This window comes from Vibrio sp. OY15 (assembly GCF_000742455.1).
GTDB classification, from domain to species: Bacteria; Pseudomonadota; Gammaproteobacteria; order Enterobacterales; family Vibrionaceae; genus Vibrio; species Vibrio alginolyticus.
The window spans coordinates 1-55808 of record NZ_JPIL01000022.1 but is presented as its reverse complement, the minus strand read 5'-3'; the positions used below and the strand labels follow the sequence as shown (position 1 = coordinate 55808).

Genomic DNA, 55808 nt, shown 5'->3' with positions numbered 1-55808 from the left:
ATAGAACAACAAAGTTTCCAAATGTGATATCAGTCATTTTTAGTGCAAAGCCATCAGTGTGATTTGGTGCGAGTGTTCAAAGAGGAATGGTGGCGCATGCAGGTTTTCATGACGGTTCTTCATGGCTCTATATGGTTGGACTGATAACTCAAAGTAATGTATCTAGTTAGACACATTTCTATTGATTATCCTGATTCTGTTCGGTGCTCGTTGATTGAGAGTATTGTTCACCAATCTCTGCTCTACGTATCGTCAAGGCATATGTCGTTTCGAAAATGCATTAGAAATATTTTTCCGAAACAGGGCGAAATATTGTTGTCGTTATGACCAATATGCGACTAGAATCCGCGCTAAATCACAACCTCATATCGAGCTTCGTTCGAGTCACTATTTTTAAACTGCTTCACAAAATTGTGAGGCAGTTTTTAGTTGTAGGAAAGGTTACAAGCATGCCTAAAAGCCAAAACATCAACCAACGAATGTCCATCGTGGCATTAGCTTGGCCAATTCTTGTCGAAATTTTGCTACGGACGGCTTTAGGAACCAGTGACGTGTTCATGCTGAGTGGCTACTCAGACAAAGCCGTATCCGCTGTTGGTGTGATCACGCAGATTACCTTCTTTTTAATCATCGTTTCGACGTTTGTCAGTAGCGGTACGGGGATTTTGATTGCCCAATACAATGGCGCTGGACGCGAGCAAGAGTCAGTGAGCGTTGGTGTTGCGAGTATTGCGTTGTCTGTGCTCGTCGGTGTGCTATTGAGTGTGATTGCCGTGCTTGGTGCGATATATCTACTCCCGTATTACGGCTTGGAAGCGCAAGTCGAGCAGTACGCTCATGAATATCTGCTGATAAGCGGTGCGATGACGTTTAACGTTACGATTGGCGTTGTTTTTACAACTATTCTGCGTAGTCATGGTTATTCACGTTCCCCAATGGTGGTGAATTTGATCTCGGGTGTGTTCAACATCATTGGTAACTATATTGCGCTTTACCAGCCATTCGGTTTACCTGTGTATGGTGTGCAAGGCGTGGCAATAGCAACCGTCGTCAGCCAAGTCATCGGTACGTTAATGTTATGGTTTATTCTCGCTCGCAGTAGCATTGAACTACCAATGTCGACTATGAAACAAGTACCGGCAGAGATTTACAAAAAAATCTTAAAAATCGGCGGTATGAACGCGGGTGAAGTGCTGTCTTACAACGTGGCGCAAATCTGCATTGTGTACTTTGTGGTGCAAATGGGGACGGCATCATTAGCGGCTTTCACTTATGCGCAAAACATTGCCCGTTTCTCGTTTGCTTTCGCGCTGGCAATTGGTCAGGCTGCGCAAATTCAGACCGGTTACTACATCGGTAAAGGTTGGGTGAGTAGCATTTTAAAACGCGTACAAATCTACTTCTTAGTGGGGTTTGTGGCATCAACGGCGGCAACCACACTGATTTACCTGTTTAGAGAAGAGATTCTACGCGTGTTTACCGATCAACCGGAAATACTCGCATTGGCAAGCTCGTTAGTCATGGGCTCAATTTTGCTCGAAGCCGGACGTGTGTTTAACCTGATTTTTATCGCGGGGCTCAAAGGCGCGGGTGACATCAAGTTCCCAGTGCAAATGGGGATTTTGAGTATGTGGGGATTAGGCGTGCTTTTCTCTTACATCTTTGGCATCCACTTGGGTTATGGCGTTTTAGGGGCTTGGATGGCAATCGCACTCGATGAATGGGTACGTGGTATCATCATGGCAAGACGTTGGCGCTCTCAGGTGTGGACCAAGTTTAAGGTGAGCTAACGGTTTTCGGTATTGCGCATCACGCTTATTCTGTTGTTAGAAAACAAAAAAGGCACTGTTAGTCAGTGCCTTTTTGTTATTTAAAATCGGGAAGACGTTAGAATTCGCACTCAGCTTTGAACACCATGCGCTCTTTGCTGTATGGATGATCCAGCTCTAGCATCTCAGCATGCAGGTGCAAGCGATTCGCTTTTTCGCCGTATAAACCATCACCAACCATCGGCATGTTTAACCCCATGTGATGAGCACTGTGTACACGTAGTTGGTGAGTTCTCCCTGTTTTCGGATACATGTATACCTTGCTGCGTCCATCTTTGACTTCAATCAGTTGCCAGTAGGTTTCTGCATGTTTCCCGTGTTCAAAACACACCAGTTGACGTGGGCGGTCGTCGGGGTCACCACGCATTGGCAGTGAAATTTCCCCTTCAGGCTCGTTTAATACGCCTTCGAGCAGTGCCATATAACGTTTTTTTACGTCGCGAGCCATAAACTGTTTCTGCAGACTTTTGTTCGCGCGCTTGGTTAAGGCAAACACTAAGATGCCAGAGGTCGCCATGTCGAGGCGATGAATCACAAACGGCCCTTCCACATCAGGGTACATCGCTTGTAGGCGCGTATAAGCAGAGTCCTTGATAGTTTTACCAGGCACTGAAAGTAAGCCCGAGGGCTTGTTGACGACGACCATAGCGTCGTCTTGGTAGATTATCTCTAGTTCTTTGTCTTCTGCCCAATTCTCCGCCAATGGATTAGGTTCGACATCCAGCCCTTGCATCATATGGCCCAAAATCGGCTGACATTTGCTGTTGCACGATGGGTAGAATTTTTTGTGTTGGCGAACTTCAGACTTTGGCGACACACCCCACCAAAATTCTGCCAGCGCCAGCGGTTTGAATCCGTGTTTAAACGCGTATTGAAGCAGTTTTGGCGCAGCACATTCCCCCGCACCTGCTGGTGGAACTGGGTTTGTGGTGTCCGCAAAAATGTCCACCAAGTCGCGTGTTTTGCCATGGTTGTTTAGGAAGCGGTATTGTTTATGCAATTTGTGCTGCAAAGCGTTGGAGAGCGTTTTGCGCTGTTCTTTCAGATGAGCAAGTTGCTGCTCTAACTCAGCCAAGCGCGCTTCTTTGATTGCAAGCTTTTCATCCCACGCTTGCTTTAAGTATTTGAGAACATTTTTCTCGGCGACACTTTGCTTACCCAACTCATCCAACAAGATTTTGAGATCATCGGCATTGAGCGTTTGCTCGCCCTGTTGGCGCTGTCGTTTGCGTGCGGCGCGGCCGTCAATCATCACTTGGCGCTGTGTTTGCTCCTCTTGCTGATAAGCGGCTCGGTCGGCTTGGATTTGCGCTTTAAGATCCGCCAATTCCGGATTCGCAGCACAGGTTTTGTACTCCGCATTGGCGGCGTTGATGGCATCCGTTTCTGCGCGGAAGAATCCTTCATCGGTCAGCATGTCGTACACAGGAGGGACAAATCCTGGAATCAAGTTTTGGTCAGCAATTTTGCCAGAAAATGCACTTAAAAAGCCGAGCTCGCCTTGAGGGCTTTTTACCAGCAATACGCCAAACATTTTGCCTCGCCCCGTTTCTTCATTAACCAAACCAAAATCGTGTTCGAAGTCGGTTTGCGCTAATAAATGCTGTTCCAATTGCTTTGCGGCTATAACGCAAAGAGGATGCGGCGTGTAGTAGAACGGAAACGTAAACTGCGTTGGCAATTCATAGCCAGAAATATCAGCAGTAAAACGAGTAAAATAATGTTCAGGCGAGTGCATGGTGGGTATCCGCGAGAGTAAAAAATCGAGCGAGGATTGTACCTGTTTGAGTCAGGATTGCCATGTCGGTGTTGGCACTCGCTCTTGGATTAAGAACAAGAGCGAGTGGGGAAGAGCTTATTGCAGTTTTTGTAATGCAAGCTTCCACTGTGCCGGTTTGTCGTAGTAGGTCGAGTGCGGCAAGGTCAAGTACTCGCCATTTACTTCTGCAATCATGGTTGGATAACCACCAACGTGTAACTGGCGCATCAACTGTCGGCTAGAGTGAATTCTCTCGTTTAGCTCGGCTTCGCTTAACGTCATGTTTTGCTCCCACGCATCACTTGCTAAACCTAGCGATTCTGCAATGGCTTTGAGTGTCGATGCTTCATTCACTTTTAACCCGAGTTGATAATGCGCAGATTGGATGGTCTTTAGCATGTGCCATGGATTCAGCCCCATTTTCTCCGCACTCAAGATCGCTTGTGTGGGTAGATAAGAATCAAGAACAAACGCATCTTCGCTTTTCACGCGTTGTAGATATGCTTCACCAAACGTTGCTCCGGTTTCGGTTGCGATACGAGCGTCACTGTTGATGATGTGCTGACGAAATTCAGGCTCAATTGCGCGCTTCTCAATCATGCCGCCGGGATGAAGCTCCACCTTAAATTGAGAGGTGTCCATCAAGGCTTCGATGAGTGGTGATGCCCCGTAGCACCAACCACACATGGGATCGAAGAAGTAATGCACGGTTACCATGACATTTCACCAGTATGCACTTTTGCACCGATTTCTAGCGCGATTGGCAATTGAGCTTCTGGGTATTTCGCTGACATGGTGTCAATGAGTTGAGCGCTGTTATTGCTGTGTTTTTTCGCTTGCTGAAAATCCTGCAAGTATTGTTGCGAGTAGCGAATGGTGTCTGCGTTCAGCTTTGTGCCTGCTTTCATGTGACCAGGAATGACCACTTGAGGTTTAAGCGCAAGCATCTCGCTAAGTTGCTGCTCCCAAGCATTGATGGCGGTTTGGTCTGCGGCATCTGCCATCCACAAATGTACGTTTGAGTACACGGCTACGTTACCTAGAATCGCTTTGTTATCTGGAATCCATAGGTAAGGGCGGTGTGCTGATGTGCCATGGTTACCACGGATTTCAATCTTATGACCTTCTAGCTCTAATGATGCTTTATCGTACGCGACAGGGATCACTGGTTTTACCGGTGCGTTTGCGCCAAGCTTTGGTCCCCAGTACGCCAGCTTTCCAGCCAATTTCTCTTTAATAATTTTTTGAACCGCAGGCGTTGTGATGATCTGCGCATCAGGGAACTGTTGGTGTAAGGCCTCTGCGCCAAAGTAGTAATCTGGGTCCGCTTGACTGATAAAAATGGTTTTAAGTGTTTTGCCTGAGTCCAGAACTTTAGCGGCAATGCGCATCGCGTCAGCTTTGGTGAATCCAGTGTCGATAACCATGGCGTCAGTCTCACCGTATACCAAGGTTGAGTTTACGTGGAAGCTGTTACCGTCGGCGTTGTAAACCTCAAGAGTAAGGGGAGAGTGGTTTGCCGCTAGGACAGGGTTTGCCATTAAAACGGATGCAGCAATCAAAGTGAATTTTTTCATAATAAGCTCCTAAAGAATTTGGGGCCAAGCGACGATGGCTTGGGAACGGGAGCTATATTAGGAAATTGATACGCTCGGAAAAATACACAATAATGTGCATCACTATTTCTTATTTCGAGCAAATGTATGGACAGAGTAACGGCAGCAAAAGTGTTTGTGGATGTGGTGTATTCTGGCAGTTTTACCGCGACCGCAGAGCGGTTAGACATGTCTCGGCCAATGGTAACTCGTTATGTAGAGGCGATGGAGAACTGGCTGCAAACTCGTTTGTTACACCGCACCACGCGCAAGGTGTCCCTCACCACCGCAGGGGAGCGCAGCTTGCCTCAGATTGAGCGCTGGTTAAAACAGGCCGATACATTAACGTCGAACATTGCCGTTGATGGTGAGCTGTCCGGAAAAATCCGTCTTGCGTCTAGTACTTCATTTGGATTCTCACAGTTGATCCCCGTAGTAAACAGTTTTATGCAAAAGCACCCCAAAGTGTATATCGACATAGATCTGCAAGATTCAGTGAGTGATCTAACCGAACAACGCATCGATCTGGCGATCCGAATTGCGTCAGATCCCGATCCTTCTTTGATTGGTAAGCCGATTGCGGTGTGCGAATCGGTGTTGGTAGCATCACCGCAATATTTACAAACTCACCACGCGATCGCGCATCCGCGAGATTTATCTTCACACGACTGTTTGGGATACAAAAACTTTGAGCGTCACGTGTGGCATTTGTCTCAGGGCGACCAGTTCGAATCGGTGGGAATTGAGTGTCGCCTAACCAGCAATGAGGCCACGGCGTTATTGCATGGCGCTTTACAAGGCATGGGTATTTCGATGTTGCCAACTTATTTGAGCAATATCTATCTCAAATCGGGTCAGCTTGAGTCGGTGTTGCCGGATTGGAAGCCAAATGATCTCAACATTTACGCGCTGTATTCATCACGTAAACACTTGTCTCCTGCGGTGAGAGCTTTCATCGATCACAGTGAAGATTACTTTAAACAGCACCCTTGGTGAATGCGAAAAGCGTCGTCATCCCGACTTGAGATTCATACAAGATCCTGTACCTTACATGGATATATTTTCGCAGCATCATTTAGAGTTTTCGTTAATGTCACAAGTTTGCATCAAATTTATTGCTTCCGATATGGATGGCACATTGCTTGACCAGTACGGTCGTTTGGATCCAGAGTTTTTCGATCTGTTTTTGCAACTGGAAGAGCAAGGCATTTTGTTCTCCGCTGCGTCTGGTCGTCAGTATTACAGCCTACGAGACACGTTCGCGCCAATCAAAGATAGAGTGTTGTATGTGGCCGAAAATGGCACCTTGGTGATGTACCAAGACAAAGAGCTCTACAGTTGCGCCATTCCTAAAGCGGAAGTGGCGGAGATTGTGAAAGCGGCTCGTGAAATTGATGGAGCGAACATCGTATTGTGTGGCAAGCGCTCGGCGTACATCGAAACGCATGATCAGCAATCACTGGAAGAGTTTCAAAAGTACTACCATCGCTGTGAAACGGTGACGGATTTGCTTGAGGTCGAAGACGAGTTCATCAAGGTAGCGATTTGTCACTTTGACGGTTCGGAAGAGCTCCTGTTCCCGACCATGAACGCGAAGTTTGGTGCAACGCATAAAGTTGTAGTGAGCGCAAAAATTTGGCTGGATGTGATGAATGCCGAGGCATCTAAAGGCGCGGCCATTAAGCATCTTCAAGATACAATGAATTTTACTCCGGCCGAAACCATGACGTTTGGTGATTACCTCAACGACCTCGAAATGCTGCAAGTCAGTGAGCATTCGTACGCGGTTGCCAATGCGCATGAAGAGATTAAGAAAATCGCTCGTTATTCTGCGCCAAGCAACCAAGAGGCTGGGGTACTCAAAGTGATTAAAGAGAAAGTGTTAGCGAAGTAACGCCCTCCTTTCGATGTTACTTTCTTGTTAACGTAAAAAGCCCCGCAGTACATGCGGGGCTTTGTTTTTTTGTGTGTGATGGGAGGGGGGAGTAATGTTCCCGTTTTTTAGCGCACGTAGTTGGCAGTTGCGCTGACTAAAAAGTGCTGCAACTTTCCATCCGATTTTGGTACCCACAAGTCGTTGTGGTATTGGTAGATACGGCCATTGACGGTCACAGACAAGGTGTTATCACCCGTTTGTTCCATGCGAATAAACTGATCCGAAGTGACCAAAAACGGCTCTTGTTCTTCAATGCTCTGACCCGTTGCCAATACGAAGTAACCGAATCGGTTACCAGCATCCGGATCGGTTGAGTAGATTCGATGGCCAACGAGGCTGTAGTCGTCGTTGAGTGCCTGCTCAAGCGTTTTTTGCCCGATGGTTTCGTGCGATGGAATAAATACCCAAGCCAACACACCTGCCGCAATGACTGCCAGTAGAAGCAGTACTTGCATGAACTTTCTCATCATATATACCGTTTAACGTTGAAATTTCATTTTGTACATGCGCTTATCCGCTATGCTGATAAGAAAGTCAACATTGTCACTGTCTTTAGGGTATTGCGCTAAGCCCATGCTTGTTGAAAGTGTTGAGACTTTATCGGAGTTTAATATTTGTGCATCAAAGACGGTATTTATCTGCTCACGTACGTTCTCTTCATTGAGATGTTCACCTTCAAGGATAACCGCGAACTCATCTCCTCCCATGCGATAAACAGTAAAATCATTGAGTGCCATAGAATTAAGCCGCCTAGCGATTTCCCGCAGTACAGTGTCGCCAACTTGGTGTCCGTGTGTGTCGTTGACTTCTTTAAAACCATTTAAATCTAGAATCCAGAGAGAAAAGGGCCTTTTTTCTTGAGTAAATTTGTTTAGGGTAATGAATAGTGCATTGCGGTTCCCTAGGTTCGTTAAAGGGTCGCTGAGCGCCAATTTTCTATGAAAATGGGATTCACGATAAAAGAAATAAGTTAGAGAGATAATCGACAAAACGAACGTCGCAAACAACATATATTGTGCTTGCATTAAGCGCTGGGTTTGACCTTTTTGTGCTTCATAAGCTTTACTGCTTAGGCGGAAGTTTTGATTAACGAAGTCTATTAAGCCTAAATATAGTGTTTGAGTTGAACGATAAAATGCAGCAGCAGCTTGGCTGTCACCTGTTCTAGCTTCTACTAGTTGTTTTTCTAGCTCTTTGAACTCTTCAAAAAGATTAATGAAGTAAAGGTGCATGTTGTTCCGAGAAAAGAACTTATTGGCTTTCGTGCTACTGGTCAATAAGTCAAAGCGGCTCCACGCTAACTCGTATTGAAGCTCTGCACCATCAATATTCAATACGTTTTCATCTAACCGTCTGGCCTCGCCGACAAGTTCTGATAGTTCTTTGGAGAGTTGGAATAAAAACCAAGTCGCTTGTTTTTGTTCGTTATTAAAATTTTGTGAGAGTGAACGTGTTTGCTGTAAAAGCACGACATTCGCGAGAAGCAAAGAAACGGCAAACACCACCAGCAGCATTTTGCTGGTGGTAGAATATTGCAATATTCTTTGTTTCTTAGAATAGGGTTCTGATAACTTCATTCTTATTATTTTTCTTTTATTTCATTTACTTGCCATACCATTTGCGCATGATATTTATTGTAGTTTAGCTCTGGATAGAGATTGAGTGGATATATCACCCAGAAAGGGCCTTTATTCCTGACTTTTATGTAATTCTGATCTTGTTGATAAGCCAGTATTGGTTGATATCGAAGAATATCTTGTCGGGACAATGTCGAGTGATAGTCGTTTAAGCTGCTGATATCAACCTGCTCTGGTACCTTTCCGTAGACGTGTGTAAGAAGCGTGCTGAGTTTAACGCCTAAAAACTCTGACGAAGCAGGAAGCCAAGGCAATGTCATCGTGTAGCTAGTGGTAGGTAAAGCTTGGATCTCTTCCAGTTCCAGTATGACACTAGGCTGCTGGCTACTACTAAATACGATCGTATTTGCAGACAAGAATGGCGCAACAAAAAACAGACCTAGCGCGACTATCTTTTTCATCATATGCCCTTTTGAGTTTTATTCTTTTTTCTTAGCTAGGACAAAGGTGCTAGCGGTAATTTATTTATAATTATAGAGCCAACCGGATGAGATTTTATAATACGTTATGTTTCAAAAATAACTGTCGGTTTACGTCACGTCAAGGTTATTAAGTTGCTTCTTAATTAAAAGCTCAGAGTATTGGGATGATGGTAGAGTTTCGTAATGATTTCGCGGTATTTAATTGGTTTTTAGTGCAACTTTGTTTCATTTTTAATAAAGATACTGTGTCGGAAATGAGAATTTAATAAGGCGAGAAATGGATGTCGAATTTGCTCTTAAGTTACATTATTTTACATATTTAAATCATCGATATTCAGATATGTATTTGTTAGTACGTAAAGAAAATAAAGTCACCTAGTTTTGGTGACTTTATTTTTTATTTCATGAGCTTACTTAATTTAACTATGCAAACAAATATTTTGCATGGAAGTTGAGGTGCTCTTCAATAAAGCTTGAGATGAAGTAATAGCTATGGTCATAGCCTGGTTGCATTCTCAAGGTTAGGTTTGAATCGTGTATTTTTGCCGCAGCAATCAGCGCTTCCGGTCTAAGCTGCTCATTTAAGAAGCCATCAGCATCACCTTGATCAACCAAAATTGGTAATGGTGATTGTTGTTGTTTTAGAAGTTCACTTGCATCGTATTGCTTCCAGCCTTCAAGCTCCTTGCCTAAGTAAGCAGTAAAGGCTTTTTGTCCCCAAGGGCATTGCATTGGGTTACTGATTGGACTGAACGCTGAAATAGAACGGTACTGTCCTGAATTTTTCAGACCAATGGTGAGCGCTCCGTGGCCGCCCATGCTGTGACCCGAAATCGACTTCACGTCAGAGACAGGGAAGTTACTTTCGATGATCGCAGGTAACTCCTCAGTCACATAGTCGTACATGCAGTAATGCAGTGACCAAGGTGCTTGCGTCGCATTAACGTAAAAGCCAGCTCCTTTTCCTAGGTCATAGCTTTCGTCGTCAGCGATACCTTCGCCTCTCGGACTTGTGTCTGGTGCAATGATCGCAATGCCAAGCTCGGCCGCCATACGAAATGCCCCCGCTTTCTGCATAAAGTTCTCATCGGTACACGTTAAACCAGAGAGCCAGTATAGCGCGGGTACGGGATTCGATTTCGTTGCGTTAGGTGGCAAGAATATCGCGAAGCGCATGGTGCAGTTTAGGGCATTGGATTCGTGTGTATATTGCTTGTGCCAACCGCCAAACACTTTGGCTTGGCTTACATTTTCAATGGTCATGAATAAACTCTCTAATTAGCAGAAGGAATTCAGGCTCCCCAAAAGGAGAGCCTGAGGCAGCATTATTGATCCATATGGATAACTGTTCGGATGCTCTTACCTTCATGCATCAGATCAAACGCTTTGTTGACGTCTGCTAATCCCATTGTGTGGGTAATGAACTCCTGTAAGCCGAATTCACCAGCCATGTAACGGTTCACGATTTCTGGAAGCTCAGAGCGGCCTTTAACGCCACCGAAAGCGCTGCCACGCCATACACGACCAGTTACCAGTTGGAATGGACGAGTTGAGATCTCTTGACCTGCACCAGCAACACCAATGATGACTGACTCACCCCAACCTTTGTGACAGCACTCAAGTGCTTGGCGCATCACGTTTACGTTACCGATACATTCGAATGAGTAGTCAACACCACCGTCTGTCATTTCAACAATCACTTCTTGAATTGGCTTGTCGAATTTTTGTGGGTTGATGCAATCAGTTGCACCAAGTTGTTTCGCTAGGTCGAATTTGCTTTCGTTGATGTCTACACCGATGATGCGGCTGGCACCAGCCATGCGAGCACCGATGATTGCAGAAAGACCGATACCGCCTAGACCAAAGATTGCCACTGTGTCGCCTTTTTCAACTTTAGCTGTGTTTAATACCGCACCCATACCAGTGGTTACGCCACAACCTAGAAGACAAACTTCTTCAAGTGGTGCTTCTTTGTTTACTTTCGCTAGTGAGATTTCTGGGAGAACCGTGTACTCAGAGAAAGTAGAACAACCCATGTAGTGGAAGATAGTTTCGCCGTTGATAGAGAATCGGCTTGTGCCATCTGGCATTAGGCCTTTACCTTGCGTTTCACGAACGGCCTGACATAGGTTCGTTTTGCCAGATTTACAGAACTTACACTCACCACATTCAGCGGTGTAAAGTGGGATAACGTGGTCGCCAACTTCAACGCTTGTTACGCCTTCGCCAACCATTTCAACGATACCGCCACCTTCGTGACCAAGGATTGAAGGGAAGATACCTTCTGGATCGTCACCTGATAGTGTGAATGCGTCAGTGTGACAAACACCAGTTGCTACGATGCGTACTAGCACTTCGCCGGCTTTTGGAAGTTGTACATCCACTTCTTCCATTTTAAGCGGCTCACCTGCAGCCCAAGCGACCATTGCTTTTGATTTTATGTGAGTTTGACCAGGTTTGATTTCAAGCGACATTGGATGTTTCCTTTATATTTTCAGTATATGGAGTGACGTAATAAGCGTAGTTAAGGTTTGCTTACCGCGCTTCGTCGTTTTGTTGGTGCTCATTTTAGGTGTTTCAGTAAAAATGATAATCCGTCCATTTTGAAAATGATTTTTACATATGCGTAATAATGATAAGGTGAGCGTGTAAAAAGAGTGCGATGCCTCCTTAAAGCGGAAGGGAAATGGAAAAGGTGATTGACCTGAAGTTAGATAGAGGGGCTAAAGTAGAAAACTGTCAAACCATCAGCTAAGTAAGAGTGATTATGAATAAGACGGATCTGAGTGCCTATTTAACCAAGCTAGGCTTGCCTAGTGAATTGCCCGCCGATTTGGAGTCATTGCACAGAATTCACGTGGCGCAGCATCGTTGCCTGCCGTTTGAGAATTTTGACATCGCATTGCAGCGAGGCGTCTCTGTTGAGATTGAAGATATTATTCAAAAAACCGTGTACCACTCTCGCGGTGGTTACTGCTTTGAATTAAATGGTTTAATGCTTGATGTGCTCAACACTCTTGGGTTTGAAGCGCGAAGTTTGCTAGGGCGTGTACATGTGTCTGGTACACCAACAGGTCGTAGTCATCAAATCACGTTAGTGACGTTCGAGGAACAAACATGGATTATTGATGTGGGCTTTGGCTCCAATACCCCTCGAGCGCCATTGCCGTTTATCCTTGACCAAGTGATTCAGACGGATTTACAAACCTTCCGTTTTGTCAAAGATGCTCAGTTTGGTTATTTCCTCCAAGTGCTTTCAACCGATGGAACGGACACGTGGAACAATCTATACAGCTTTGACCTAGAGTTTGTGTGTGCTGGTGACATTGCATGTAGCAACTTCTTTACCTCGACTTCGCCTAATTCGCGTTTTACTAGCGCAAGAGTCGCTGCTAGAGCGACAGAAAGTGGGTTGGTGACGCTGCTTAACTACACACTCAGATGCACCAATCATGAAGAGCTAACAGAAATAGAGCTAGAGCCAGGTCAAACCTACCTGGATGCGTTGAAAGAATATTTTGGCATTGAGCTTGATGCGCAATACGACGAACTTCGTCCGTTACCTGACGCGTAAAGTTTTCCCGTTTTCAAAGCGTAGCGCGACGAGAACAATGTAATCACTATTTGTCTAGAAGAGGTCGACAGGAATACAGCATGGCGAATTGGGAAGGAGTCAGCGAGTTTGTTGCCGTAGCGGAAACTAACAGCTTTACAGCTGCCGCGGCTAAACTGAAAACGTCAGTGGCACAAATCAGTCGCCGCGTATCGGCACTTGAAGAGCGTCTTGCGGTTAAGTTACTGCATCGCACGACGCGAAAAGTTTCTCTGTCTGAAGCTGGACAGCTTTATTATCAGCAGTGCAAACACTTGGTCGAAGGGCTAGAACTAGCTGAGCTTGCTGTAACGCAAATGCAAACCGAACCGCGAGGTTTGCTGCGTGTGACAGCGCCTGTGACCTATGGGGAAATGAACCTCGCACCGCTCTTGCATCAGTTTTTGGAGAAGTACCCGCGTGTGGATCTCGATTTAGTTCTGACCAATCAAAAACTGGATTTGATAGAGCAAGGGGTAGACGTGGCGATTCGTCTTGGCCGCCTGCAAGATTCCAGCATGATCGCAAAGCGTCTTTCGTCGCGTCAAAATTACGTGTGTGCTAGCCCTATGTATTTGGAGCGATTTGGCGAGCCTCACACATTATCCGAACTGGCTCGACATCAGTGCCTAGTTGGTTCGGTCGATTATTGGCATTTTAAGGAAAATAAACGCGATAAGTCTTTGCGCGTATCGGGGAGAATTAAATGCAATAGTGGTTTTGCGCTAATGGGCGCCGCCAAACGTGGTTTGGGTTTAGTGCAGTTGCCGGACTATTACGTTCAAGAAGCTCTAGATAACGGTGAGCTAGTCGAGGTGCTGACCGATTACCGAGACGACCGTGAAGGCATTTGGGCACTGTATCCACAAAGCCGAAATTTATCGCCCAAAGTGAGGTTGTTGATCGACTTTTTAGCGCAGGAACTAGCGGATTAGAGTTTTCATGAACTTTAATACAACTGAAGTTGCTAAAACGCCCGGTGATGCCGGGCGTTTTTATTAGGATGAGAGCTGGAATCGAAAAGACATGAATCACTATTGGTTGGATTCCGCGTCTTCACGTTTAATCACTTTGTGCCCATCTTCAGACACGCCTTGCTTCCAATAGCTGCTGATGTAGATATTCTCGCGATCGACTTCTTTTTCGTTGCGGAAATATTGGCGCAGCGCACGCATTGAATCGAACTCACACGCACACCATACCGAAGCGTTACCATCTAACCACTCGAGTTCGCGAACGCTATCAGCCAAGGTTTGCTGTTCGGTTAGCCAAATCAACTCCATATCGGCTGGCGTGTTTAGGGGTTGAATGTCGGCTGGAGACATCACGCTGATCACAGCGTAGCCTTTGGCCTCTTCTGGCAGCGTACGAATTTTCGCAGAAAGTGCTGGAAGTGCTGTCATATCGGCAGCCATGAAGAACCAATCCGCCTCAGTATTTAAGTTGGAGATGCTACCTGGCCCAACAATGCTGATCGTGTCGCCTTTTTGCGCGGCCATTGCCCAACGCGCTGCAAATCCGCATTGCAGATCTTGCGTTACGTGTCGGACGAAATCCACTTCGATTGAACTGGTTTCTGGATGAAAGCGTCGAATAGTGTAGGTGCGCATGATTGGTCGGTCGTCTTCTGACAGGATGCTCAGATCCGCGCCGCCCATATCGTTAAACAGTAATTTGATGTAACTGCCTTCGCAGTCACGAGGAAAGTGGCTCAGCGCCTCACCTTGCAAGGTAATGCGCTGCATGTTTGGAGTGATGGTTTCTGTGTCTGTGACAACAAGCGTTTTAGGTTGAGGCTTCTTTTTCATTGTTACTTTACTCGATAATTATTCTCTTTCTCATTTAAAGATTATCAAGTTCCCTAACAAGAGGGTAGCGTCTTTAAACAAATTTACACTGTGAATTAACGCCAAAGCCTCAAGAAAAATATTACCTCTATCCTTTCTCTAACCACGTAAAGTGAGTCGTTTTTTAACCATAAATGGACTTATATCATTGGAATCGTAGACAAAAGCAACAGCGCAGCCATACTGTAGTTGAACCCCTTAACGCGTTTATCGGTGGTCAACCAACGCTGCAATTGCATACCTGCCGCCGTCCAAAATGTCACCGATGGCAAGTTAGCTAAACAGAAGATACCGGCGATAAAAGTCAGTTCGAGCCAAGAACCGCCACTGGTGTATACCGTAATGGCCGTCAACGCCATCGACCAACCTTTTGGGTTCACCCATTGGAATGCAACAGCCCCTAAAAAAGACATCGGGCGAAAATCGTGTTTTGCTTCGGTTTTGTCGCTGGTGGCGATTTTGTACGTCAAGTACAGCAAATAACTCAAGCTCAATACTTTTAAAATCGAGTGGGTTAGCGGGTAGGCATGGAACAGGCTCATCAAGCCAATACCCACCAAAATTAGCATGGCACCAAAGCCGAAGTTAATGCCCAACATGTGTGGGATAGTGCGTTTAAAGCCGACATTTGCCCCTGAGGTCATCAACATAATGTTATTGGGACCCGGCGTAAAAGTGGAGACAAAAGCGAACAACGCCAAAGCGCCCAGTTGATGATATTCCATAGATTGTTCCTTGAATCAGTTCTCGATAAGTTGAGAACAACTATAAGTAGAACTGAGGTCAATATTGTGCTTTTATTTGATGATTAGAAACTAAATAAGCAATGAAACATCATCATGGATAGATTTGACGAAAGAATATTGCAAGTGCTCAAACGAGACGGAAGAATCTCCAATGTGGAGCTGTCGGAACGCGTTGGTTTATCTCCGTCTGCAACCTTACGCCGAGTGCAAGATTTAGAGCGTAAAGGCGTGATCAAAGGCTACCGAGCAGTACTGGATAATCAGCAACTTGGCGTGGGTTTTGTTGCTTATGTGTCGATTGGTTTGGCCTCGCACTCTAAGCAGGCGCAGTTGGGTTTCGAAGAGCATGTGCGTTTTGTAAACGAGGTGGTGGAATGTCACAACATCACTGGCGCGAACGAATATTTGCTGCGTGTGGAAACGCAAGATCTCGCCGCTTATAAAGCGTTTCACGCTGATGTGTTGGGTGAGTGCGAACACGTCAAGTCGATCACAACCATGGTGGTGATGGACACACCAAAAGACGAGCGCTAGCCAAACGAGAGTGACAGTTTTTGTGGCACACGAATTTGAAGTGACTCGAAAGAGTCAGTCGAGTATGAGAATGGTTCACAACAAATGCTGGAAAGCAGATGGCACTCTTACAATTTCCATATTTATTCTCACCTTCTAAATAATCCCATCCTGCTAGTTTTGCTTAAACCGCTTGTGTTTCAGAGCGGCGAGTCAGCAAAATTAAGGATGAACGATGAAATCACATGTAACACTTCCTCTTTTGAGCTTAAGCGCTGTTGCCGCATTGAGCTCATTTAACGTCAACGCCCACGGCTGGGTAGAATTTCCAAGTGCTCGTCAAAATACGTGTTATTTAGACGGTGGCTTTTGGACCAACGAGATCCCTAACCAAGCGTGTAAAGCGGCTTTTGAAGAATCTGGTGCGTACCCGTTTGTGCAACGCAGCGAAATTGCAGCAAACGTACCAAATTATCGAGATATGGAGCATGTGAAAGCCGTGGTTCGCGACGGTGAGCTATGTTCTGCTGGCGATGCAGCTAAGAAAGGCTTGAACATTCCTTCTCCAAACTGGCAGCGCACCAATGTTACGCCAGATGCAAATAACCAGATTGAATTGGTGTTTTACGGCAAAGCGCCGCACAACCCATCGTACTGGGAATTCTATCTCACCAAGCCAACTTATGATGATTCAAAACCTCTTACTTGGAGTGATTTAGAGCTGATCGACACCGCAGGTGATGTGTATGTTGATGCGGAAAAACGCTACCGTATTCAGGTGACTTTCCCTGCTGATCGTTCCGGCTATGCGGTGCTTTATACTCGTTGGCAGCGCATTGATGTCGCTGGGGAAGGTTTCTACAACTGTAGTGACATTACGTTAAACGGAACGGGCACGACGCCACCGACTGACCCTGTTGATCCAACCGAACCGGGCAATAATCTGACATCTCTAGGCTACTTTGTTCAGCAAGGTTTCGGACCAGTAGAAGCGGGTGACACCATTCGTTTCCGTACGTTTAATGCGACAGGCAATGAAATTGTCGATATTTCACTACCAATCAGTGCAAACAATACGGCGACTTGGGCGGCAGAAATTGCTGATCAATTTAACGCGCAGCAAACGGGCGATTGGTATGTGGGTATTTGGCATCAAGAGATGAATCACTACATGTTCGACAGTAACAACGTGAATGCGAACCAAGTATTAGCGCCAAGTGCAGACTTCAGTTATGCGTTGTCACTGATCAAAGCGGATGTCACGCCACCAGTTGAACCAACCAACTTGTGGGACAAGACAGCCGTTTACAACCAAGGTGATGTGGTGACACACAATGGTAAAGAATGGACTGCCCAGTGGTGGACGTCTGGTGAGGAACCAGGCACAACGGGTCAGTGGGGTGTATGGCGTTAAGCCATTTATTCGGGCCCTGAACAATAAAACCCTTCTCATGTGAGAAGGGTTTGTTTTTTTCAGTCTAAAACGACCACTTTGGTTGAGTGGCTGTCTTGAAAATCAGAGCACATATCGTTATTCGCTTGCTCTCCACTCGCTCCAGTTGAGCATCGCGTAGTCTGCCAGTTTGAGCATCGGAATGTCTTCATGCGTATCACCGTAGGCATAAACAGACGCAAACTCGTCGAGCGAAAACGCCGCTTTCACGCGTGAGACTTTTCTTTCTAAACTGCAATCACCTTGTTGGTAAAAGCCACTCAGTTTTGGCTGTTCTGAGATCAGTTCACTGCACAGCAAGTGGTAACCGTTCGCCTCACACCAAGGCTTGAGATACGCATTGAGTGATGCCGACACCACTACGATGGTATCGCCTCGATGTTGATGCCAAGCCAGCCTTTCCATCGCTTCTGGCCGTAAGTACAGCGGGATCACTTCATGGGCAAACTGAGTGCCAATCGCTTCAATTTTCTGCGTTTCTTTCCCTGAAAATGCAATAAAACTGCTGAGAGGGCGCATAACACGAGCGGGTAACACTCCGAGTTTGTACAGCGCATAAAATGGCATGATAGCGACCTTTCCTACTCGTTTGCGCAGGCCATAAGCAGAATAGTGGAGGAAAAGGCTAAACATATCCTCTCGGGTGATGGTGCCATCAAAATCAAACAGTGCCAGTGACGGCTTAGTAGTATCGAGCAAACTCAGCGCCTATTTTTTGGTTTAAGATCGTTTTGTGTTTATTGATAAAACACCGCCAACCAGATGGTTTCTTGCGTTGGGTCAGTCCAGCTCACTTTGTGTTTGGTATGAGCTGGAATCGTAACGTGATCGCCTGCCTCAAGTCGTTGCACGACACCTAATTCAAAAGTCAGCTCACCTGCTCCTTTAAGAACCAAGACCCATTCATGTTCTTCTTGATCGTACCAGCCACTTTCGGGAGAGGTTTGCCCCGTTGAGACAATGCGTTCTATACGCAGGTTTTTGTGGGTCAGCAGGTCTTCGAACACTTCCTCGTCGAGGTTATTCGGTAAGTCTTTAAACAGGTTCATGGCCTTTCCTTAAAGAATGATCAGTCCAAAAGGCGCAAGCAATTGCTCTTGTTGCCAATCACAAATTTTAACACCAAACAGAGAAACGCGGCGCACATCCAGCCCGTCTAGTTCGACATGAGTCAGATCACATTGCTCAACGTTAAAGGTTCCCCATTGTTCTGGCGAGAATTCGCAGCGAGATAAATCCGAGCCTTTGAGAGTTGCCCCTGCGAGGTTCGCACCGTTCCAACGGTTTTCAAAGAGGTCACATTTTTCTAGTAACACTCGTTCGAAGTTACAGTAGGTGAGGTTGCAGCCAGTAATAAAAGCAGAACAGAAAAACATGGTGTTACTGACGCGATTAGCAAAGTTCGCACCTTGGAAGTTTGCCCCTTTGAGATCGCACTTACGCAGCTCCAAGCCCATACAATTTGCGCCGTTAAACAGGCTCATCGCCAACATACAGTTCGTAAAGCTGGCGTCTTTTAAGTTCGCGAAGCGAAAACTACACCCTTCTAGCGCTTTGGATTCGATAAAGCGACAGTCGATGAACTTAGCATCGCGCAGATCGGCATGGTCGAAACAGCACATATAAAAGTGGCAGTTTTTAAAGGTGGCATTCTGAAAATCGTGATGAGAAAAGTTTTCTCGTTCAAAAATGAGATCGGTTTTTAACATGTCTTCTCCTTAGCTGCGAGCAGACTAGCACTCCAAGTGACTGATTTTCCATAAAAATAACTTCTTGTATTTCAGTGCTTTACAAACCCCTCAAATCGCGATTTTAAGGGGGCAAACGAGCGTTTTAAGTGGGTTGTTTTTTGAAAATAGAAGACGTCAGAGGACGAAAAAAGTTTTTGCTGGCTACGAGCCTTAACGAGAGGATTCGCATTTATGGGTATGCATGGCAACTCACACGCACAGTTTGCATTACAGAATTGTATCCTATTTGCATAATTTGTTGATCAATATGGCGTTTCTCCATACAAAAAACCTATATTTTTCACAAATTGATTTCCATCAAAATAGTAGGGTTTCTATGTGCTAGATTGCGCACAGCTCAAAAAGATATAGATACCCGTGTGCTTCAAGGCGCTGAGTTTACTTGAAATCTCAGATCAGTTAGCAGGCACCCCTTTGGGTACGACATAACGAAGCCCTACGAAAGGAAATAAAAATGAAAAAAACAATCTGCAGTCTAGCAGTGGTTGCTGCACTCGTGTCACCAAGTGTTTTCGCTCATAAACAAGGTGACTTCGTTCTTCGTGTTGGTGCGGCGTCTGTCGTTCCAAACGACAGCAGCGATAAGATTCTTGGTTCTCAAGAAGAATTGAAAGTGGATTCAAATACGCAGCTTGGTTTGACGTTTGGCTACATGTTTACAGACAACATCAGTTTAGAGCTTCTAGCAGCAACACCATTCAGCCACGACATTTCGACAGATTTGGTTGGTAGTGATATCGCGAAAACCAAACATTTACCACCAACGCTAATGGTGCAGTACTATTTTGGCGAGTCTCAAAGTAAGTTCCGTCCATACGTTGGTGCAGGTATTAACTACACCATATTCTTTGATGAAGATTTCAACAGTACGGGTAAAGGCGCTGACCTGTCAGATTTGAAATTAGATGATTCATTCGGTCTAGCAGCGAATATTGGTGTGGACTACATGATCAACGATCAATGGTTCCTCAACGCCGCTGCGTGGTACGCAAACATTGAGACAGAAGCAACTTATAAAGCAGGTGGAGTGAAGCAAAAAACCGACGTCAAAATTAACCCTTGGGTATTTATGATCAGCGGCGGTTACAAGTTCTAAGAAAAACTAGTAGTTACACGCACATTACTATTATTGGCATGACTTTGGGGGCGGTTACGGGGACTGCCCCTCTTTTTTATCCTCGTTTTGATTGCACATCATTTACTCCACTTAGCAACATGCAAAATTGGATCTTTACCTTGCAGATCATTTTATTGTCGGAAGATCGAAAAGTCCTACACTGATCACATAATTGAACAAGTGGACAATATAAATGAGCGACGACATCGCAAAGCATTCTTCCTCCAGATCTAAGCAGGTAAAAACTCTTTTCTTTACTCTCTGTGTTATCGCATTTGGTGCGATGTATTGGTCTTGGCAGTATTCAGACAGTCACCCAAGCACGGAAGATGCCTACGTTAGGGCAAAAATTTTGTCGGTAGCGCCTCAGGTAAAAGGCCAAGTGGTTTCTGTGGATGTTAAAGATTTCCAATCTGTTAACAAAGGTGACCTACTGCTGAAGATAGATTCACGCCCATATTTGTTGGCAGTGAAGCAAGCAAAAGCGGCATACCAATTGGCGGTCCAGCAACATGACGTTGCCGATAAGCAGGTAACTGAAGCTGTTGCGGGCTTAGATGCGGCGCGCTCTAACCTGACAGAAGCGCAAGTAGAGTACAAACGTACGGATTCCCTAGTGAAACGCAAACTGGCGTCGGACCAAGATTTAGATACGGCAAAAAACAAACTAGCCAATGCCCAAGCGAGCCTGGAGCAAGCGCGCGCGACGGTAGAAAAAGCCATTGCGAACCGTGGTGAAGAAGGCGCAGAGGCTGCGGTTGTTCAACAAGCGGCAGCACAGTTAGCGCAAGCAGAGCTGAACTTGAGCTACACCGACATTACGTCACCAGTGGATGGCATTGCCGGTGAGATCAATACGCACGTAGGCTCGGTTGTTAGCGTGGGTCAAACGCTGTTCCCTGTGATTTTAAAAGACAGCTATTGGGTACGCGCGAACTTTAAAGAAACCGATCTTACTCACATCAAACCTGGTATGCATGCGGATGTGGTGATTGATATGTACCCAGACGTGGTGTGGAAAGCAACGGTAGAGCAGCTGTCGCCTGCGAGTGGTACATCGTTCTCCTTGATGCCACCAGAAAACGCAACGGGTAACTGGGTTAAAATCAAACAGCGTTTCCCTGTACGTTTGGCATTAGAAGTACCGGCCGATGCGCCGCAACTTCGCGTGGGTGCGAGCTCAGAAGTCACCATTGATTTGCAAAGTCGCGTGCAATGAGCCACCAAATTACGGCAGACAAACGGGGGATTGCCACCGTCGCCGTGATGCTTTCTGCCATCATGGTGTTAATCGATATGACCGTTGCGAACGTGTCGCTATCACACATGATGGGCGCGCTGGGCGCAACGGCAGACCAAATTACTTGGGTGCTGACGGGTTACAGCATGGCGGAAGCGATCTTCATTCCGATGACCAGTTTCTGGGTGTCGCGCTTTGGTGAACGCAAAGTCATGCTGGTTGCCGTGGTCGGTTTTGTGATTGCCAGTGCGCTTTGTGGGCAAGCACAGTCTCTTGAAGAGATGGTGCTATTTCGCATTATCCAAGGCGCTTTCGGCGCGTCGGTGATTCCATTGGCGCAGTCGACGTTAGTGCAGATTTATCCGTATGAGCAAAAAGGCAAAGCGATGGCGATTTTCTCCATCGGCATTTTGCTTGGTCCTATTTTGGGCCCAGTTGTGGGTGGTGTGATCACCGACAACATTAACTGGCGCTGGATTTTTTACATCAACTTGCCATTCGGTTTGATCTGTACCTCTTTGATTTATCGCTATATCCATATCGACAACAAATCCAAACCTAACTTTGACTGGTGGATCATCGGTTACATGGCGTTAGGTGTGGGCGCGTTGCAGTTTGTGTTGGATAAAGGGAATGAAGACGACTGGCTCGACTCACGTATGATTCAGACGGCGATATTGCTCGCAGTCATGGGATTGGTGATGTGGATCTATCGCAGTTGGAAAACCAAAAGTCCAATAGCGCCATTGTGGCTACTGAAAGACCGAAACCTTATGGTCTCGTCATTGATGATTGCCGTGGTGTCGATGGCGATGTTTGGTCTGACGACTCAACAACCAATGCTGTTGGAAAGCTTGCTGGATTATCCGGTCTCAACCACTGGTTTATTAATGGCACCGCGTGGGTTGGCGTCAGCGGCGATGTTGATTTTGGTGATTAAGCTCAATCCGCAATTCGATCCCAGAATCAAAATAGTCTTTGGCTTAAGCTGCATCGGGATTGGTAGTTATTTGATGACGCAATACTCACTGCAGATCGATACATTTTGGATTGTGATGCCGAGTATGATTCAGGGGATGGGGCTTGGTTTAACCTTCTCGACGCTATCCACCTTGGCGTATTTAACGATTCCGAAAGAGCAATCTGTTGCGGCGGCGAGTATTTACAATCTGTTCCGTACCATTGGTAGCTCGTTTGGTATTTCTATCGCCACCACGTTCCAATATCGTGATAGTCAGCAGCAATGGCATGCACTGGGAGAGGGTATTAATCCTTATAATCCTAACTTGCATGACTGGGCGGCCAATCAGGGGCTTTCTATTACCGACCCGGTTGCGTTAGACCAATACCAACAGATGTTGCAGCAGCAATCGCAAATGGTCGCGTTTGTGCACACCTTCCAGCTTGTGGGAGTGATGTTCGTGATCATGATGCCGATGCTGGTTTTCATTCGGTCGCGTGAATAACATGAAGTTCCGGTGAATAGTGTAAGAGAACGCCTCTCAAGTTGTGTCAGCTTGAGAGGCGTTTTTTATTGGACAGTGCCAGTGAAAGAAGGACGTTTACTCAAACGTCACTTCGTCAAAATGCGGATTGGTTTTGAGCGCGCGCATTGCGACTAATTGTTCAGCCGGGAAAGCGGTGTGCTCACCATCCATATCTAAAAACAAACACTCTTGTCGCTGCATGTCGTAGCCTGTGTCGAATGCGTTGCCCTGATGAGTTTCACCATTTTTTAGTGTGATCTCGATAGGGAGCTTAAACATACAGGCGATTTCAATAAAATCGTATTGGCTGCAAGTCACCATAGTTTTCTCCTTTCAAACCTACGCAGTATTCAGAGGTTTGAGAACCGTATCCTTAAATAGAAGACGTTTGATTGAAACTGAATCTTCATCTTACACCTCATTTTGGTCACGAAATAGACATACACGCACGTTTTAATAAACCTACTGTTGAGCGTTCGCAAGCGAGACAAAACTACGATATGTCTGAAACGATACTTAAGCGCACATACCTAACGAGTGAACAAAAGACACAAAAGCCAAGTTCACTGATTCCGCCTCAAACCTACCATGCGCAGTTGGCGCACCGTATTCACTACTCGCCTCAATTTGAAAACGGCCGCGTTAAAAACGAGATGCCAAATGTCCCTAGTCCGCAATCATTCTGGCAGGTGTGTTGGAGTTATCTTGGTGGTAGAACGCCGTTGAGTCCTAACGAACATCTGCCACATTCCCCAATTCAACCTACGCAGTTTGCGCAGCGAAGTGAATCGATGCGCCTTACTTGGCTGGGCCATTCCACTATGCTGGTGGAGGTCGATGGCATTCGAATTCTGACCGATCCGGTCTTTGATTACGCTTCTCCGTTCGTCGCAAAAGCGTGGTTTGAACGCAATATTCCCAATACCCACGCCAGAGATTGTTTACCGATTCCTGAAATTATCGTGATTTCGCACGATCATTACGACCATTTAGAAGCATCGACCATACGTTTCTACGCCGATAAACCCGTGACGTTTTATGTACCCTTAGGGGTTGGAAAGCATCTGATAAAGTGGGGCGTTTGCGCAGACAACATCGTGGAATTCGATTGGTGGGATAACGTGCACTATGCCGGAATTGAACTGATTTGTACGCCTGCTAACCATAATTCGGGTCGTACTTATTTCGATAAAAACGCGACCCTGTGGGCTTCTTGGGTCATCAAAGGAAAAGAAGAGACGCTCTATTTTAGTGGCGATTCAGCTTACGACTCGCACTTTTCCGAGATCGCACAGCGATGTGGACCAATCGACATTGCCTGTTTGGAAGTGGCTGCCGATGTGAAAGGCCAAGGTTATCCGGTCGAAAACTGGGGGCACATGCAGGCTCATCATACCGTGCAAGCGTTTCGCGATTTAAATGCGAAAAAACTGTTGCCAGTACATTGGGCTACATACGAACTGTTTACTCACCGCTGGGACGAACCGATTTTAGATTTACTTGCCCATTGTCAAAAAGAACATATAACGCTGCTGACGCCAATGCCGGGGGAGAGTTTTTACGTTCATCAAGAACATATAAATAAACAGTGGTGGCGAGAAAAAGAAATAGGTGAGCCAGCTAGAATTTTGACTTAATAATATGTTCTTACTTCAATAATTATTTTAGAAGTTAACCTTGTTATTTTCAGAATATAACAAGGTTTTTTACTCGCTTACTCATCAATCACTTGAGGTTTTAACTCGACGACATTTCCTTCCGGATCATGAATATAGAGTGAGCGACCGAATCCTTGTGCGCCGTAGCGTTTCGCAAACTCTTCGGTTTCAATGCCGTTCGAACGCAAATATTCCAGTAATTCATCCTCGGAAAAAGGCGCCAATTGCAGGCAAAAATGATCAATATTACGACCATTTTGAACTGGTGGCTTTCCGCCGAGTTGGCCCAATTCGCTGTCTACCGTCACCACATCAATCAATGCGTTACCTGCCCTAAGTTGAGTTAAACCAAGTTCCGTTACTTGGCGCTCGACAGGGCAGCCCAAAATGTCTCGATAGAAATGCAACATAGCATCGAGGTTACAGGTCCTTAATACAACATGATCAAGCGCTTTGATGGCGATTGGATTTTTGGTGGGCATACTTCACTCCTTTTTGCATTGTGTTGAGGTAAGTATAAAGTGACCTTAAAAGTGGTGAGAGAAATGATCAAATTCCAGATGTTTTTTTGCTAGAGCGAGTGCAGAAACACTGCAACTCAAAGCAAACAAAAAGGCTAGCGTATTGCTAGCCTTTTGGAATATGGATGGGGCTATTACTCGTAATCAGAAGCGTAAGTTTCTTCGTATGAATGTGAGTAAAGCTCGAATAGGTTGCCGAATGGGTCTTCTAGGTAAACCATTTTCGCAGGCTTATTATCGTCTTCTGGGTGGTAACGCATGATGTCCATGCGCACTTTGCCACCTAGTGCTTCGGTGCGTTTGATAGCACCTTCAAAATCGTCTGTCTGCAAACAGAAATGGAAGATACCGATGCGAGAAAAATCCACTTCATGGCGCTCTTGACGCTCTTTCATTTCGAATAATTCAAGGCCGATGCCATCACTTGTCACAAGGTGCGCAATGTTGAAGCCTTTAAAGCCTTCCCCAAAGACCGCAATACACATTCTGCCAATTGCCGTTTCGCGTTCTTCAATCACTTTCGTGTTGCCCATAACGACTTTTAGACCTAGCGCTTGCGTGTAAAACTCAACCGCTTTGTCCATATCTCCGACCATAATACCGACATGATTCATTTTCATTTGTTTGCTCCCAACATGTGTGTTTGAACGTTGTCTTGTTTCGATGTGGGAGAGTATATGGTGTGATATTGATTACATGAAATTATCATAAATTATAAAAATGATAATTTTATTTAATGATGTGCGTATTGGGATTGATTTAGTGAGCTAAGGCCTCAACAGCTTGCCTCACCGAGGTGAAATGAATCTTGATAATGCACCGTTGCGCGAGGCTGAATTCATGCGATTGGATTAATGACGTAACTTCTTCTACGGACAGCGTTCGTTCTTTTGGATGTAAAAGAGTGGTGTTCGAACCATTGTTTTTCAATTCAAACGTGTTGCCATTTGAGTCGATAACGTAATCATCTTGCCCAAAAATGAGGGCTTCGCATTCAGAGTCTAAGTCGGACTGGGAATGCGTGTAGATCAGCTCATCGTCGCCGTCTAGTTTTAGCAAGCATGGCCAGCATACTGCGTGGTCTCTCATGGTTAACTCATTATTCATTGTTATTTAGAAACTTGACCCAGGTTGTTGCAAAAACGCTAACTCTTCGGGAGTGCTCTTTCTTCCCAGTATCGCATTGCGATGAGGATAGCGCCCAAACTGGTCGATGATGGCTTTGTGTTTTAGCTCAAAATCGTAGTTATTTTCAAGCCCTGATGCGCGAAACAATTTTTCAGCTTGGACATGAATGAGGCGAGATTCGCTGTGCATAAACGGCATGTACAAAAAGCTTAGCTGCTCGGGCGCTAATTCTTTGTCGTGACCTAACCGAATTGCCTCTTGAGCCAATGCTAATGCGAGTGGGTCTTGTGCAAACGCTTTTGGGGTGTTGCGATACACATTACGTGAAAACTGGTCGAGGACGATGATTTCGGCCAATCGTCCTTGTGCGCTGTCACGCCAATTAAACAGTTCACAACGAGCCGCTTGTTCTAATACCGAGGCAAATCGCGATGTAATACGCTTGTCCAGTTCTGGGTTGTTTTCAAACCAATTTTTGGGCGATAGCTCCTCGAACCAAAATTTGATGACTTCTTGGTACATGGATCTTCCTTCCTATTGCATTAGCTAAAGAATAAAAAGCCAGAAGGCGAGCTCCTGGCTTTCTGCGTGTTATCGACCGTAAGTCTCTATGATGTAATGTTCAAAATCGTCACACATTTGTTCGTCAGAGATGGCGTTGCTTGCCAGCTCTTTACTGCCGTCGACGACTTTAATCGCGGCGTTCAGTGAAGCGACTGATGCTCGCTCTCGCGTCGCAAGTGAGTCGATTTTCTTCTGCTGCACTTCCCATGCCTGTTCTGGCGACAGGTTACACACGTCTGCAAGGTATTTGGCATTGAAGCCTTCGCCAGTCAGGCTGACAATGGTTTCGTTGTGCGACAAGTGATTGCCTGCGTGCCAGTAGTGTTTTGCCAGCAGTGGGCCAATTTCTGGGTTATCCGTCAGGTAACCAAACTTCTCAAGGAAGTATGCACGGGTCTGATACACCGCCATGTGCGCGAGTAGATAACCTTGATACGCACAAGCCGCTTCGTCGGATAGCAAATGTGGAATCGCCATCAGTGGGCGAGGGCTGCATTCCAAACCAAGGATCTGTTTTTCACAATCGCGAGCGAGCTTAGTGATGCGCTCTGGCGTTAACTCGTCATCGCTCAATTGATACAACGCGCGCTCAAAATATGGTACAACCAAGATGCTACGTTCTTCATAAGCTTTGAATGGCTGACGGCTGTTGATCATTGCTTGAATAATCTCATCAGGCACAGAATTCCCTTCATCATCCAGTGCGTACTGTTTTAGCCAATCGGCATCGGTTAACAGGCTATCACAGAACATCGACTGAGTTTCTGCATAAGCCATTGACGTCGGCGCAAACTCCTGCGAGAAACAAGGCGCGTTCATTTTTACGTTCGCAAAGTGTGCTGCGTGGCCACCTTCGTGGAACAGCGTGTTAATGCCATCGTAGCCGCTGCCCACTTGGTCTGGTTTGGCATTACTGGTGAAGTTCACCTGCGCTGCGACCCATTCGCCTTGATTATAGAAAGAAGGGATAGGGCCGTGGCAGAACCCATTCGGGTACTTACCTTTGCGATCTAGTAAATCCAGCGTTAGCGTCGCGCCAGAGTAATCAATATTTAGACGACCAAACGATTCTACCCAGCGTCTCAGAGATTTAGAGAACGGCACGTATGGATCAAGGTCACGCATGACGTCACCCGCGAATGAGTAAACAAAGTTGTAGCCTGCTAGTGCGCTTGCGCCTTTCTCTTTCGCCAAGTTTTCTAAGCTGTTTAGATGCGCATCTCGCGTGCGTTGTTCGAAATCTTCCAAAATTTCGAATAGCTGCTCAGTGCTCATCTTTTCCGTTTTTTGCACGGAGTAATCAAAGAAAGTCGCATAACCCAGTGAGCGAGCGAACTGGTTGCGCAGTTTGATCAGTTCAATAAAGCCGTTTTGCAGTAGCCATTGTTCAAGGTTCAGCAACGCTTGATGAGCCGATTGGCGAACTTCTTCATGATTGCTGGTGCGAATGGTTGAGCTTAATACTGGAAGTGAACCTTCTACTTGCTCGCCGTTCTCATCGGTAAATGTTTGTACGTGGTTCTGTTTTTTCTCGAAGAGCTCAGCTTCAAAGGCAATGAGCTGATTTTTCAACGCTTGTGCTTTTTCGCCCTCGATAGCGTGAGATTCAAACATCACCAGCCAACCAGATAGACCCGTAATGGTTTGTTGTTTCTCTTGTGGGTCGGTAATTGAGTCCGCGGCTTCAAGCTGTTGTTTGATGGCAGTAATTTGCTCGGCGTTGCTTAAAAAGCTTGTCCATGCCGTTTGTGCTTGCGTCGAGCCATCATGGTCATCGCTGATCCCCATATAAGTTTCCCAAAAGAAATCTTCTTTGGTGCGGTGAATCGCAAGGTAACGTTGATTGAGGTCGTTGAGGTAATCCGTTGCGGTCATTTTGATCCTTCAAATGGTTTCGTTATGTAGATAGTTGATTATTGCACGCTTGGTCGCGAGAAAGGAACGCTAATCTCATTTGTCGATTTTGCATCGCGTAAAGGTGATTTTACTATTTGTTTACATTTGGGTGAGTTAATAGGAGTTATGAGCTTGCAGTGTTAAGACTGGTATGGAGTTTACAGTTTATTAAGTAATTAATCTGCGGTGCGCTATCGATGATCCTTATCAGGTGTAATAAGATTTCCATATCGTGGCGATACAGTTGGAAACGATATGATAAATAAGACAAAAGTTACGTTATTGGCGGTAGGTACGATTTTAGTTGGATGTTCCACAGTCGCGCCACCAAGAAATGATGCGGTTGAAAGCATTCAACAAAAGTGTTCTGTGATTTTAAGCAATGATGTTGCGGGCGACCAGCGCTGGCAGACGTACAACGGCTTGCTTGTAGAATATGCCGTGCATGGCGTTAAGAGTCAGGCACAACTGGAACGTTTTGAAGCGTTTGTGCAGAGAGTGCAAGATGATGAGTCTGGACAGTTAGTTACTGAGTTGATTGAGGTCACCGACTGGGGATGCTCAAACGGCAATTATCTTGAAGAGATGAGCTTGTTTATTCAAGAAGTTCAAAAGTAAAAAACCGAGCGTTAAGTCGCTCGGTTTTTCTGTTTGTGGAACGCTTTTGTGCGCTGGCTCGTCAGGACGTTTACTCCTCTGGATACTCGCCCATACCTTGCGTTTTACCTTCCGCTTTCCAATGCTCTCCAGGAGCAAATGCTTCATCGCATAAATCTACGGTGTAGCCCATTTCTGTGATTTCCTTCAAAGTGAGGTTATCAGCAATATTTGCAACTTCCCCCGATTTATTCCGTAACTCCATGTTGATCTCTCCTCTGTAGGTAGACGAGTGGCATCAATGCACAGTGAAGAATGCATTGGTAACCTTTGTTCTAAGTATATAACCCGCTGCTAAAAATGAAGGTTTAATCCACTTTTTAAATATGGGTAATTGGATAATGCTTTGAGCTGCTTCCGTTATTTAGAACCGCAGCATCGCGATAGTTTGCCATTTGTGATTTATTGAGTGATTAAACGGTCAATTTGGAAACTCGAAATGGTGATTCTCGACCACGCTTTAGCACAACAAATTGTTGATCGAACCATGTCCATCATTGGTCACAATGTGAATGTGATGAACTCGGCAGGCATCATCATTGGCAGTGGCGACCCTAAACGTGTTGGGCAAGTGCATGATGGCGCGGTACTGGCGCTGAATCATGGCGATTCGCTAGAGCTTAATGAGCAGCAATGTTTGACGTTGCAGGGTGTCAAACCCGGTATCAATATGTTGTTGAAATTACATGGCGACGTGGTTGGTATTGTTGGTGTCACAGGAGAGCCGGAGAAAATCCGAGATTTTGCCAAACTGGTTAAAATGACCGCTGAACTAACAATAGAGCAAGCTGCGCTGGTGGAAAAATTTCAGTGGGACAGACGTCATCGCGAAGAGTTTATTCTGGCTTGGATCAATGGGAAATTGACCGATGAAGAGCTGAAAGATTGGGCGATGCGTCTTTCTATCGATGTTACTCAACCACGGGTGGCAACGGTGATTGAAGTCTCGACGCCGTCCGCCTCGAAAAGCATGAAGAGTGTGCGCAATATTGTTGAGCTGCTTGAATACCCAGAGCGTAACAACCTAGTTGCGATTGTCTCGGTGAATGAAATTGTGGTGTTGAAACCGTGTCATTCCGCCAAGCAGTGGGATAGCCAAGTTGAAAGTGAGCGCATTGATAAGTTGATGTCGCGTTTAAGCGATCACGATTCGCATACGTTTCACATTGCGCTAGGACAGCTGTTTAATGAGCCTAAAGATGTCGCGTTGTCATACCAAAGCGCGAAGCAGGTATTAGCTATTGGCAAGCAGTTCTACCCAGAGAAACGTAAGTACCTGTTCGATGAACTTCGTTTGCCTGTTTTGTTAGCGCCGTTGGCGGATATTTGGCAAGGTGAACAAATTATTGATGGTGTGAAACGGTTGAAAGAGAAAGACAAATCTGGGCAATTATTGAAAACCCTAGATGCACTGTTTGAATGCAATGGCAATGTAACAGAATGCTCTAAAATGCTGTTTATTCACCGGAACACTCTGCGCTATCGGTTAGAGAAAATCACCGAGATAACAGGGTTGCCAACCACCAATTTTGTGGGGTTAGCGGAGCTTTATATTGCGACTCGGCTCTCAAAAATGTCGTGATGTTGTGCATTTGCACAATACGCGTTATTTTTTGACCACATCATTTGTCACTCCGCCTAAAGGAATTCGAAAGCAAACGATTAATAATTCATGCGTCCCTACATGTTGAGTGAGCCAACACGGACTCGCTCAGCAAAATAAGAATAAATGGAGTTATCATGAACCTTATATTAATCCTGCTTGGGGTGATCGCATTTATTGTGCTCACGACCACCAAATTCAAATTACATCCCTTTTTAGCGCTGATCATCGCGGCGTTCCTTGCGGCATTTGCTTACGGCTTACCGGCAGATAGCATTGCCAAAACCATTGCTTCTGGCTTTGGCGGCATCCTTGGTTACATTGGTTTGGTTATCGTTTTAGGTACCATCATTGGTGTTATTTTGGAAAAAAGTGGTGCGGCGATCACCATGGCCGATACGGTCATCAAAGTGTTGGGTGAGCGTTTCCCTACATTGACCATGAGTATCATCGGTTACATCGTTTCTGTTCCAGTATTTTGTGATTCAGGCTTTGTCATTCTGAACTCGCTCAAAGAATCACTCGCGAAGCGTTTAAAAACCTCAAGCGTTGCGATGAGTGTGGCGTTGGCAACTGGCCTATACGCAACGCACACGTTTGTGCCGCCAACTCCTGGCCCGATTGCCGCTGCGGGTAACTTAGGCCTGGAATCTAACCTTGGTTTAGTGATTGGTGTGGGTGTGTTTGTTGCAGCGGTTGCGGCGTTAGCGGGGATGTTGTGGGCGAACCGATTTCAACATGTTGAACCAGATGGCATTGAAGCCGCAGAAGAAATTCAGCAAGACTGGCAAGCACTCAAAGCGTCTTACGGCAAATTGCCAACGGCGAGCCAAGCATTCGCTCCTATTTTTGTTCCTATCTTATTGATCTGTTTTGGCTCTATCGCGAAATTCCCAAGCCTACCGCTGGGCGAAGGTTTTGTGTTTGATGTTCTGACTTTCTTAGGACAGCCACTAACGGCATTGGTGATTGGCCTGTTCCTTTCTGTTCGCCTACTCAAGTCAGACAACAAGATTGAAGAATTTGGCGAGCGAATCAGCCAAGGTATTACGGCTGCTGCGCCTATTCTTTTGATTACCGGTGCGGGTGGTGCTTTTGGCGCGGTATTAAAAGCAACGCCGCTAGGTGAATACTTAGGTACGACGCTATCGGCGCTGGGCGTGGGTATTTTCATGCCATTTATCGTTGCGGCTGCGCTAAAGTCGGCGCAAGGTTCATCAACGGTTGCATTGGTGACCACATCGGCTTTGGTTGCGCCTATGCTCACGCAATTGGGGCTCGATTCAGAAATGGGCCGCGTATTAACGGTGATGGCGATCGGTGCAGGTGCGATGACGGTCTCTCATGCAAACGACAGTTTCTTCTGGGTAGTTTCGCAGTTTAGCCGCATGTCGGTGGGCTTAGCGTACCGCGCGCAAACCATGGCTACGCTCGTTCAAGGTGTCACGGCAATGGCATTGGTGTACATTTTGAGCCTCGTTCTCTTATAAGTCTCTGGAAATACGTATGAAAGTGGTAATTGCACCTGATTCATTTAAAGAAAGCTTAACCGCCAAACAAGTGAGCGAGGCGATCAAAACGGGTCTTGCTCGCGTATGGCATAATGCTGAGTTTGTTACGGTTCCGGTCGCAGACGGTGGCGAAGGCACGGTTCAATCTTTGATAGATGCAACTCAAGGCGAACAAGTCTTCACAACGGTGACCGCGCCATTAGGGAATGATGTTGAAGCGTTTTATGGCATCCTCGGCGACGGCGAAACCGCGGTTATTGAAATGGCGGAGGCCAGTGGGTTGCACCTTGTGCCGAGTGACGCTCGCGACCCAAAACTGACCAGTAGCATTGGTACTGGACAGCTGATCAAACACGCGCTAGATAGAGGTATTCAACGCTTAATCATTGGTTTGGGCGGCAGCGCTACCAATGATGGTGGCGTGGGCATGTTGACCGCGTTGGGGGTGGCGTTTCTTGATGAGTCTGGTCATGCAATTACCCCAAATGGAGGCGGGTTAGCGGCGCTTGCGTCCATCGATATTTCTGGTCTTGACCCTCGTTTAGCAACTTGCGAAGTGTTGGTAGCGTGCGATGTTGATAACCCACTCTGTGGTGACAAAGGCGCGTCGGCTATCTTTGGCCCGCAAAAGGGAGCGACCGTATCAGACGTCACTCTGCTCGATAACGCGTTGCGCAAGTTTGGCGAGTTGACGGAACAAGCGACGGGTAAGCATGTACTGACTCGTGAAGGGGCGGGTGCTGCTGGTGGTATGGGCGCGGCCTTGCTCGGGTACACGCCAGCACGTTTGCAACCGGGAATTGAGATTGTGCTTGAAACGGTCAAACTTGCTCAGCATGTTGCGGATGCGGATATCGTATTTACAGGCGAGGGTCGAATCGATCATCAAACCGCACATGGCAAAACGCCGATGGGCGTTGCTCAGGTCGCCAAGCAGTGTAATTTACCAGTCATTGCATTAGCAGGCTGTGTGGGCGACAACTATCAGGCGGTTTATGAGTGCGGCATTGATGCGGTGTTTGCTTGTGTACCAAGGGCGATGAGCTTACCTGAGGCCATGAAAGAGGCCGACGTCAACGTTGCTAACTTAGCCGAAAACGTCGCGAGAATGTGGCAAATTAAGTCGCACTGAAGGCGATGACGATATGAAAAACTCCACCTTTGCGTGGAGTTTTTTGTTGTTACGTGTTTGCGTGTGTAGGCATAAGTTCATTTAGCAAGAGCGAGTTAACAGGCATGCTTTGCTATCAATTTTGCCAGTGTTTGCATCGCTTGACTCCAATCGGTTTCATGACCAAAGTTTGCCACGCTGAGGCGTACGCAATGCCGATATTGCCCTTGAGTGCCAAATACGGTGCCGGGAAGTAGGCTGATTCTGTGCTTATTGCATGCTTGATACAACGCATAGCTGTCCGTGTCTTCGGGCAGTCGCAACCAAAGTAAGAACGAGCCTTGTACGGCGTTGATCTGGTATCGATTTTTTAGAGGTTCGTATTCATCCAAGTATTGATGAAGCATCTGGATAAATCGTCGCATGTTGTTTTGATAAACCCGACCCATTCGCGCAGTATGCGTTCGATACTTGCCTGACGTTAGAAACGTTGCCACGGCGGATTGCATCAGGTTCAAACTGCCCATGTTCTCACACAGTAGATATTGCTCAATTTGATCTCGATATCGCCCCGCCAACATCCAACCAATTCTCAAACGCGAATCGAGCGTTTTGGATAACGAATTTACGTAAATTACGCGTTGCTTGTCATCGAGCAATCTCAAGCTTGGCAACGGCTTATCATAACTTAACCCGCCAAACACATCGTCTTCGATAATAGGAATATTGCCGGACGCCAATAGTAATTGTTGACGCTTTTCTAGCGGCATCATAGCACCAGTAGGGTTGGTGAAGTTTGGTGTTACGATGATCGCTTTTATGTCCCATGTCGCCATTGCTTTTGCTAAGGCTTCGGGGCACATACCGTCTCGTGGGCAACTCGGGATCTCCACCACTTTGAGGCCGAGTGATTCGAGCATCAATAAGTTGCCAAAATAACAAGGAGACTCCACCGCGACGATATCGCCTTTTTGTGTCGTTGCGCGCAGCGCTAGGCTTATTGCTTGTTGCGCGCCGTGCGTCACCATGATTTCATCCAATTTGGCTGGCGTGCCCAAATCTTGCGTGATTTTCGCCAGTTGTTTAATTAAGAGGTGATCACCGGGTGGCAACTGGTAATGGCTCGGTACATGCGTTTGCTGGCGGCTGTGACGGCCAATCTCGGCGTACAAGCTTTTGATCGCGGGGGAATCAATGTTTGGGTGGGCAGAGCCAGCGGGCAAACGCTCTTGGTATTCAGGGTACGTGAGGATTTCTTTACAGATCGAGAGCAAATCCACACGAGTCGGATCCGGAATTGAGCGAGAGGTCGGCAAGGCGATTTTCACTCGATAACCCGATTTGGGAACCGAGTACACCAAGTTTTGCGCTTCCAGCTCTTGATATGCACGAATCACGGTGTTTTTGCTGACGTTTAACTCTTGGCTCAATGAGCGAATGGAGGGCAGTCGATCATCCGCTTGATAAACGCCACCATTGATGGCTTGTTTGAGGTGTTTTTCCACCACGAGGTACTTATTCCCTTCACCGCTTCCCAATAAATCTGTACCCATAAAAACACTTCCATCTGTCACTTTTTGAAAACACTGTACCTAATTACATTAGCAGCATCTCAAAACATAAAACAAGCGTGAGTGAGGCGAACATGTTAATCCGAGCCATCCCTTTTGTATTTGTCATCCTTTGGGCTTCTGGATTTGTTGGTGCGCGTTTTGGTTTGCAATATGCCGAGCCAGCGACACTACTTTCTATCCGTATGGCATTCAATGTCTTACTGTTTTTGGTTCTTGTGGCGGTATTGCGTAGAAGGTTGCCGACAGGAAAAGATTTTTGGCACAGCTGCGTGGTTGGGGCGTTAATCCACGGTTTCTATCTGGGCGGTACTTATTTCGCTATCGCTTTGGGTATGCCTGCGGGGTTGAGTTCGTTGCTGGTGGGCATTCAGCCGATTTTAACCGCGGCTTTGCTGGTGGCGTTTGTTCGTGAGGAATTTAAACCCTCGCAATGGCTGGGTTTGGCTCTTGGTTTTGTCGGTATCGCTATGGTGTTGATGGGCAAAATGGAGTGGCAATCCGAGCAGCACAAAGTGTTGGCCATTGGTTTGTGTTTATTGGCTTTGGTTGGTATCACGCTAGGGACGCTGTATCAGAAAAAACATTGCCAACAAGTGGATATGGTTGGTGGTGCGACAGTGCAATATTTAGCCGCGCTCATCATGTTTCTGCCTGTTGCGATGCAGTTTGAAACCATGCAAGTGCAATGGGAACTGGAGTTTATTTTGACCGTGTTGTGGTTGGTCGTCGTGCTCTCTTGTGTGGCGATTCTATTGTTGCTGTACATGGTGAGAAATGGGGCGTCTTCGAGTGTGGCGTCTGTGTTTTACCTAGTGCCGCCAACGACGGCGATTCAAGCTTGGCTCGCGTTTGGAGAGTCGTTTGATTGGATGGGCATTTCTGGCTTTGTCCTAGCAGCTACGGCGGTGTATTTGGTGGTTAAAAAACCAGATCTGACGATAAAAAAGGCTATCAAAACGGAATATACCTAAATTAGGTAGGGACATTCACGTGCCAGTGAGTACAATTCTGCCTCATCTTAATCCGTGGAGCAGAGTGATGACGGCAAAGCCAGACCGAATGACCGCGATGCGTAATATCATCGACCAAGTAAAAGCTGAACTACCGATTTACGAACCGGAAACCTTTGTGTGTGGGCCGGAAGGGCAGTGCATCGGTTGTCCGAAGAAGTTACTGGAAATGGTGGATTCAGAGCTGAGCTATTGGGAATCGGCTATGGAGCGCGGCATTGTTCCGCAATTCGATGAGATTCGTCGTTTTGGCAAAATGTGCACGAATGTTCGTCGTGGTCTGGTGCGAAATAATGTGCCTTTACTCAATAGCTAGAGAGTGAAAACCGTCTAATATCTGATACATAGCGTCGTTTTGTTGCACTGCTCTTTGGCTACTGTTCTCAAGTTTGAGTGGTGTTTGTCTCTTCTTACCCCTTGGGCCTTTAATCGTAAGAAATTGGCGATATATTGGCTCGGTCTCACATGGATGTGGGGCTATTGTCTTGGGCTAGTTGAGATAGGAAACGTGAAATCAAAGGGATTTACGCTGATGGAAATCACCATAGTGCTCACCACTTTGGCTTTCATCGCATTAGCTGCTTTACCAGTACTACTCGATATTCATCGCCAAGCATACGCTGCGATGCTGCACAGTTCTCAGTCTTCTTTAGGTACGGCTCTCAAATTCTTCCATGCTCAATCTGTGATTGATAACGCTTACGACCAAGAGCACGTTCACTACATTGACCGACAAGTCAAAACACGCAAAGGCATGCCAGAAGCCAGCGCCGACAGTATTCGTGCTTTATTAGAAATAGACCTGCCTGCCAGAGGCTACTCGAAAATTGACGTGCCGTGCAAAGGCAGTGATTTTTGCATCATCGGTCAGCAGCACCCAAACAGCGCTCATTTTGTCGCGATTCCTGATTATCAGTTCTTAGATAAATCGGGCGTTGATCGCGTGGTGTACATTTGGCCGCAAGGTTACACACTGGCAGAAGAGGCATGCTATTTCTACTACGTGAATCAAGCCTCTAACGATTCAATTGTTCGAGGGTATGTGACGCAAGGGTGTTAATCCCGAATAAGTGTTGCGAACAACGGTTATCGTGACTCTACAAATCGGGGTTTTTCGAAGGGCTTTGCGCTTTATACAATACCATTTTTTGACTCATCAAGACTTTACCATTTGGCAAGGTCACTTCCCCAAGTTCCCCCTGATGTTCAAATCCAAACCGTTCATACAAAGCAATCGCTGGTGTGTTGGTTGTGTATACGTAGAGTGCGATTTGGTCGTAACCAAATTCCCAACCACGTGCGATCGCGACTGCCAATAGTTTCCGCCCCAATCCTTTGCCTCGGTAGTTTTTGTCGATGTGAATACCAAGAATACCGACGCGAAGGCGTTGCCCTCTTTCGTAACCGCACATCTCAGCTGGGTAGATTTCAACACTACCGATAAGTTTTTGGCGGTCAAACGCGACAAACTGAGGGATGGACTCGTTTTCCACACGTTGCAGGATTCTGCGAAGCGTTGCGTTATCGGGTGCGGGAGAAATCAAAAATTCCCCTTCGGAGTACACTCGATTCCACAGCGCGGTGAAGCGCGCGATATCGCTCACCTTGATGGATCTGATTTGCATTCATCTTCCTTGATTAGTGCAGGTTAGTAACGGTTAGGGGATAAGCTCAGATAAACAACGAATTTGGTTAGGAATGGCTTCGGCTGGTGCATCAGCGCCCGTTGGGTTAAACCAAATTGTGTTTACGCCCGCTTTCATCGCAGGGTAAATATCTTTGTGAGGTAAATCGCCAACCATGGTTATTCCACTCACGTTAACCCCTAACTGTTTTGCGATGGCGAGATAAAACTCAGGTAGGTTTTTAGCGATACCGAGGTTGGCAAAACAAAAATAGCCATTTAAGTATTGGTCTAAGTCGACGCGAACAAATGCACGCTGAACCTCTTCCATGTTGGAATCAGATGCACTGGTCGCAATGTAGATGGGATGATTTTGGGAAAGTATTGCCAGTGTTTCTCTGGCTTGAGGAACAGCTTCTACGTGTTCCCAATCGCACATTTTTCCTTGTGCGTGAGGGAAATCTACCATCAAGGTGTTCCCCCAATCGAAAAGATAAATCATGTTCGAATCTCCTTATCCGCACATCATATCGTCTTTTTCTAAAATCAGGGGGGTAAATTGCATCGATAAATGCGATTTAGGTGGGTTTAGTCGTGAAAAGCGCTTAATTGTCGTTATCGTTACAAATGTTTCAGCATAATGCGTGAGTTAGTTTTAAAACCTTGATTATCGTAAAAGCGCTGTGCTGGCTGATTGAATTCCATCACTTCCAATCGAACTTGTGTGGCATTGGCATCGCGCGCCCATTGCTCACAGGTTTGGAGCAGTTGGCGGCCGATTCCTTGCTGCTTTTGCGCTTCATCGACAACAATTGTTCCCACGCGACAAATTGGGTCTTTGATCAGAAAACTGACGGTGTCGTTTTGGGTGATCATCGCGGTTAAGAAGCCGAGAATTTGCTGTTCGCGTTCGGCAATCAAAAAGAGTCGCTCTTTGTTCTCTAGTGCTTGTGCAAGAAATTCGCGGTCAGCTTCTGAAGGCGCAACAAAGGCTTCTGGCGCATTTGCAAAATGCAGTGAATTAATTTGAAAATTAAGCTGAAAAATTTCGTCTAAATCATCGGGAATCGCTTGTCGGATATGGACTTGCATTCTATCTGCCCCCTGCAATATCGATAAATGATCCTGTGACATAAGAGGCTTCGTCACTTAATAGCCAAGCGATCGCATTTGCCACTTCTTCTACCGTGCCACCGCGTTTAAGAGGAATTTGAGGGCTGAGTCTATCTACTCGGTTTGGTTCTCCGCCGTCGGCATGCATATCAGTGTAAATGAAACCAGGTCGAACGCCATTGACGCGAATATTGCGCTCTGCCAACTCTAGCGAGAGCCCTTTAGTTAAGGTATCCATCGCGCCTTTTGATGTGGCGTAATCGACATACTCAAATGGCGCGCCTGAGCGCGATGCTCCAGAGGAGACATTCACAATTGCACCGCCTGCACTGAATCGCCTCGCCGCTTCTCGACAGCAGAGAAAACAGCTATTCACATTGGTGTTCATTACTTTCTGAAAGCGTTCCAAGCTGATTTCTGACAAAGGCGATTGAGTAAATAGGATGCCAACGTTGTTGACCAAGTGCGTCACTGCACCAAATTCACGTTCTGTTTCATCAAACAAGGAGAGCACTTGCTTCTCATCGGCTACGTCTGCGGCGATGGCAATCGCTTTTCCACCGTTTGCTTGTATTTCTGCCACAACTTGGTCGGCGGCCTCTTGCTGAGTGCGGTAATTAACGCAAACGCGATAGCCTTGCTCGGCCAGCTTTTTTGCCGCTGCGGCTCCAATGCCTCGGCTTGCGCCGGTAATGATGACTACTTTATTCAAAATACGTCCTTATTTATGTAGTGAGTAGATTTTATCGGCGTAGGGTTTGCCACCAATTTGGTATGCGTCTGGAATGACCTCAATGAGTTCGAAACCACATTTTATCAGGACACGCTCTGATGCAATATTGCCTTCAGTGACCGTCGCGGAAAAGTGGTTGATGTTATGTGTCGAGGTTGCCCAGTATAGAAGCGCTTGAAGAGTTTCTGTTCCAAACTGTTGGCCATGAAATTCCGGCAAAAGTAAGTAACCTACCTCTGCCTTACCGTTTTCAATAGCAAAGCCAGTGATGCCGATGGGTTGTTCAGATTGCTTATCGAGTATTACAAGGCAAAGCCAATGCTGGCAATTTGGGGTCCATGGTAATAATCGCGAAGCAAATTTTTCTCTTATTTCTGTTTCGCTGGGACGATCGAAACAGAGCGCAATAACCTCTTGTTCGGAAAGTAATCGTTGAAAGAGTTCCCAGTCACTGGCTTTGATGGGTCTTAATTGGCTTCTGTGCGTCTCGATATAAACTGACATGCGTGTCCTTACTGCATCAATGTGGAGATTCAGTCTCTCATCCTCTTATCTGTTTAATCAAATAGTTGCATTCATAAAAGTGATTTATGTGGTGAATAGTTGGCTGGGTAATGGATTATTGCCATATATTCATCTTTGAGATGCAAATAACAAAATTTCATACTTGAGGCATACAGAGCAACACGGAAATGATGTGGATCAAGAGAGGACTACCCATAAAGTAGTAATTTGCGACCTATAATTACATTTTATTTGGAAGTGTTGCTAATTATGTCAATAAAAAAACGATATGTTGCACTGCTGGTTGCTGCCGGCATTGGTGTGGGCTGGTTAACTTTGGGGGGGAGTGCGGCAGTAATGCATTACACCTCAGATACTGAATTTTGTCTCTCGTGCCACTCTATGGAAACCCCTTACAAAGAGTACCAAGGCTCAGTGCACTTCAGTAATGCGAAAGGCATTCGCGCGGAATGTTCTGACTGTCATATTCCTCAAGAACCAATGGATTACCTGATCACCAAAATTCGCGCGTCGAAAGACATCTACCATGAATTTGTGACAGGTAAGATCGACACGCCAGAGAAATATGAAGCACATCGTAAAGATATGGCTGAAACGGTATGGGCTCAGTTCCGTGAAAATGATTCAGCGACGTGTCGTTCGTGTCATGATTTCGATGCAATGGAAGAGTTTGAGCAATCACGTGATGCGGCGAAGATGCACGCTTACGCGAAAGCAAACGATCAAACGTGTATCGATTGTCATAAAGGTGTGGCGCACTTTGCACCAGAAGCAGAGCTAGACAGCAAGGCATTTGAAACGTTGATGAGCTTCACCACAAAAACATCACCTAATGCCAAGGTTGTTTACCCTGTGACTGAAATCGCAATGGGTGAGATGGGTAAAATTAACCCAACGACGAAGTTGGAAGTAATCAGCTCTAAAGGCGACAACCGCACTGTTAAGTTGAACGCATTCCAAATGAAAGGCGCAGAGCAAGTGCTTTACATGGGAGAAGGTCAACGTGCCATCGTTGCAACGCTAACAGAGCAAGGCCAACAAGCGCTTGAAACTGGTGAATTTGAGGCAGATGTTTACGGCAACGAATGGCGCGCGGTTTCTCTAACTGGCGCTATTGATTCTCCAGTTGTTGACACGCTTGAACCAGTATGGTCATACGCAGAAGAGTTGGACAACGTTTACTGTGCAACTTGTCACGCGAAAATTCCTTCAAATCACTTCACAGTGAATGCATGGGGACCGGTAGCGAAAAGTATGGGTGATCGAACTGATATTTCAGCCGAGAACCTAGAAATTCTAACCAAGTTCTTCCAGCACCACGCGAAAGATGTGGTTGGTCACTAACGATAAATAGAAGGATAAGATTATGACTAATATGACCCGTCGCGGATTTCTAAAAGGCACTGGTATGGCGGCTGGTGCAATGGCATTCACTTCATTTGCACCTATGTCTGTTGCTTCTTCTAATGCTCGCGGCAAAGGCATTCTAACGGCGGGCCGCATGGGCCCAATGCTGTGTGAAGTGCAAGACGGTAAGCTGGTTTCAACCACGAACGCATTGCCACAAACGGTACCAAACAGCCTACAAAGCACCGGTCCTGACCAAGTGCACACTAAAGCGCGTGTTAAGTACCCAATGGTTCGCAAAGGTTACTTGGCAAACCCATCGTCGCCAGAAGGTGTGCGCGGTAGTGATGAGTTTGTGCGTGTGTCTTGGGATGAGGCTTACAAGCTGATCCACGAACAGCACATGCGAATTCGCAAAGAATATGGCCCGGCTTCTGTGTTTGCTGGTTCTTACGGCTGGCGTTCAAGTGGCGTGCTGCACAAAGCACAAACCTTGCTGCAACGTTACATGAGCATGGCGGGCGGTTATTCAGGCCACTTGGGTGACTACTCAACGGGTGCTGCGCAGATCATCATGCCGCACGTTGTGGGCTCTATCGAAGTGTACGAGCAACAAACCACGTACCCAGTGGTACTAGAGCACAGTGATGTGGTTGTGCTTTGGGGCTTAAACCCAATCAACACCCTAAAAATCGCGTGGAGCTCAACAGACTGTGCTGGTCTTGAATTCTTCCATCAATTGAAAAAATCAGGCAAGACGATCATTGCGATTGACCCAATTCGTTCTGAAACCATCGAGTTCTTTGGCGAGAATGCGGAGTGGATTGCTCCTCACCCAATGACCGACGTGGCAATGATGATGGGTATCGCACACACCTTAGTGAAACAAGGTAAGCACGATAAAGCCTTCCTCGATAAATACACCGCAGGTTACGACAAGTTTGAAGCGTACCTGATGGGCGAAGAAGACGGCGTAGAAAAATCAGCAGAATGGGCATCACAAATCTGTGGCGTACCTGCGAAGCAACTTGAGCTACTGGCTGACATCTTCAGTAAAAACCGCACCATGCTGATGGCTGGTTGGGGCATGCAGCGCCAACAATACGGTGAGCAGCGTCACTGGATGCTGGTTACACTGGCAACAATGTTGGGTCAAATCGGTTTACCGGGCGGTGGTTTTGGTTTCTCTTACCACTACTCAAACGGTGGTAACCCTGCTCGTGATGCTGGCGTACTTCCTGCGATTTCGGCATCGCTGGGTGGCGGCTCTTCTGCGGGGAACGACTGGGCGGTGTCTGGCGCGGTGCAAAGCTTCCCTGTGGCGCGTATTGTCGAGGCGTTGGAAAACCCAGGTCAATCCTACCACCATAACGGTCATGAACTGACGTTCCCGGACATCAAGATGATTTGGTGGGCAGGTGGTGCGAACTTTACTCACCACCAAGATACCAACCGCTTGATTAAAGCATGGCAAAAGCCTGAACTGATCGTGATTTCAGAGCCTTACTGGACGGCGGCTGCGAAGCACGCGGACATTGTTCTGCCAATCACCACATCGTTCGAGCGTAACGACTTAACGATGACGGGTGACTACAGTAACCAACACTTGGTGCCAATGAAGCAAGTGGTTGAGCCGCAAGGTGAAGCGCGTAATGACTTCGATGTATTCGCGGACATGGCAGAGATGCTAGCTCCGGGTGGCCGTGACGTATACACCGAAGGCAAAACCGAAATGGAATGGCTGTACGGCTTCTACAAGGCGGCGCAACAAGGTGGCCGTGGCTCTCGCGTAGCAATGCCGAACTTCAGCAAGTTCTGGGAAGATAACCAACTGATCGAGATGAAGTGGAACGAGAAGAACGCACAGTTTGTTCGTTACGCAGATTTCCGTGAAGACCCGATCATGAATCCACTCGGTACACCAAGTGGTAAGATCGAAATCTTCTCGAAAACCATTGAAGGTTATCAGTTGGAAGACTGTCCTCCACATCCAACGTGGATGGCACCAACCGAGTACACGGGTACTGCGAAAGATGGCGAGTTGCAGCTAATGACCGCTCACGCAGCGCATCGTCTACACAGCCAATTCAACTACGCGAAGATTCGCGAAGAGTACGCAATTGCAAACCGTGAACCTATTTGGATTCACCCTGAAGATGCGAAAGCGCGTGGTATTAAAACGGGCGATCTAGTTCGTGCGTTTAACAACCGTGGCCAAGTATTGGTTGGTGCAGAAGTGACTGACCGAATCAAGCAAGGTTCAGTGTGTATTCATGAAGGCGGTTGGCCGGATTTGGATCCTAAAACCGGCATTTGTAAGAACGGCGGTTGTAACGTGTTAACGTTGGATATTCCGACCTCTCGACTTGCAAACGGCTGTGCGGCGAACTCGGCGCTGGTTCGTATTGAAAAATACACTGGCCCAGAATTAGAACTAACAGCGTTTGAACCACCAAGAAATGGTTAGAAAAAAGTAGCGTTTTAAAGCAAGAAGCCAGCGAATCGCTGGCTTCTTTTTTATCTAGTAATCGTTCACATTAGCGCGAAGCGAGAGAAACAAATGGCATCTGTTTCTTAATTTGAAATGTCGGGAGTAAAGTAAATACAATCGCGACAAACAAGACTGAGCCTATTAAATCTTCAGGGCGATGCATGCCCAGCCATAAGCGGCTATATGCGACGCTCATTCCCCACATCCACAATGACAGTGCAGAGATATAGCACTTGTTCTGTAAGAACAAACCACCAAAGAAAGCCAAACAAATCGAAACGAAAATCGTATGGCCGGATGGGAAAGAATAGTCTTTCTCGCCTTGCCAATGGCGCGTTCGCCTATCACTGACGTGTTCAGAAATCTGGTTAATTACGTTGGCTTGCTGCTTTGTATCCAACTGATAAAACGCGTCTGGGTGCTCAATCAATTGCTCTGCAGCAAGCAGTTCGGCGTAGGGACGCGGGCTTTCTGTCATCAGTTTTAGACCCGTTTTGCTGGCAAAACCAATCACCAGTAACAACCCTAACATTGAGAGTTTTTGCATCCACTCAATGCGACTTGGTTTAAAGCGAAATAAAGAAAGCAGTAGCAGTGTTAACGTAATTAAAAAGCCTTTGCTACCAGCAGAATCTGTGAGCAAAGTAAAAGTAATACCCAGACTTTCCGGCACCTGTGAAGTGAGATTGTGATAAGAGCCAAACAGCGACATTGGGATGATGCCAAGAACAAACAAGGCGAGCATCATCAATCCATATTTTTTGGTTTTCATTGAGAGCGTTTTGTTTTTATTGAGGGTTATTCAACCACGTGAAAATAAGGGGCTTATCTTACGTTATCTGGCGTGAAAAACTTATCAACGCTCTGTCAATTCGAGCGTGAAAGTGACATTGCAGCTCTTCGTTGTGAAAGGAGAGGTTGTTGAAAGTACTGAAAGGCAAACGCGCTCATCCATAAGCGCTTTGTTCAGGCGTGAGCAAGGTTAGCTCATCAACCCTAATAAATATTCCGATGCGGCTTTTGGATCTTCTGCGTGGCAAATCGCTGAAACCAAAGCTAAGCCATGAACACCAGTGGCGCTGAGTTGCGGAATGTTACTTTCGTTAATGCCGCCAATGGCAACAATCGGCAGTGAAGTCGTCTCTAACGCCATCTTCAAGCCATCAATAGCCCAGAACTTCTTGGTGTTGGTTTTGGTCGGCGTCGCGAAGATTGCGCTCAAGCCGATGTAATCAATCGGAAGAGAGTCCGCTTCTGCAAGCTGCTCTTCATTTTCGATGGATAAGCCGAGGATTTTGTTTGGTCCAATCAACTCACGAGCGATAGTTGCGGGCATGTCTGATTGCCCGAGGTGAACCCCATCGGCATCAACTGCCAGGGCAACATCAACGCGGTCATTGATGATCAAAGGCACATTGGTATCTTTAAGGATGTCTTTCACGGCTTGAGCACGTTCGATAAACGCACGCACATCGCCGTGTTTTTCGCGGACTTGTACCATGGTCACGCCACCTTCCACGGCTTTTCTCACAACACGCTTTAGTGTGGCTAAATCTTGTTGGTCATCGGTGACCAAATATAAACGATAGGCGTTCATTTTGTTTCCTTTGGGCCTCTCATCTACAGGGAGTGAGAGGCCGGTATTTGTTAGAGAAAGCTTAACTCACTTGGAGTTTTAGGCGTTTTGCCAGTGTTTCTTCATCCAGTTGGTAAAGCTCATCCAAAAGATGCATTTGCAGGCTACCTGGGCCGCGAGCTTGTTCCGCTGCTATCTCTCCAACAACGCCCAGTATCGCCGCAGCAGCAAGTCCGGAGTTATCACCAACAGCAGCGAAAGCGCCTGTTAGTGCCGTGAGTGTACAGCCCATTCCGGTTACGTATGGCATCATCTCGTGACCATTGTTTAGCTGCACAGTTTGCTCTTTCATGACGATGTAATCAGTCTCACCAGAAATCACTACGCTCGCGCCGTACTCTGAGACTAAGAAGTTTGCTGCGCCAAGTGCTGCGTCGCTGCTGTCTAGTGCATCGACGCCTTTGCTTTGTGCTTGCTCGCCAGCGAGAGCGATGATTTCTGAGGCGTTACCACGAATGATCAACTTGTCTGCAAGGCGTGCGATCTCACGTGATGTCTCGGTACGCAGTGAGCTTGCTCCACAACCGACGGGGTCGAGTACAACGATTTTGCCATTGGTATTGGCTTGCTCTACGGCATAGCTCATACGCGGTGTCCAAACGCTGTCTAGGGTACCGATGTTGATAACCAATGCGCCAGCGAACGACATCATCTCTGCCATTTCCTGCTTGGAGTGCGCCATGATTGGAGAAGCGCCGATGGCCAATAGTGCGTTTGCTGTGTTATTCATCACCACGTAGTTAGTGATGTTGACGACTAATGGCTTTTGCTGGCGTACTGCGGTTAATGCTTGGGTGATTTGTTCAATTAACATGAGACTCTCCGATTAATCTTGCTGAGCGTTTAGACCTTGTTGCCAGAATGCCACTTCCATACGCGTTGCAGTTTTGAATACCTGAATCAGGTTTTGACCACGCTGACTATTGATATCGATTTCCGCCAATAACTGATTAAAGTGTTCTGCACCTTTTGCGACACCAGATTGGAATTCCTCACCACCGTAGAGGTTGATCCAACTTGCGTATGGGTTACCTTCGATTACCGTGTTCTCATCTTCAATCAGCATCTTACCGATTACGGCATAACCGATAGAGCATGGTGCTAGTGCCGCGTATAGATCAACAAGGTCGCCCGTCATGCCAGCATCCAATACGTAGCGGGTATAAGCTACTGTCCCGAAATCCTCTGGCTCGTTTTCCAAGTCGGATTCTGTCAGTCCCCATTGCTCACAGTAAGTCACGTGGTGGGCAATTTCAGAATCGAGCAATGCATGTACGCTTGGTAAGGCACGGCGCATGTCATCCAAAGTACGTGCTTTGTAGATCGCTAATGCGTAGGCTCGTGCGTACTGTTTTAGGAAAAGAAAATCCTGCTTTAGGTAATGCAGAAAACAAGGCTGAGCCAGAGTGCCTTGCGCCAATTGCTGCACGAAAGCATGCTCAGTGTATTCTTGCCAATCTTGGCGGCAAGCGTCGATCAAATCTTGGTATTTCATTATGGGTATCTCGTTATCAAAAGACCCTAGGCTTAGAGCCCAAAGTCAGTAGAATTAGTCAAAGTTCGGTACGTAATCTTTCGCTTTTGGCAGTGTTTCGATGATTTTTTGTGAATACATGAATTGCGCATAATCATCGTAGCGTTTCAGATCTACTGCGGATGGACGAAGAGCAAAACGAGTTAGCGTGTCGTTCCAAGCGCGTTGGTTAAGCTCGTTGTTGAGCGTGTCTGGTGAATAAGCAACAAACTCTTTCCAAGATTCTTTTGGATGGTTAACGATGTAAGTGGTTGCTTGCTCTAGCGCTTTGTTGAATGCCTTGATGGCTTCTTTGTCGTAGGTTTTTGCATTGGCTACGAAGACTAACTCGTCATACGCTGGCACGCCGTGTTCTTCAGGGAAGAAGGCCTTAGCTTTATAACCTTCTAGTGCCAGTTGGTTGGTTTCGAAGTTACGTAGACCGCCCCAAATCGCATCCACCTTGCCAGACGCAAGAGACGAAGACAGCGCCCAACCTACGTTGATGATTTGTACGTCAGAAAACTTCACGTTTTCTTGCGCTAGCATGGTGCCGATTGTCGCTTCTTCGTTGCCTGCGATCGCAATACCGATCTTCTTGCCTTTCAAGTCGCCAAGGTTTTCATTCTTACCGTTATCCAGCACCATCAACGTGTTGAGTGGCGTAGCAATCAAAGTCGCAGAGCGGATTAGTGGCAAACCCGCCGCGACATCGATAGTTAGGCTTGGTTGGTAAGAAATCGCCATGTCGACTTTACCCGCCGCGACCAACTTAGGTGGCGTGCTTGGATCTGCCGGCTCTTGAATGTTGACCTTCAAACCTTGTTCTTTGAAGTAACCACGCTCTTTGGCAATCACGATAGGACCATGATTTGGGTTGACGAACCAATCCAACATCAGTGTCATCTCTTTTTCTGCTGCAAGCACATTGGTTGATACCACTGAAGCGAGTAGAGCAGCAGCGCTCATAAGTTTGTTTTTATTCACGGGGTTCTTCCTTTTCTTTCCCAATTTTCTTTGGTTATTTTCTGTAATTATTTGCTTTCCCAAGGGATGGCTTTTTTCAATAATTTATCGGTGATGAAGTAGAGTGAGATAGACAGCACGGCTAGGATAAACAGCGCCGCAAACATCTCATCAATGATCATGCGAGCATTAGCTTGGAGCATCAGATAACCCAAGCCTTCACTTGAACCTACCCACTCACCGACCACTGCTCCAATCGGCGCAATAACGACGGCAACACGAATGCCTGAGGCTAAAGTTGGTAGGGCGGCTGGCAATTGAATATGACGAAGTAACTGCCATTTAGACGCGCCCATGGTCTTGGCAAGGTCGAGGTAACCTGTTGGTGTATTACGTAAGCCGTCGTAGCAACATGTGGTGACGGGGAAAAAGATGATGATCGCCGCCATGACGACTTTCGATGCAATGCCGTAACCCAGCCAAAGCATGAGTACTGGCGCGATGGCGAACACAGGGATCGCTTGGCTAGCAATCAGAATGGGCAGTAACCAACGCTTCAGCGGTTCGAACATCAGCATTTGCAATGCGAACAGCAAACCCATTGATAATCCAAGCGCCAAACCAAGTAAAATCTCTTGCGCGGTAACCCAAGTATGTTTGAGCAAGACATCGTAACGAGTGACCAATCTATCCAGCACTTCAATTGGTGAAGGTAAGATGAAGCTTGGCATGTCGAATACCACAACAACCAACTGCCACAATCCCAAGATCACCGCTGTGCTAATGACCAAGCGCAGAGCCGGATGGGTCACGCGTTCTTTTTTACTAATGCGTGCCGAAACGGAGTTGTACTGAGTCATATCACTCATAGTCTTTCTCCAGTTGATCCAAAATCGCTTGTTGTAACGCCGCGCACTCTCCATCGAGAACTCGGGGCGGCTTGGAGTCTGGAACGACCAAGTGCTGAGCTTGCGCAGGTGTGCCTTGCAACACATAGAGTTGGTGAGCTAATCGCACCGCTTCTTGTGGGTCGTGGGTAATCAGAACAACCGTCTTATCTTTCAGCAATTCGGCAGACAAGGTTTGCAACTTATGACGAGTAACCGCGTCCAGTGCAGAGAAAGGCTCATCCATCAGAACTAGAGGCTTGTCTTGCATCAGAGTGCGAGCAAGGGCAACACGTTGTCTCATGCCGCCAGAGAGCTGAGCTGGCTTAGCATCCGCGTAATCGGCGAGTCCCACTTGGCTTAGTAAAGTCAGTGCACGTTGTCTATTTTGCTCTGGTGCTTGCACTTGAGAAAATCGAGAACTGAGGCAGACGTTGTCTAACACATTCAACCACGGTAGCAATAAATCCTGCTGAGCCATGTAAGCGATACGGTCATGCAGTGCAGCGCCATCCGTTGTGATGAGTTCGCCATGCCAGTCAACTTGGTCATCCAGTAGGCCAGCTAAGTAACGCAATATTGTGGTTTTCCCGCAGCCACTGCGACCAAGTAACACTGTCCATTGATTAGCAGGAATAGTCATACTCAACCCTGCTAGCGTTGGTGTTTGGCTGTCTTTGTATCGCAGACTAGCATCGGAAAGCTGAATGCCAATCGCGTTAGCGAACATAAGTATGACCCGCAAAAAAGTGGTTCACAGGGCCATGGCCTTTACCTACATCCAATTCATCAGCGTGTGCGATAGCTTGGCTGATGTACTGCTTACCCAGGTGCACCGCTTTGTGTAGGTTGTTGCCTTGGCCAAGATAAGACGCAATGGCGGAAGAAAGTGTACAGCCTGTGCCATGAGTGTTTTTGGTTGGAAATCGCTTGGCGCTAATTAACTCGGCACTGTCTTGCATGATAAGCAGATCGTTGCTGTTTTCATTTTCTTCAAGGTGACCGCCTTTGAGCAGAATAGCTTTGGCGCCAAGCGCACGAAGGTCGGTAATCATATCGTTCATTTCAGATTCTGATTGAGGCATTGGCTTACCCGTCAATGCTGCGCCTTCGGGTAGGTTAGGGGTAATGATGTCTGCGAGCGGAATCAATTCTTCTTTTAAAGTGCTGATTGCCGACTGTTCCAGTAATAGATCGCCGCTGGTGGCCACCATCACAGGGTCAATCACGAGGTGTTTTGGCTGGTATTGTTTAATTTTGTCTGCAACGACTTTGATGATGTTGGAATCTGCCAGCATGCCCACTTTGACTGCAACGATGTTGAGGTCGGTAAATACTGCATCAAGTTGGCTCTCTACATGGTCGAGAGGAATGGGGAAAATCGCAGAAACGCCTTGGGTATTTTGCGAAGTAATCGCCGTGATTACCGAGCAAGCAAAACTGCCGGTTGCGGACATCGCTTTGATGTCGGCTTGAATACCTGCACCGCCACCACTGTCTGAGCCCGCGATGGTCAATACGATAGGGGTAGGCAAGGCTGGCGTGTGATGTGAATGAGGTTGTGATTGCTGCGTCATGGTCGCTCCTACTACAAGACGTATAGGAACTGACTTTGACCGTTGCAGATAGATCGATTTTTCGATCGCTATCGCTTACCTAAGAGGGGCGACGAAAGGCAAAGTGTGCATAGTTCCCTACGTCAGTGCTAACTGAATCAGGTTCAACGGGTCTCGAATTTCGATCTCAGCCAACACTTGTCGTGTGGCCCCCCGACTATTTCGTTCGGATGATAGCAGGACCATTGCGGAAGGGATACGTTTTTTGAGCGTAATTATAATGAGTATTCAATTATGCGAGGTGAGTGATAAAGTAAGCACCTAAATGGTTTGCTGGGTGGAATTTACTAGTGCAACGCTCTGGTGAATGAGCAGAACCTGGAATATTTAATAAATAATCGTGGTCTCGTTAAGCAAGGATTAGCACAAAACAAGGTTAAAAAACTGTTAAAATTTAACGTGTTGCCAATTTAACTTTGTTGAACTTTTTCACAGTTAATTAGGAAGGCTAAGACGATCATCGAGCAAGGAGACTTCATGCTTAATTCTGTAACAGCGAAGTCAGTGATCGATCATGCGCTCTTTTTGGGGGCTGATTTCGCTGAACTATTCGTTGAACATCACCAAACCAACACTGTCCAGATCGCATCTGGTGAAGTGGATAAGGTTAACTCGGGTATCGATTTTGGTATCGGTATTCGTCTTTTTTTCGGTCATAAGGTGCTTTACGGTTACACCAACAGCACAGATGAAGCCGAACTAAAGCGCGTAACCTCGCTGCTTGCTGCAAAAGACAAGCGTGAGCAAATCGCGTCAGCGGGTTCTTTGAATTTGAACCGCTACCCAATCCAACATGGTTGCCGCATGCCGCTAGGTAAGGATGCTAACCTAGATTCAAAAATCGCGTTTCTATTGAAAGTTGACCAAGCCGCACGTGCTGAGAGTGAACATATCAGCCAGTTTATTGGCAGCGTTCTTCAGCGCGAGCAACAAGTGTCTATCTTCAACTCAGAAGGTCTACACGTTGACGATACTCGCCACTACATTCGTGTTGCTGGTAACACTGTCGCGCAAAAAGGTAATGAGCAGTCTTCTGGTATGGAAGGTCCTGGCGCTCTTGCTGGTTGGGAATTCAGTGAACAGCTTGATGCCAAAGAGCTAGGTCAAACTATCGCGCAGCAAGCGTTAGTAAAACTTGGCGCGGATGCTTGTCCATCGGGTGAAATGCCGGTGGTGATTGGTAACGGCTTTGGCGGCGTTATCTTCCATGAAGCATGTGGTCACTTGCTAGAAACCACTTCAGTTGCGAAGAAAGCATCAGTCTTCCACGACAAGATGGGCGAAATGGTTGCTCACACCGCAGTGAATGCAGTCGATGATGGCACCATGACCAACGAATGGGGCTCGATTCACATTGATGATGAAGGTATGAAGACTCAGCGCACTCAACTGATCAAAGACGGTAAGCTAACCAGCTTCATGGTCGATAAAATGGGTGGCATGAAGACAGGTTATGAGCCTACGGGTTCTGGTCGTCGTCAAAACTACAAGTTCGCACCAACCTCGCGCATGCGTAACACCTTTATCGAAGAGGGCGAGCATTCACTTAATGACATGCTTGCAGGCATTGAACGTGGTATCTATGCGAAGAAGATGGGCGGCGGCTCGGTTCAACCGGGTACGGGTGAGTTTAACTTTGCTGTTCGTGAAGCTTATCTCATTGAAAATGGCAAAATCACCAAGCCTCTGAAAACAGCAACGCTGATCAGCACGGGTCCAAAAGTGTTAAAAGAAATCAGCATGGTCGGCAAAGACATGGCGCTTGCGCCGGGCATGTGTGGTTCCGTAAGTGGTTCAGTGCCAACAACAGTCGGTCAGCCAACGCTGAAAGTCGATAACATTCTGGTAGGAGGCGGTAACTAATGAGCCAAGAACAACAACTTCTCAATGCGGTTGATTACGTCCTATCAGAAGCAAAACGCCAAGGTGCAGAAGCGGACGTCATTGTAAACCGCAACAGCAGCTTTTCTCTGAAAGCGAACCAAGGAAAGCTGGATGAGTACAAAGTAAGCTCAAGTCAAGTGCTGTGTGTTCGACTTATTAAAGATGCTCGTGTCGCGACAAGCTATTCTGAATCACTAGAGCAACCAAGCTTGGATTTAATGCTAACTAATGCACTGCAAAGCGCTCGTTTTTCCAAGCAAGATGAACATCAGACCATTAGTTGTGTGAACAGCCAAATCACGACTGACGTGGCTGAGATTGCTCAAGAAGACACAACTTCGGTTGATGAAAAAATTGAACTGTCTCTCGCACTTGAGCAAGGCGTAGTGGCTCTGCCTCACGCTTCTAGCGCACCTTACAATGGTTATAGCGATGGCGAAACACAACTGATCATTGCCAATACTCAAGGCACATTGTGTCAACACTTCGAGCGCTCGTTCACTTGTTACGCGTATACCTTGTTTGAAAAAGACGGCAAACAGTCAATGGCGGGTAGAATGTCACTTGGTCGCCGTTTTGATGAGTTGAATCCAGCTTACTGTATAGAAGGTGGCTACAACCTTGCTCGTGATCTTCTGGAAGGCGCTCCGGTTGCGACAGGTAACTACCCTGCTATTTTCCACATCAATGCGCTAGCAAGTTTATTCGGTGCTTTCGGCAGTGCTTTCTCTGGCGTAAGCGCGATGAAAGGCATTACGCCACTGGGTGACAAGCTTGGTCAACGTGTTGCGAGTGATTTAATTACCTTTACTGATACGGCTTACATGCCAAATGGTATGGCAATCGCGAGTTTTGATAGTGAAGGCTTCGCTACTCAAGATAATGTCATGATTGCTAATGGTGAGTTGAAAACCTTGCTACACAACAGCCAGACCGCAAGTTACTTGGGCGCAGTCTCGACAGCAAGTGCCGCTCGCGGTGCAAAATCGAGCCTAGACGTATCAGCGAATCACAAAGTGATTGCGACGGGTAACAGCAGTGCGTCAGAAGTAAAAGCGGGTGAGTACCTAGAGTTAGTCGAACTTCAAGGTGTCCATTCTGGTGCGGATGCAGTGAGTGGTGATTTCTCATTTGGCGCGAGTGGTTTCTTGTGCCGTGATGGTAAGCGCATTCAACCAGTTCGTGGGATCACGGTAGCGGGTAACTTCTACAATATGCTGCAAGAAGTTGAGGCAGTAGGTGATACTCAGCTAATTAACGATAGCCGAACTTTCTTCTCGCCAGACGTTCGTTTTGCTCGTTTGAGCATTGGTGGTAAGTAAACTTAGCATTACTATAGAAACAAAAAGAGGACTCAATAGAGTCCTCTTTCATTATCTAGCAACGTGTGCGCGAATAACTAGAATTCGCGTATGTCCAACTCATTGTGGATCAATACTACACACTGAGAAGCGAAAAGCATCTTAGGACCTAAGCTGATCTTCTCTGTGCCAAGGCGCTTTAAGCTGTTAAAAGACTTTTTCGGCATCGGTATATGGTCAGTTAGCAAGAAACATGGATTTTCACCAATTTCTGCATCACGAACAAATTCGCCTTTCTTATCCAGCATATATAGTTGGTGATCTTCTGCCAGTTCTTGTACTAGGCGTTCAAAGCTCACTGTACGAACGGTAATACCAGGTTCGACTTCACGAAGTTGCTCTTTACCCATACCAACCGAAGCATCCAAAGCGCGAGCCACTGCTGCAATCAAGGTTGACTCATGGAAGCCGCCAATGTTGGTGATGTCGTTGGAGCGAATAGTAATGGTGCGTGAGAAATCTTTTGTGCTTTCTAAAACCAAGTGAACAACCACATCTTCACGGTGTGATTGAGCAACGAACATCGTGTTCATCATGGTATGAGCAAGAATCTCTGTATGCGCTTCATTACCAACACCTTCTAACAGTGCTTTGCTGGTGGTTGGCGCCGCGCGAGCTCGTAAAACAAAAGAGCGCATGAATTTAGCCTCTATATAGGAAGAGTGAATGCGCGGAAGTATATACCCAAGCAGGGAAGGGATGCGAGTTTAATAGCAAATGTGAACTTACTTACAAAGCTTCGATTGTGGAGCTGGGTGTGCTGGCTAGAATAGGAGGCAACCCTGTTAGGAGTGGTATATGGAAATCAAACAGATAAATAAAGACATTTATAAAAAGAAAGTAAACCTTGTGATTGGCGGTTTTGTTGCGTTGCTCGCCATCTCCTCTCTTGCCTTTAGTACCTTGTTGATTGTTTTGTTTGGCAACACTGAAGTCGTACCAGAACAATCAACGGGCAATTTCCATTGGAATTTGATTGGTGTCGTTCTCGCAGTTGCAACTTCCCTCTCTTTATTGAATCAAATTAAAACTCGACCATACATGGAAGAAGTGCTGTACGTTTGGAAACTCAAGCAGCTGCACAACAAGATCTTTCGTAAACTAAAAAGCATTAAAGCAGCCGCGAACAATGGCGATGTAAAAGCGCTGACGATCCTTAAGTTCTACTATACGACTCAAAGTCAGGTGTTTGAGCTAGACAACAACACACTGACGATGAGCAGTGTAAATAAAGAATTGGAGGCTATCGAGCAAATCGAAGCGGCGCAATCAATGAGTCTCGATATCACAGGCTTTGAAGAGTCTTGGCTAGACACATATTGATTGCCTATTTGCTACTTGAAGTTAACAACTGAGTGCTAAAAATAAGCGTTTGAGTGAGATTTAATCATTCGACGCTTTTTTTTGATTTTTTTTCTGAAAAGGGGTTGCCAAGAAAAATCATCTCCCTATAATGCGCCTCCGTTGTCAGGGCAAAGCGGAAACGCAAAAGCGGTTGGCAAGAAGGCGAAAGAAAACTTCTAAAAATTAATTTAAAAAAGTGTTTGACACTGAAAATTAATTCCTTAGAATACGCCTCCGCTTCGATAGCAAAGCTTACGAAGCAAGCTCTTTAACAATATAGACCTATCAATCTGTGTGGGCACTCGTTGATGATAATCCAATTAGATATTTCTTTCTTAACGGAAAGCGGTATCAAATTAGGTTTCAATGAAACGAAGTGACCATTGAATCGAAAGATTCAGCACAGTCAATTCAAACATTACTTATGTAATGTTCAGTATTCATTGAGCCGAACAAAATCTTAAATTGAAGAGTTTGATCATGGCTCAGATTGAACGCTGGCGGCAGGCTTAACACATGCAAGTCGAGCGGAAACTAGTTATCTGAACCTTCGGGGAACGATAACGGCGTCGAGCGGCGGACGGGTGAGTAACTGTCACTTATATACATCT

At 46.5% G+C, this 55808-nt stretch carries 58 protein-coding genes, 1 rRNA gene and 1 riboswitch; of the genes, 24 read left to right on the top strand and 35 right to left on the bottom strand.

The window, feature by feature from the left end:
- The first annotated feature begins 449 nt into the window (after nucleotides 1–449).
- Nucleotides 450–1790, top strand: a complete 1341-nt coding sequence (locus IJ23_RS20475; RefSeq protein ID WP_017633826.1) for an MATE family efflux transporter — start codon at nucleotides 450–452, stop codon at nucleotides 1788–1790.
- A gap of 97 nt (nucleotides 1791–1887) precedes the next feature.
- On the opposite strand, the gene IJ23_RS20470 is transcribed toward IJ23_RS20475, so the two are convergent.
- The 3 genes from IJ23_RS20470 to IJ23_RS20460 all read right to left on the bottom strand — a co-directional run bounded on the left by IJ23_RS20470 (nucleotide 1888) and on the right by IJ23_RS20460 (nucleotide 5165).
- Nucleotides 1888–3567: an RluA family pseudouridine synthase gene (locus IJ23_RS20470; protein WP_033907214.1), complete on the bottom strand. Its 1680-nt coding sequence runs from the start codon at nucleotides 3565–3567 to the stop codon at nucleotides 1888–1890.
- A gap of 117 nt (nucleotides 3568–3684) precedes the next feature.
- Nucleotides 3685–4305 (bottom strand): DsbA family protein, encoded by a 621-nt coding sequence (locus IJ23_RS20465; RefSeq protein ID WP_033907213.1) that lies wholly within the window; start codon nucleotides 4303–4305, stop codon nucleotides 3685–3687.
- Nucleotides 4299–5165, bottom strand: a complete 867-nt coding sequence (locus IJ23_RS20460) for an MBL fold metallo-hydrolase (RefSeq protein WP_033907212.1) — start codon at nucleotides 5163–5165, stop codon at nucleotides 4299–4301. The genes IJ23_RS20465 and IJ23_RS20460 overlap by 7 nt, the downstream gene beginning before the upstream one ends.
- Before the next feature lie 126 nt (nucleotides 5166–5291).
- On the opposite strand from IJ23_RS20460, the gene IJ23_RS20455 reads away from it, so the two are divergent.
- Together IJ23_RS20455 and IJ23_RS20450 are read left to right on the top strand one after the other, a co-directional pair.
- A complete protein-coding gene (locus IJ23_RS20455) occupies nucleotides 5292–6179 on the top strand; it encodes a LysR family transcriptional regulator (RefSeq protein WP_017633830.1) in 888 nt (295 codons plus the stop codon).
- Nucleotides 6180–6273: 94 nt separating this feature from the next.
- Entirely contained in the window at nucleotides 6274–7077 is an 804-nt protein-coding gene (locus IJ23_RS20450; RefSeq protein WP_033907211.1) for a Cof-type HAD-IIB family hydrolase, read from the top strand.
- A gap of 107 nt (nucleotides 7078–7184) precedes the next feature.
- Here IJ23_RS20450 and IJ23_RS20445 read toward each other — a convergent pair whose 3' ends face one another.
- The 5 genes from IJ23_RS20445 to IJ23_RS20425 form a co-directional block, all read right to left on the bottom strand.
- A complete protein-coding gene (locus IJ23_RS20445; RefSeq protein ID WP_005464976.1) occupies nucleotides 7185–7574 on the bottom strand; it encodes a hypothetical protein in 390 nt (129 codons plus the stop codon).
- 24 nt (nucleotides 7575–7598) lie between these two features.
- Nucleotides 7599–8696: a GGDEF domain-containing protein gene (locus IJ23_RS20440; protein ID WP_005383270.1), complete on the bottom strand. Its 1098-nt coding sequence runs from the start codon at nucleotides 8694–8696 to the stop codon at nucleotides 7599–7601.
- Nucleotides 8697–8701: 5 nt separating this feature from the next.
- Nucleotides 8702–9157 (bottom strand): hypothetical protein, encoded by a 456-nt coding sequence (locus tag IJ23_RS20435; RefSeq protein WP_005374384.1) that lies wholly within the window; start codon nucleotides 9155–9157, stop codon nucleotides 8702–8704.
- A gap of 444 nt (nucleotides 9158–9601) precedes the next feature.
- A complete protein-coding gene (gene fghA / locus IJ23_RS20430) occupies nucleotides 9602–10441 on the bottom strand; it encodes an S-formylglutathione hydrolase (protein WP_033907210.1) in 840 nt (279 codons plus the stop codon).
- 62 nt (nucleotides 10442–10503) lie between these two features.
- The gene (locus IJ23_RS20425) at nucleotides 10504–11652 is read right to left on the bottom strand and encodes an S-(hydroxymethyl)glutathione dehydrogenase/class III alcohol dehydrogenase (RefSeq protein ID WP_017821027.1); all 1149 of its coding nucleotides are present in this window, start codon (nucleotides 11650–11652) and stop codon (nucleotides 10504–10506) included.
- Between the two features lie 293 nt (nucleotides 11653–11945).
- Here IJ23_RS20425 and IJ23_RS20420 point away from each other — a divergent pair, with 293 nt between their 5' ends.
- Both IJ23_RS20420 and IJ23_RS20415 read left to right on the top strand, forming a co-directional pair.
- On the top strand, nucleotides 11946–12752 hold the full coding sequence (locus tag IJ23_RS20420) for an arylamine N-acetyltransferase family protein (protein WP_033907209.1): 807 nt from the start codon (nucleotides 11946–11948) through the stop codon (nucleotides 12750–12752).
- A gap of 80 nt (nucleotides 12753–12832) precedes the next feature.
- Entirely contained in the window at nucleotides 12833–13705 is an 873-nt protein-coding gene (locus tag IJ23_RS20415) for a LysR family transcriptional regulator (RefSeq protein ID WP_017633836.1), read from the top strand.
- A gap of 99 nt (nucleotides 13706–13804) precedes the next feature.
- On the opposite strand, the gene IJ23_RS20410 is transcribed toward IJ23_RS20415, so the two are convergent.
- Complete coding sequence (locus IJ23_RS20410) at nucleotides 13805–14578, bottom strand: siderophore-interacting protein (protein ID WP_033907208.1); 774 nt, start codon at nucleotides 14576–14578, stop codon at nucleotides 13805–13807.
- A gap of 179 nt (nucleotides 14579–14757) precedes the next feature.
- On the bottom strand, nucleotides 14758–15342 hold the full coding sequence (locus IJ23_RS20405) for a LysE family translocator (protein ID WP_033907207.1): 585 nt from the start codon (nucleotides 15340–15342) through the stop codon (nucleotides 14758–14760).
- Between the two features lie 114 nt (nucleotides 15343–15456).
- Between IJ23_RS20405 and IJ23_RS20400 the strand changes: the two genes are divergently transcribed.
- Both IJ23_RS20400 and IJ23_RS20395 read left to right on the top strand, forming a co-directional pair.
- On the top strand, nucleotides 15457–15897 hold the full coding sequence (locus IJ23_RS20400; protein ID WP_005482841.1) for an Lrp/AsnC family transcriptional regulator: 441 nt from the start codon (nucleotides 15457–15459) through the stop codon (nucleotides 15895–15897).
- A gap of 214 nt (nucleotides 15898–16111) precedes the next feature.
- A complete protein-coding gene (locus tag IJ23_RS20395; protein ID WP_033907206.1) occupies nucleotides 16112–17290 on the top strand; it encodes a lytic polysaccharide monooxygenase in 1179 nt (392 codons plus the stop codon).
- 117 nt (nucleotides 17291–17407) lie between these two features.
- On the opposite strand, the gene IJ23_RS20390 is transcribed toward IJ23_RS20395, so the two are convergent.
- From IJ23_RS20390 to IJ23_RS20380, 3 genes are read right to left on the bottom strand one after another with little or no spacing between them, the layout of a single operon-like run.
- Nucleotides 17408–18028, bottom strand: coding sequence for an HAD-IB family hydrolase (locus tag IJ23_RS20390; RefSeq protein ID WP_033907205.1), 621 nt, complete (start codon nucleotides 18026–18028; stop codon nucleotides 17408–17410).
- Nucleotides 18029–18066: 38 nt separating this feature from the next.
- Entirely contained in the window at nucleotides 18067–18378 is a 312-nt protein-coding gene (locus tag IJ23_RS20385; RefSeq protein WP_033907204.1) for a cupin domain-containing protein, read from the bottom strand.
- A 9-nt stretch (nucleotides 18379–18387) separates the two neighbouring features.
- Complete coding sequence (locus IJ23_RS20380; protein WP_005374358.1) at nucleotides 18388–19038, bottom strand: Qnr family pentapeptide repeat protein; 651 nt, start codon at nucleotides 19036–19038, stop codon at nucleotides 18388–18390.
- A 496-nt stretch (nucleotides 19039–19534) separates the two neighbouring features.
- Here IJ23_RS20380 and ompW point away from each other — a divergent pair, with 496 nt between their 5' ends.
- The 3 genes from ompW to IJ23_RS20365 all read left to right on the top strand — a co-directional run bounded on the left by ompW (nucleotide 19535) and on the right by IJ23_RS20365 (nucleotide 22903).
- The gene (ompW, locus tag IJ23_RS20375; protein WP_033907203.1) at nucleotides 19535–20176 is read left to right on the top strand and encodes an outer membrane protein OmpW; all 642 of its coding nucleotides are present in this window, start codon (nucleotides 19535–19537) and stop codon (nucleotides 20174–20176) included.
- Nucleotides 20177–20390: 214 nt separating this feature from the next.
- Entirely contained in the window at nucleotides 20391–21416 is a 1026-nt protein-coding gene (locus tag IJ23_RS20370; RefSeq protein ID WP_033907202.1) for an HlyD family secretion protein, read from the top strand.
- Entirely contained in the window at nucleotides 21413–22903 is a 1491-nt protein-coding gene (locus IJ23_RS20365; protein ID WP_033907201.1) for an MDR family MFS transporter, read from the top strand. The genes IJ23_RS20370 and IJ23_RS20365 overlap by 4 nt, the downstream gene beginning before the upstream one ends.
- 96 nt (nucleotides 22904–22999) lie before the next feature.
- On the opposite strand, the gene IJ23_RS20360 is transcribed toward IJ23_RS20365, so the two are convergent.
- A complete protein-coding gene (locus IJ23_RS20360; protein WP_033907200.1) occupies nucleotides 23000–23245 on the bottom strand; it encodes a Rho-binding antiterminator in 246 nt (81 codons plus the stop codon).
- A gap of 179 nt (nucleotides 23246–23424) precedes the next feature.
- Between IJ23_RS20360 and IJ23_RS20355 the strand changes: the two genes are divergently transcribed.
- The gene (locus IJ23_RS20355) at nucleotides 23425–24561 is read left to right on the top strand and encodes an MBL fold metallo-hydrolase (protein ID WP_033907256.1); all 1137 of its coding nucleotides are present in this window, start codon (nucleotides 23425–23427) and stop codon (nucleotides 24559–24561) included.
- Between the two features lie 77 nt (nucleotides 24562–24638).
- Here the strand turns inward: IJ23_RS20355 and IJ23_RS20350 are convergent, their stop codons facing one another.
- From IJ23_RS20350 to IJ23_RS20330, 5 genes are all read right to left on the bottom strand, one after another.
- The gene (locus IJ23_RS20350) at nucleotides 24639–25064 is read right to left on the bottom strand and encodes a VOC family protein (protein ID WP_033907199.1); all 426 of its coding nucleotides are present in this window, start codon (nucleotides 25062–25064) and stop codon (nucleotides 24639–24641) included.
- Between the two features lie 173 nt (nucleotides 25065–25237).
- A complete protein-coding gene (locus IJ23_RS20345; RefSeq protein ID WP_025768760.1) occupies nucleotides 25238–25723 on the bottom strand; it encodes a VOC family protein in 486 nt (161 codons plus the stop codon).
- A 139-nt stretch (nucleotides 25724–25862) separates the two neighbouring features.
- Entirely contained in the window at nucleotides 25863–26192 is a 330-nt protein-coding gene (locus IJ23_RS20340; RefSeq protein ID WP_033907198.1) for a DUF4144 domain-containing protein, read from the bottom strand.
- A 24-nt stretch (nucleotides 26193–26216) separates the two neighbouring features.
- Nucleotides 26217–26753: a DUF924 family protein gene (locus IJ23_RS20335; RefSeq protein WP_033907197.1), complete on the bottom strand. Its 537-nt coding sequence runs from the start codon at nucleotides 26751–26753 to the stop codon at nucleotides 26217–26219.
- Between the two features lie 69 nt (nucleotides 26754–26822).
- On the bottom strand, nucleotides 26823–28670 hold the full coding sequence (locus IJ23_RS20330; protein ID WP_033907196.1) for a M3 family metallopeptidase: 1848 nt from the start codon (nucleotides 28668–28670) through the stop codon (nucleotides 26823–26825).
- Between the two features lie 276 nt (nucleotides 28671–28946).
- Here IJ23_RS20330 and IJ23_RS20325 point away from each other — a divergent pair, with 276 nt between their 5' ends.
- Nucleotides 28947–29309, top strand: a complete 363-nt coding sequence (locus IJ23_RS20325) for a hypothetical protein (RefSeq protein ID WP_017634365.1) — start codon at nucleotides 28947–28949, stop codon at nucleotides 29307–29309.
- A 70-nt stretch (nucleotides 29310–29379) separates the two neighbouring features.
- Here the strand turns inward: IJ23_RS20325 and IJ23_RS25475 are convergent, their stop codons facing one another.
- A complete protein-coding gene (locus IJ23_RS25475) occupies nucleotides 29380–29553 on the bottom strand; it encodes a hypothetical protein (RefSeq protein WP_005374332.1) in 174 nt (57 codons plus the stop codon).
- A 234-nt stretch (nucleotides 29554–29787) separates the two neighbouring features.
- Here IJ23_RS25475 and IJ23_RS20320 point away from each other — a divergent pair, with 234 nt between their 5' ends.
- From IJ23_RS20320 to IJ23_RS20310, 3 genes are all read left to right on the top strand, one after another.
- A complete protein-coding gene (locus IJ23_RS20320) occupies nucleotides 29788–30930 on the top strand; it encodes a sugar diacid recognition domain-containing protein (RefSeq protein WP_005374330.1) in 1143 nt (380 codons plus the stop codon).
- A 158-nt stretch (nucleotides 30931–31088) separates the two neighbouring features.
- Nucleotides 31089–32441 carry a GntP family permease gene (locus tag IJ23_RS20315; protein WP_017634362.1) on the top strand — a complete coding sequence of 451 codons (1353 nt, stop codon included), beginning with the start codon at nucleotides 31089–31091 and terminating at the stop codon, nucleotides 32439–32441.
- 16 nt (nucleotides 32442–32457) lie between these two features.
- Complete coding sequence (locus IJ23_RS20310; protein ID WP_033907195.1) at nucleotides 32458–33594, top strand: glycerate kinase; 1137 nt, start codon at nucleotides 32458–32460, stop codon at nucleotides 33592–33594.
- Nucleotides 33595–33689: 95 nt separating this feature from the next.
- Here IJ23_RS20310 and IJ23_RS20305 read toward each other — a convergent pair whose 3' ends face one another.
- On the bottom strand, nucleotides 33690–35126 hold the full coding sequence (locus tag IJ23_RS20305) for an aminotransferase-like domain-containing protein (RefSeq protein ID WP_033907194.1): 1437 nt from the start codon (nucleotides 35124–35126) through the stop codon (nucleotides 33690–33692).
- Between the two features lie 92 nt (nucleotides 35127–35218).
- Between IJ23_RS20305 and IJ23_RS20300 the strand changes: the two genes are divergently transcribed.
- The 3 genes from IJ23_RS20300 to IJ23_RS20290 all read left to right on the top strand — a co-directional run bounded on the left by IJ23_RS20300 (nucleotide 35219) and on the right by IJ23_RS20290 (nucleotide 37217).
- Entirely contained in the window at nucleotides 35219–36118 is a 900-nt protein-coding gene (locus IJ23_RS20300) for a DMT family transporter (RefSeq protein ID WP_025504708.1), read from the top strand.
- A 67-nt stretch (nucleotides 36119–36185) separates the two neighbouring features.
- A complete protein-coding gene (locus IJ23_RS20295) occupies nucleotides 36186–36473 on the top strand; it encodes a hypothetical protein (RefSeq protein ID WP_005459922.1) in 288 nt (95 codons plus the stop codon).
- Nucleotides 36474–36626: 153 nt separating this feature from the next.
- Nucleotides 36627–37217: a type II secretion system protein gene (locus tag IJ23_RS20290; RefSeq protein WP_258516053.1), complete on the top strand. Its 591-nt coding sequence runs from the start codon at nucleotides 36627–36629 to the stop codon at nucleotides 37215–37217.
- A 37-nt stretch (nucleotides 37218–37254) separates the two neighbouring features.
- Here IJ23_RS20290 and IJ23_RS20285 read toward each other — a convergent pair whose 3' ends face one another.
- The 5 genes from IJ23_RS20285 to IJ23_RS20265 all read right to left on the bottom strand — a co-directional run bounded on the left by IJ23_RS20285 (nucleotide 37255) and on the right by IJ23_RS20265 (nucleotide 40131).
- Nucleotides 37255–37782, bottom strand: coding sequence for a GNAT family N-acetyltransferase (locus IJ23_RS20285; RefSeq protein WP_005374314.1), 528 nt, complete (start codon nucleotides 37780–37782; stop codon nucleotides 37255–37257).
- A gap of 33 nt (nucleotides 37783–37815) precedes the next feature.
- Nucleotides 37816–38283 (bottom strand): HAD family hydrolase, encoded by a 468-nt coding sequence (locus tag IJ23_RS20280; RefSeq protein WP_017821009.1) that lies wholly within the window; start codon nucleotides 38281–38283, stop codon nucleotides 37816–37818.
- Between the two features lie 119 nt (nucleotides 38284–38402).
- Nucleotides 38403–38873: a GNAT family N-acetyltransferase gene (locus IJ23_RS20275; protein ID WP_033907192.1), complete on the bottom strand. Its 471-nt coding sequence runs from the start codon at nucleotides 38871–38873 to the stop codon at nucleotides 38403–38405.
- Between the two features lies 1 nt (nucleotide 38874).
- Entirely contained in the window at nucleotides 38875–39606 is a 732-nt protein-coding gene (locus IJ23_RS20270; protein WP_017821007.1) for a glucose 1-dehydrogenase, read from the bottom strand.
- Nucleotides 39607–39615: 9 nt separating this feature from the next.
- Entirely contained in the window at nucleotides 39616–40131 is a 516-nt protein-coding gene (locus tag IJ23_RS20265) for a GNAT family N-acetyltransferase (RefSeq protein ID WP_005374306.1), read from the bottom strand.
- Between the two features lie 270 nt (nucleotides 40132–40401).
- Here IJ23_RS20265 and IJ23_RS20260 point away from each other — a divergent pair, with 270 nt between their 5' ends.
- Complete coding sequence (locus tag IJ23_RS20260; RefSeq protein WP_033907191.1) at nucleotides 40402–41496, top strand: NapC/NirT family cytochrome c; 1095 nt, start codon at nucleotides 40402–40404, stop codon at nucleotides 41494–41496.
- Nucleotides 41497–41518: 22 nt separating this feature from the next.
- Entirely contained in the window at nucleotides 41519–43966 is a 2448-nt protein-coding gene (locus IJ23_RS20255; protein ID WP_033907190.1) for a trimethylamine-N-oxide reductase 2, read from the top strand.
- Nucleotides 43967–44036: 70 nt separating this feature from the next.
- On the opposite strand, the gene IJ23_RS20250 is transcribed toward IJ23_RS20255, so the two are convergent.
- The 8 genes from IJ23_RS20250 to thiD form a co-directional block, all read right to left on the bottom strand.
- Nucleotides 44037–44762, bottom strand: a complete 726-nt coding sequence (locus IJ23_RS20250) for a phosphatase PAP2 family protein (protein ID WP_033907189.1) — start codon at nucleotides 44760–44762, stop codon at nucleotides 44037–44039.
- Between the two features lie 210 nt (nucleotides 44763–44972).
- Nucleotides 44973–45587: a thiamine phosphate synthase gene (thiE, locus tag IJ23_RS20245; RefSeq protein WP_033907188.1), complete on the bottom strand. Its 615-nt coding sequence runs from the start codon at nucleotides 45585–45587 to the stop codon at nucleotides 44973–44975.
- Nucleotides 45588–45648: 61 nt separating this feature from the next.
- On the bottom strand, nucleotides 45649–46440 hold the full coding sequence (thiM, locus tag IJ23_RS20240; RefSeq protein ID WP_033907187.1) for a hydroxyethylthiazole kinase: 792 nt from the start codon (nucleotides 46438–46440) through the stop codon (nucleotides 45649–45651).
- A 12-nt stretch (nucleotides 46441–46452) separates the two neighbouring features.
- The gene (gene tenA, locus IJ23_RS20235) at nucleotides 46453–47121 is read right to left on the bottom strand and encodes a thiaminase II (RefSeq protein WP_033907186.1); all 669 of its coding nucleotides are present in this window, start codon (nucleotides 47119–47121) and stop codon (nucleotides 46453–46455) included.
- A gap of 54 nt (nucleotides 47122–47175) precedes the next feature.
- Nucleotides 47176–48126, bottom strand: a complete 951-nt coding sequence (locus IJ23_RS20230) for an ABC transporter substrate-binding protein (RefSeq protein WP_086027682.1) — start codon at nucleotides 48124–48126, stop codon at nucleotides 47176–47178.
- A 47-nt stretch (nucleotides 48127–48173) separates the two neighbouring features.
- Entirely contained in the window at nucleotides 48174–48974 is an 801-nt protein-coding gene (locus tag IJ23_RS20225; RefSeq protein ID WP_009706843.1) for an ABC transporter permease, read from the bottom strand.
- A complete protein-coding gene (locus IJ23_RS20220; protein ID WP_033907185.1) occupies nucleotides 48967–49722 on the bottom strand; it encodes an ABC transporter ATP-binding protein in 756 nt (251 codons plus the stop codon). The genes IJ23_RS20225 and IJ23_RS20220 overlap by 8 nt, the downstream gene beginning before the upstream one ends.
- A complete protein-coding gene (gene thiD, locus IJ23_RS20215) occupies nucleotides 49712–50569 on the bottom strand; it encodes a bifunctional hydroxymethylpyrimidine kinase/phosphomethylpyrimidine kinase (protein WP_005383329.1) in 858 nt (285 codons plus the stop codon). Before thiD ends, IJ23_RS20220 begins: the two co-directional genes overlap by 11 nt.
- A gap of 97 nt (nucleotides 50570–50666) precedes the next feature.
- A riboswitch (TPP riboswitch) is annotated at nucleotides 50667–50774 on the bottom strand.
- 311 nt (nucleotides 50775–51085) lie between these two features.
- Here thiD and IJ23_RS20210 point away from each other — a divergent pair.
- Both IJ23_RS20210 and IJ23_RS20205 read left to right on the top strand, forming a co-directional pair.
- Nucleotides 51086–52471, top strand: a complete 1386-nt coding sequence (locus IJ23_RS20210) for a TldD/PmbA family protein (protein WP_017820998.1) — start codon at nucleotides 51086–51088, stop codon at nucleotides 52469–52471.
- Nucleotides 52471–53814 (top strand): TldD/PmbA family protein, encoded by a 1344-nt coding sequence (locus IJ23_RS20205; protein WP_033907184.1) that lies wholly within the window; start codon nucleotides 52471–52473, stop codon nucleotides 53812–53814. Before IJ23_RS20210 ends, IJ23_RS20205 begins: the two co-directional genes overlap by 1 nt.
- A gap of 77 nt (nucleotides 53815–53891) precedes the next feature.
- Here IJ23_RS20205 and trmY read toward each other — a convergent pair whose 3' ends face one another.
- A complete protein-coding gene (gene trmY / locus IJ23_RS20200) occupies nucleotides 53892–54491 on the bottom strand; it encodes a tRNA (pseudouridine(54)-N(1))-methyltransferase TrmY (protein ID WP_017634347.1) in 600 nt (199 codons plus the stop codon).
- 160 nt (nucleotides 54492–54651) lie between these two features.
- Here trmY and IJ23_RS20195 point away from each other — a divergent pair, with 160 nt between their 5' ends.
- The gene (locus IJ23_RS20195) at nucleotides 54652–55176 is read left to right on the top strand and encodes a DUF3087 domain-containing protein (protein WP_033907183.1); all 525 of its coding nucleotides are present in this window, start codon (nucleotides 54652–54654) and stop codon (nucleotides 55174–55176) included.
- A 483-nt stretch (nucleotides 55177–55659) separates the two neighbouring features.
- A 16S ribosomal RNA gene (locus IJ23_RS25470) occupies nucleotides 55660–55808 on the top strand; the annotation flags it as partial.

Coding starts and splice junctions, on each gene's coding strand:
- IJ23_RS20475 (WP_017633826.1), top strand. CDS start 450: ATGCCTAAAAGCCAAAACATCAACCAACGAATGTCCATCGTGGCATTA.
- IJ23_RS20470 (WP_033907214.1), bottom strand. CDS start 3,567: ATGCACTCGCCTGAACATTATTTTACTCGTTTTACTGCTGATATTTCT.
- IJ23_RS20465 (WP_033907213.1), bottom strand. CDS start 4,305: ATGGTAACCGTGCATTACTTCTTCGATCCCATGTGTGGTTGGTGCTAC.
- IJ23_RS20460 (WP_033907212.1), bottom strand. CDS start 5,165: ATGAAAAAATTCACTTTGATTGCTGCATCCGTTTTAATGGCAAACCCT.
- IJ23_RS20455 (WP_017633830.1), top strand. CDS start 5,292: ATGGACAGAGTAACGGCAGCAAAAGTGTTTGTGGATGTGGTGTATTCT.
- IJ23_RS20450 (WP_033907211.1), top strand. CDS start 6,274: ATGTCACAAGTTTGCATCAAATTTATTGCTTCCGATATGGATGGCACA.
- IJ23_RS20445 (WP_005464976.1), bottom strand. CDS start 7,574: ATGCAAGTACTGCTTCTACTGGCAGTCATTGCGGCAGGTGTGTTGGCT.
- IJ23_RS20440 (WP_005383270.1), bottom strand. CDS start 8,696: ATGAAGTTATCAGAACCCTATTCTAAGAAACAAAGAATATTGCAATAT.
- IJ23_RS20435 (WP_005374384.1), bottom strand. CDS start 9,157: ATGAAAAAGATAGTCGCGCTAGGTCTGTTTTTTGTTGCGCCATTCTTG.
- fghA (WP_033907210.1), bottom strand. CDS start 10,441: ATGACCATTGAAAATGTAAGCCAAGCCAAAGTGTTTGGCGGTTGGCAC.
- IJ23_RS20425 (WP_017821027.1), bottom strand. CDS start 11,652: ATGTCGCTTGAAATCAAACCTGGTCAAACTCACATAAAATCAAAAGCA.
- IJ23_RS20420 (WP_033907209.1), top strand. CDS start 11,946: ATGAATAAGACGGATCTGAGTGCCTATTTAACCAAGCTAGGCTTGCCT.
- IJ23_RS20415 (WP_017633836.1), top strand. CDS start 12,833: ATGGCGAATTGGGAAGGAGTCAGCGAGTTTGTTGCCGTAGCGGAAACT.
- IJ23_RS20410 (WP_033907208.1), bottom strand. CDS start 14,578: ATGAAAAAGAAGCCTCAACCTAAAACGCTTGTTGTCACAGACACAGAA.
- IJ23_RS20405 (WP_033907207.1), bottom strand. CDS start 15,342: ATGGAATATCATCAACTGGGCGCTTTGGCGTTGTTCGCTTTTGTCTCC.
- IJ23_RS20400 (WP_005482841.1), top strand. CDS start 15,457: ATGGATAGATTTGACGAAAGAATATTGCAAGTGCTCAAACGAGACGGA.
- IJ23_RS20395 (WP_033907206.1), top strand. CDS start 16,112: ATGAAATCACATGTAACACTTCCTCTTTTGAGCTTAAGCGCTGTTGCC.
- IJ23_RS20385 (WP_033907204.1), bottom strand. CDS start 18,378: ATGAACCTGTTTAAAGACTTACCGAATAACCTCGACGAGGAAGTGTTC.
- IJ23_RS20380 (WP_005374358.1), bottom strand. CDS start 19,038: ATGTTAAAAACCGATCTCATTTTTGAACGAGAAAACTTTTCTCATCAC.
- ompW (WP_033907203.1), top strand. CDS start 19,535: ATGAAAAAAACAATCTGCAGTCTAGCAGTGGTTGCTGCACTCGTGTCA.
- IJ23_RS20370 (WP_033907202.1), top strand. CDS start 20,391: ATGAGCGACGACATCGCAAAGCATTCTTCCTCCAGATCTAAGCAGGTA.
- IJ23_RS20365 (WP_033907201.1), top strand. CDS start 21,413: ATGAGCCACCAAATTACGGCAGACAAACGGGGGATTGCCACCGTCGCC.
- IJ23_RS20360 (WP_033907200.1), bottom strand. CDS start 23,245: ATGGTGACTTGCAGCCAATACGATTTTATTGAAATCGCCTGTATGTTT.
- IJ23_RS20355 (WP_033907256.1), top strand. CDS start 23,425: ATGTCTGAAACGATACTTAAGCGCACATACCTAACGAGTGAACAAAAG.
- IJ23_RS20350 (WP_033907199.1), bottom strand. CDS start 25,064: ATGCCCACCAAAAATCCAATCGCCATCAAAGCGCTTGATCATGTTGTA.
- IJ23_RS20345 (WP_025768760.1), bottom strand. CDS start 25,723: ATGAAAATGAATCATGTCGGTATTATGGTCGGAGATATGGACAAAGCG.
- IJ23_RS20340 (WP_033907198.1), bottom strand. CDS start 26,192: ATGAGAGACCACGCAGTATGCTGGCCATGCTTGCTAAAACTAGACGGC.
- IJ23_RS20335 (WP_033907197.1), bottom strand. CDS start 26,753: ATGTACCAAGAAGTCATCAAATTTTGGTTCGAGGAGCTATCGCCCAAA.
- IJ23_RS20330 (WP_033907196.1), bottom strand. CDS start 28,670: ATGACCGCAACGGATTACCTCAACGACCTCAATCAACGTTACCTTGCG.
- IJ23_RS20325 (WP_017634365.1), top strand. CDS start 28,947: ATGATAAATAAGACAAAAGTTACGTTATTGGCGGTAGGTACGATTTTA.
- IJ23_RS25475 (WP_005374332.1), bottom strand. CDS start 29,553: ATGGAGTTACGGAATAAATCGGGGGAAGTTGCAAATATTGCTGATAAC.
- IJ23_RS20320 (WP_005374330.1), top strand. CDS start 29,788: ATGGTGATTCTCGACCACGCTTTAGCACAACAAATTGTTGATCGAACC.
- IJ23_RS20315 (WP_017634362.1), top strand. CDS start 31,089: ATGAACCTTATATTAATCCTGCTTGGGGTGATCGCATTTATTGTGCTC.
- IJ23_RS20310 (WP_033907195.1), top strand. CDS start 32,458: ATGAAAGTGGTAATTGCACCTGATTCATTTAAAGAAAGCTTAACCGCC.
- IJ23_RS20305 (WP_033907194.1), bottom strand. CDS start 35,126: ATGGGTACAGATTTATTGGGAAGCGGTGAAGGGAATAAGTACCTCGTG.
- IJ23_RS20300 (WP_025504708.1), top strand. CDS start 35,219: ATGTTAATCCGAGCCATCCCTTTTGTATTTGTCATCCTTTGGGCTTCT.
- IJ23_RS20295 (WP_005459922.1), top strand. CDS start 36,186: ATGACGGCAAAGCCAGACCGAATGACCGCGATGCGTAATATCATCGAC.
- IJ23_RS20290 (WP_258516053.1), top strand. CDS start 36,627: ATGTGGGGCTATTGTCTTGGGCTAGTTGAGATAGGAAACGTGAAATCA.
- IJ23_RS20285 (WP_005374314.1), bottom strand. CDS start 37,782: ATGCAAATCAGATCCATCAAGGTGAGCGATATCGCGCGCTTCACCGCG.
- IJ23_RS20280 (WP_017821009.1), bottom strand. CDS start 38,283: ATGATTTATCTTTTCGATTGGGGGAACACCTTGATGGTAGATTTCCCT.
- IJ23_RS20275 (WP_033907192.1), bottom strand. CDS start 38,873: ATGCAAGTCCATATCCGACAAGCGATTCCCGATGATTTAGACGAAATT.
- IJ23_RS20265 (WP_005374306.1), bottom strand. CDS start 40,131: ATGTCAGTTTATATCGAGACGCACAGAAGCCAATTAAGACCCATCAAA.
- IJ23_RS20260 (WP_033907191.1), top strand. CDS start 40,402: ATGTCAATAAAAAAACGATATGTTGCACTGCTGGTTGCTGCCGGCATT.
- IJ23_RS20255 (WP_033907190.1), top strand. CDS start 41,519: ATGACTAATATGACCCGTCGCGGATTTCTAAAAGGCACTGGTATGGCG.
- IJ23_RS20250 (WP_033907189.1), bottom strand. CDS start 44,762: ATGAAAACCAAAAAATATGGATTGATGATGCTCGCCTTGTTTGTTCTT.
- thiE (WP_033907188.1), bottom strand. CDS start 45,587: ATGAACGCCTATCGTTTATATTTGGTCACCGATGACCAACAAGATTTA.
- thiM (WP_033907187.1), bottom strand. CDS start 46,440: ATGTTAATTGAACAAATCACCCAAGCATTAACCGCAGTACGCCAGCAA.
- tenA (WP_033907186.1), bottom strand. CDS start 47,121: ATGAAATACCAAGATTTGATCGACGCTTGCCGCCAAGATTGGCAAGAA.
- IJ23_RS20225 (WP_009706843.1), bottom strand. CDS start 48,974: ATGAGTGATATGACTCAGTACAACTCCGTTTCGGCACGCATTAGTAAA.
- IJ23_RS20220 (WP_033907185.1), bottom strand. CDS start 49,722: ATGTTCGCTAACGCGATTGGCATTCAGCTTTCCGATGCTAGTCTGCGA.
- thiD (WP_005383329.1), bottom strand. CDS start 50,569: ATGACGCAGCAATCACAACCTCATTCACATCACACGCCAGCCTTGCCT.
- IJ23_RS20210 (WP_017820998.1), top strand. CDS start 51,086: ATGCTTAATTCTGTAACAGCGAAGTCAGTGATCGATCATGCGCTCTTT.
- IJ23_RS20205 (WP_033907184.1), top strand. CDS start 52,471: ATGAGCCAAGAACAACAACTTCTCAATGCGGTTGATTACGTCCTATCA.
- trmY (WP_017634347.1), bottom strand. CDS start 54,491: ATGCGCTCTTTTGTTTTACGAGCTCGCGCGGCGCCAACCACCAGCAAA.
- IJ23_RS20195 (WP_033907183.1), top strand. CDS start 54,652: ATGGAAATCAAACAGATAAATAAAGACATTTATAAAAAGAAAGTAAAC.